This window comes from Enterobacter mori LMG 25706, from assembly GCF_000211415.1.
Classification (GTDB): domain Bacteria; phylum Pseudomonadota; class Gammaproteobacteria; order Enterobacterales; family Enterobacteriaceae; genus Enterobacter; species Enterobacter mori.
Genome location: NZ_GL890781.1, coordinates 69,088 through 120,290 on the forward strand (window position 1 = coordinate 69,088; position 51,203 = coordinate 120,290).

40 protein-coding genes and 2 pseudogenes are annotated in these 51,203 nt (G+C 57.5%); 9 read left to right on the forward strand and 33 right to left on the reverse strand.

The window, feature by feature from the left end; all coding sequences use genetic code 11:
* Positions 1 to 47: 47 nt before the first annotated feature.
* Positions 48 to 2,129: a 4-alpha-glucanotransferase gene (malQ, locus tag ENTMO_RS0122305; RefSeq protein ID WP_010436431.1), complete on the reverse strand. Its 2,082-nt coding sequence runs from the start codon at positions 2,127 to 2,129 to the stop codon at positions 48 to 50.
* 9 nt (positions 2,130 to 2,138) lie between these two features.
* Positions 2,139 to 4,532: a maltodextrin phosphorylase gene (malP, locus tag ENTMO_RS0122310; RefSeq protein WP_010436436.1), complete on the reverse strand. Its 2,394-nt coding sequence runs from the start codon at positions 4,530 to 4,532 to the stop codon at positions 2,139 to 2,141.
* Positions 4,533 to 5,106: 574 nt separating this feature from the next.
* Here malP and malT point away from each other — a divergent pair.
* The gene (gene malT / locus ENTMO_RS0122315; protein ID WP_010436439.1) at positions 5,107 to 7,812 is read left to right on the forward strand and encodes an HTH-type transcriptional regulator MalT; all 2,706 of its coding nucleotides are present in this window, start codon (positions 5,107 to 5,109) and stop codon (positions 7,810 to 7,812) included.
* 62 nt (positions 7,813 to 7,874) lie between these two features.
* On the opposite strand, the gene ENTMO_RS0122320 is transcribed toward malT, so the two are convergent.
* From ENTMO_RS0122320 to glpE, 3 genes and pseudogenes are all read right to left on the reverse strand, one after another.
* Entirely contained in the window at positions 7,875 to 8,633 is a 759-nt protein-coding gene (locus ENTMO_RS0122320) for a DeoR/GlpR family transcriptional regulator (protein ID WP_008503060.1), read from the reverse strand.
* Positions 8,634 to 8,649: 16 nt separating this feature from the next.
* The gene (gene glpG / locus ENTMO_RS0122325) at positions 8,650 to 9,480 is read right to left on the reverse strand and encodes a rhomboid family intramembrane serine protease GlpG (RefSeq protein ID WP_010436442.1); all 831 of its coding nucleotides are present in this window, start codon (positions 9,478 to 9,480) and stop codon (positions 8,650 to 8,652) included.
* 47 nt (positions 9,481 to 9,527) lie between these two features.
* A pseudogene (glpE, locus tag ENTMO_RS24460) lies at positions 9,528 to 9,862 on the reverse strand (thiosulfate sulfurtransferase GlpE).
* A 284-nt stretch (positions 9,863 to 10,146) separates the two neighbouring features.
* Here glpE and glpD point away from each other — a divergent pair.
* Positions 10,147 to 11,658, forward strand: a complete 1,512-nt coding sequence (glpD, locus tag ENTMO_RS0122335; RefSeq protein WP_010436444.1) for a glycerol-3-phosphate dehydrogenase — start codon at positions 10,147 to 10,149, stop codon at positions 11,656 to 11,658.
* Positions 11,659 to 11,743: 85 nt separating this feature from the next.
* Here the strand turns inward: glpD and glgP are convergent, their stop codons facing one another.
* From glgP to asd, 6 genes are all read right to left on the reverse strand, one after another.
* On the reverse strand, positions 11,744 to 14,191 hold the full coding sequence (glgP, locus tag ENTMO_RS0122340) for a glycogen phosphorylase (protein WP_010436446.1): 2,448 nt from the start codon (positions 14,189 to 14,191) through the stop codon (positions 11,744 to 11,746).
* 18 nt (positions 14,192 to 14,209) lie between these two features.
* Positions 14,210 to 15,643 (reverse strand): glycogen synthase GlgA, encoded by a 1,434-nt coding sequence (gene glgA / locus ENTMO_RS0122345; RefSeq protein ID WP_010436448.1) that lies wholly within the window; start codon positions 15,641 to 15,643, stop codon positions 14,210 to 14,212.
* A complete protein-coding gene (gene glgC / locus ENTMO_RS0122350) occupies positions 15,643 to 16,938 on the reverse strand; it encodes a glucose-1-phosphate adenylyltransferase (RefSeq protein ID WP_010436450.1) in 1,296 nt (431 codons plus the stop codon). Before glgC ends, glgA begins: the two co-directional genes overlap by 1 nt.
* 17 nt (positions 16,939 to 16,955) lie before the next feature.
* Entirely contained in the window at positions 16,956 to 18,929 is a 1,974-nt protein-coding gene (glgX, locus tag ENTMO_RS0122355; RefSeq protein WP_010436452.1) for a glycogen debranching protein GlgX, read from the reverse strand.
* Positions 18,926 to 21,112 (reverse strand): 1,4-alpha-glucan branching enzyme, encoded by a 2,187-nt coding sequence (glgB, locus tag ENTMO_RS0122360; RefSeq protein ID WP_010436454.1) that lies wholly within the window; start codon positions 21,110 to 21,112, stop codon positions 18,926 to 18,928. The genes glgX and glgB overlap by 4 nt, the downstream gene beginning before the upstream one ends.
* A 249-nt stretch (positions 21,113 to 21,361) precedes the next feature.
* Entirely contained in the window at positions 21,362 to 22,465 is a 1,104-nt protein-coding gene (asd, locus tag ENTMO_RS0122365) for an aspartate-semialdehyde dehydrogenase (protein ID WP_010436455.1), read from the reverse strand.
* A gap of 177 nt (positions 22,466 to 22,642) precedes the next feature.
* On the opposite strand from asd, the gene yhgN reads away from it, so the two are divergent.
* Positions 22,643 to 23,236, forward strand: a complete 594-nt coding sequence (gene yhgN / locus ENTMO_RS0122370) for an NAAT family transporter YhgN (protein ID WP_003861574.1) — start codon at positions 22,643 to 22,645, stop codon at positions 23,234 to 23,236.
* Between the two features lie 186 nt (positions 23,237 to 23,422).
* Here yhgN and gntU read toward each other — a convergent pair whose 3' ends face one another.
* The 5 genes from gntU to ENTMO_RS0122395 all read right to left on the reverse strand — a co-directional run bounded on the left by gntU (position 23,423) and on the right by ENTMO_RS0122395 (position 28,364).
* Positions 23,423 to 24,763 (reverse strand): gluconate transporter, encoded by a 1,341-nt coding sequence (gene gntU / locus ENTMO_RS0122375; RefSeq protein WP_010436459.1) that lies wholly within the window; start codon positions 24,761 to 24,763, stop codon positions 23,423 to 23,425.
* A gap of 3 nt (positions 24,764 to 24,766) precedes the next feature.
* Positions 24,767 to 25,294: a gluconokinase gene (gene gntK / locus ENTMO_RS0122380; RefSeq protein ID WP_010436461.1), complete on the reverse strand. Its 528-nt coding sequence runs from the start codon at positions 25,292 to 25,294 to the stop codon at positions 24,767 to 24,769.
* Positions 25,295 to 25,420: 126 nt separating this feature from the next.
* Positions 25,421 to 26,416 (reverse strand): gluconate operon transcriptional repressor GntR, encoded by a 996-nt coding sequence (gene gntR / locus ENTMO_RS0122385; protein WP_010436463.1) that lies wholly within the window; start codon positions 26,414 to 26,416, stop codon positions 25,421 to 25,423.
* 91 nt (positions 26,417 to 26,507) lie between these two features.
* Positions 26,508 to 27,203: a pirin family protein gene (locus ENTMO_RS0122390; protein ID WP_010436464.1), complete on the reverse strand. Its 696-nt coding sequence runs from the start codon at positions 27,201 to 27,203 to the stop codon at positions 26,508 to 26,510.
* Between the two features lie 123 nt (positions 27,204 to 27,326).
* A complete protein-coding gene (locus tag ENTMO_RS0122395) occupies positions 27,327 to 28,364 on the reverse strand; it encodes an oxidoreductase (RefSeq protein WP_010436466.1) in 1,038 nt (345 codons plus the stop codon).
* Positions 28,365 to 28,521: 157 nt separating this feature from the next.
* Here ENTMO_RS0122395 and ENTMO_RS0122400 point away from each other — a divergent pair, with 157 nt between their 5' ends.
* Entirely contained in the window at positions 28,522 to 29,166 is a 645-nt protein-coding gene (locus ENTMO_RS0122400; protein WP_010436468.1) for a bactofilin family protein, read from the forward strand.
* Positions 29,167 to 29,386: 220 nt separating this feature from the next.
* Positions 29,387 to 29,875, forward strand: coding sequence for an N-acetyltransferase (yhhY, locus tag ENTMO_RS0122405; protein WP_010436469.1), 489 nt, complete (start codon positions 29,387 to 29,389; stop codon positions 29,873 to 29,875).
* 86 nt (positions 29,876 to 29,961) lie between these two features.
* Here yhhY and ggt read toward each other — a convergent pair.
* A pseudogene (gene ggt / locus ENTMO_RS0122410) lies at positions 29,962 to 31,705 on the reverse strand (gamma-glutamyltransferase).
* 126 nt (positions 31,706 to 31,831) lie between these two features.
* Between ggt and ENTMO_RS0122415 the strand changes: the two are divergent.
* A complete protein-coding gene (locus ENTMO_RS0122415; protein WP_010436474.1) occupies positions 31,832 to 32,209 on the forward strand; it encodes a DUF2756 family protein in 378 nt (125 codons plus the stop codon).
* Here ENTMO_RS0122415 and ugpQ read toward each other — a convergent pair.
* The 10 genes from ugpQ to livK all read right to left on the reverse strand — a co-directional run bounded on the left by ugpQ (position 32,193) and on the right by livK (position 42,263).
* The gene (gene ugpQ / locus ENTMO_RS0122420) at positions 32,193 to 32,939 is read right to left on the reverse strand and encodes a glycerophosphodiester phosphodiesterase (protein ID WP_010436476.1); all 747 of its coding nucleotides are present in this window, start codon (positions 32,937 to 32,939) and stop codon (positions 32,193 to 32,195) included. The two genes, ENTMO_RS0122415 and ugpQ, sit on opposite strands and share 17 nt — an antisense overlap.
* On the reverse strand, positions 32,936 to 34,006 hold the full coding sequence (locus ENTMO_RS0122425) for a sn-glycerol-3-phosphate import ATP-binding protein UgpC (protein ID WP_010436478.1): 1,071 nt from the start codon (positions 34,004 to 34,006) through the stop codon (positions 32,936 to 32,938). The genes ugpQ and ENTMO_RS0122425 overlap by 4 nt, the downstream gene beginning before the upstream one ends.
* A gap of 1 nt (position 34,007) precedes the next feature.
* On the reverse strand, positions 34,008 to 34,853 hold the full coding sequence (gene ugpE / locus ENTMO_RS0122430; protein ID WP_010436480.1) for a sn-glycerol-3-phosphate ABC transporter permease UgpE: 846 nt from the start codon (positions 34,851 to 34,853) through the stop codon (positions 34,008 to 34,010).
* Positions 34,850 to 35,737 carry a sn-glycerol-3-phosphate ABC transporter permease UgpA gene (gene ugpA, locus ENTMO_RS0122435; protein ID WP_010436482.1) on the reverse strand — a complete coding sequence of 296 codons (888 nt, stop codon included), beginning with the start codon at positions 35,735 to 35,737 and terminating at the stop codon, positions 34,850 to 34,852. Before ugpA ends, ugpE begins: the two co-directional genes overlap by 4 nt.
* A gap of 103 nt (positions 35,738 to 35,840) precedes the next feature.
* Positions 35,841 to 37,157, reverse strand: a complete 1,317-nt coding sequence (gene ugpB, locus ENTMO_RS0122440) for a sn-glycerol-3-phosphate ABC transporter substrate-binding protein UgpB (protein ID WP_010436483.1) — start codon at positions 37,155 to 37,157, stop codon at positions 35,841 to 35,843.
* 270 nt (positions 37,158 to 37,427) lie between these two features.
* Positions 37,428 to 38,141 carry a high-affinity branched-chain amino acid ABC transporter ATP-binding protein LivF gene (gene livF / locus ENTMO_RS0122445; protein ID WP_006812273.1) on the reverse strand — a complete coding sequence of 238 codons (714 nt, stop codon included), beginning with the start codon at positions 38,139 to 38,141 and terminating at the stop codon, positions 37,428 to 37,430.
* Between the two features lies 1 nt (position 38,142).
* Positions 38,143 to 38,910 (reverse strand): high-affinity branched-chain amino acid ABC transporter ATP-binding protein LivG, encoded by a 768-nt coding sequence (livG, locus tag ENTMO_RS0122450; protein WP_008500101.1) that lies wholly within the window; start codon positions 38,908 to 38,910, stop codon positions 38,143 to 38,145.
* Positions 38,907 to 40,184 carry a branched chain amino acid ABC transporter permease LivM gene (gene livM / locus ENTMO_RS0122455; protein ID WP_010436486.1) on the reverse strand — a complete coding sequence of 426 codons (1,278 nt, stop codon included), beginning with the start codon at positions 40,182 to 40,184 and terminating at the stop codon, positions 38,907 to 38,909. Before livM ends, livG begins: the two co-directional genes overlap by 4 nt.
* Positions 40,181 to 41,107 (reverse strand): high-affinity branched-chain amino acid ABC transporter permease LivH, encoded by a 927-nt coding sequence (gene livH / locus ENTMO_RS0122460; protein WP_010436488.1) that lies wholly within the window; start codon positions 41,105 to 41,107, stop codon positions 40,181 to 40,183. The genes livM and livH overlap by 4 nt, the downstream gene beginning before the upstream one ends.
* 46 nt (positions 41,108 to 41,153) lie before the next feature.
* The gene (gene livK, locus ENTMO_RS0122465; RefSeq protein ID WP_010436489.1) at positions 41,154 to 42,263 is read right to left on the reverse strand and encodes a high-affinity branched-chain amino acid ABC transporter substrate-binding protein LivK; all 1,110 of its coding nucleotides are present in this window, start codon (positions 42,261 to 42,263) and stop codon (positions 41,154 to 41,156) included.
* Between the two features lie 424 nt (positions 42,264 to 42,687).
* On the opposite strand from livK, the gene panM reads away from it, so the two are divergent.
* Entirely contained in the window at positions 42,688 to 43,077 is a 390-nt protein-coding gene (panM, locus tag ENTMO_RS0122470) for an aspartate 1-decarboxylase autocleavage activator PanM (protein ID WP_010436490.1), read from the forward strand.
* A 103-nt stretch (positions 43,078 to 43,180) separates the two neighbouring features.
* Here the strand turns inward: panM and livJ are convergent, their stop codons facing one another.
* The 6 genes from livJ to ftsY all read right to left on the reverse strand — a co-directional run bounded on the left by livJ (position 43,181) and on the right by ftsY (position 50,166).
* Positions 43,181 to 44,281: a branched chain amino acid ABC transporter substrate-binding protein LivJ gene (gene livJ / locus ENTMO_RS0122475; RefSeq protein WP_010436492.1), complete on the reverse strand. Its 1,101-nt coding sequence runs from the start codon at positions 44,279 to 44,281 to the stop codon at positions 43,181 to 43,183.
* Positions 44,282 to 44,478: 197 nt separating this feature from the next.
* Positions 44,479 to 45,744, reverse strand: coding sequence for a 4-aminobutyrate--2-oxoglutarate transaminase (locus ENTMO_RS0122480; RefSeq protein WP_010436495.1), 1,266 nt, complete (start codon positions 45,742 to 45,744; stop codon positions 44,479 to 44,481).
* 136 nt (positions 45,745 to 45,880) lie between these two features.
* Positions 45,881 to 46,738, reverse strand: coding sequence for an RNA polymerase sigma factor RpoH (gene rpoH, locus ENTMO_RS0122485; RefSeq protein ID WP_010436497.1), 858 nt, complete (start codon positions 46,736 to 46,738; stop codon positions 45,881 to 45,883).
* Between the two features lie 251 nt (positions 46,739 to 46,989).
* The gene (ftsX, locus tag ENTMO_RS0122490) at positions 46,990 to 48,045 is read right to left on the reverse strand and encodes a permease-like cell division protein FtsX (protein ID WP_010436500.1); all 1,056 of its coding nucleotides are present in this window, start codon (positions 48,043 to 48,045) and stop codon (positions 46,990 to 46,992) included.
* The gene (gene ftsE, locus ENTMO_RS0122495; protein ID WP_008500091.1) at positions 48,032 to 48,703 is read right to left on the reverse strand and encodes a cell division ATP-binding protein FtsE; all 672 of its coding nucleotides are present in this window, start codon (positions 48,701 to 48,703) and stop codon (positions 48,032 to 48,034) included. Before ftsE ends, ftsX begins: the two co-directional genes overlap by 14 nt.
* Positions 48,704 to 48,705: 2 nt before the next feature.
* Entirely contained in the window at positions 48,706 to 50,166 is a 1,461-nt protein-coding gene (gene ftsY, locus ENTMO_RS0122500) for a signal recognition particle-docking protein FtsY (protein ID WP_010436503.1), read from the reverse strand.
* A gap of 127 nt (positions 50,167 to 50,293) precedes the next feature.
* Here ftsY and rsmD point away from each other — a divergent pair, with 127 nt between their 5' ends.
* Complete coding sequence (rsmD, locus tag ENTMO_RS0122505) at positions 50,294 to 50,896, forward strand: 16S rRNA (guanine(966)-N(2))-methyltransferase (RefSeq protein WP_010436505.1); 603 nt, start codon at positions 50,294 to 50,296, stop codon at positions 50,894 to 50,896.
* The gene (locus ENTMO_RS0122510) at positions 50,880 to 51,161 is read left to right on the forward strand and encodes a DUF1145 family protein (RefSeq protein WP_010436509.1); all 282 of its coding nucleotides are present in this window, start codon (positions 50,880 to 50,882) and stop codon (positions 51,159 to 51,161) included. The genes rsmD and ENTMO_RS0122510 overlap by 17 nt, the downstream gene beginning before the upstream one ends.
* The last annotated feature ends 42 nt before the right edge of the window (positions 51,162 to 51,203 follow it).

Sequence of the window (51,203 nt, forward strand, 5' to 3'; positions counted from 1 at the left end):
CCTCTCCCCTTTGGGGAGAGGGGTTGGGGTGAGGGGCGAGGGTGAAACTACCGCTTCTTACCCACCGCTCTTCTGCGCTTGTCCAAATCCTTAATCAGCCTATTCACCCCGTCATCGGCAAACATCTTCTCAAGCGTTGTGGACAGCTTGCGACGCCAGTTCTTGTACTGATAGCTGGTGCCCGGGATGTTCACCGGCTCCGCCATATCAATCCAGTCTTCCGGCTGCAGGCCCAGCAGAGCGCTGTTACTGTCGGCAATATAGCGCTGCAAACCACGGTTAAGCGTGGAGGTCATCGACATCAACGACGCCTTATGCCCGGCGCGTTTCGGCAGACAGCCATGCTTGTGCAGCGCATCCAGCAGCCCCTGTTTGGAAAGTTCGCGATCCTGATACAGGCCGCGCAGAACCTCTTCATCAGGATAGAGTCCCAGCGTTTTGCCGAGCGTCAGGTCGCCGCTTTCCCAATAGCCACGAAGCGTAGGAAGGTCATGCGTCGTCGCGACTGCCATTGACTGTTCAGGGTACGCTTTCGGCGCGCGGAAGGTTTTCTCATGGTCGTTTTCAAAATAGAGCACTTTGTAGGAGTAGACGCCGCTGTCGCGGAGCTTACTGACAATTTCCACCGGCACGGTACCGAGATCTTCACCGATCACCATGCACTGGTGACGCTTACTTTCCAGCGCCAGGATCGACAGCAGATCGTCAACCGGGTACTGCACGTACGCCCCGTGATCGGCCGTTTCACCGTACGGGATCCACCACAGGCGCAGCACGGACATCACGTGGTCGATACGCAGCGCCCCGCAGTTCTGCATGTTCGCGCGCAGCAGGTCGATAAACGGCTCGTAGGCGCGCGCCGCCATCACGTGCGGATCCATCGGCGGCAAGCCCCAGTTCTGGCCGAGCGGGCCAAGGATATCCGGCGGCGCGCCGACGGAGGCTTTCAGACAGTAAAGCTCGCGGTCACACCAGGTTTCCGCACCGCCTTCCGCCACGCCGACGGCCAGGTCACGATACAGGCCAATCGGCATCTTGTAGCCCTGGCTCACCTGCCAGCAGGCGGCAAACTGGCTGTACGCCAGCCACTGCAGCCACAGGTAGAAGTCCACCTCGTCAGCGTATTTTTTGCAGAAGGCTTTCACTTCAGGCGTGTCGACGGTCTGATACGCTTCCGGCCAGACCGGCCAGCCCCAGCGCATTTCGTCCTCTTTCACCTGATACGCGTGCAGCGCATCAAACGCCGCCTGCCAGTACAGGCTCTCGCCCTCCTGGGTGACAAACTGACGGAAGGCCGTCATCTGCTCGTCATCGCGCTTCGCAAAATCTTTCCATGCCAGACGCAGTGCCGCCATTTTCAACGCGGTGACGGTGGCGTAGTCCACCCAGTCGGCGTCGCGCGCCTGCTTCAGCGCGTGCTGCGTGGTACTGAGGTTCCACCACGCTTGCGCCTCTTTGCTGTTTTTGAAGTCATCTAACGCGTTAACGTCGATGTAAATCACGTTCAGCCAGCGACGGGACGACGGGCTGTACGGGCTGGCACTTTCCGGGTTCGCCGGATAAAGCGCATGGATCGGGTTGAGGCCGATGAACGCGCCGCCGCGCTCGCCCACATCCACCAGCATCTTTTTCAGGTCGCCAAAATCACCGATGCCCCAGTTGTTGTCCGAACGCAGGGTGTAGAGCTGCACGCAGGCGCCCCACAGCTTTTTACCTTCGAGCAACGCCTGCGGCTCGTAGCAGCGTTTTGGTGCAACGATCACCCGGCAGTGGAAACGCAGGTCATCCTGGGTGAGCGTTAAGGTGTGATAGCCCTCCGGCAGCTTCGCCGGAAGGTTGAGCGTTTTGCCACCGGTAGCGTGGCCTTTGTGCTGATGTCCCTCTTCGGTGGTGAGCAGCCAGCTAAACTCGCCGCGTCCCTCCACCGCCAGCGGCATCTTTTTGCCTGCAGTGAAGACCTTCACGTTCGGCACCGGTGCAACCGACGCTTTCGCGTCGGCTTTGTGCATGGCATCCAGCAAACGTCTTTTGGTGTCGGCGCCAATAGACTGCGGTTTGCCGTGCGCATTAATGTAACTGAGGCTGATCCCCGCCGCCTGCGCGGCACTGTCCAGACGTTTACTCTCCATCGCGCTTCCTTAGCGTTTTGCCTGCCAGATACGGGCCTGATAATCACGGATTGAACGGTCAGAGCTGAACATGCCGCAGCGGGCGGTGTTCAGGATGCACGCGCGGGTCCACGCTTCCTGGTCGCAATACAGCACGTCGACCTGTTTTTGCGCTTCAACGTAGGCCGTGAAGTCCGCCATCACCAGATACGGGTCACCGCCGTGTTTGTCCATGCTGTGCAGCATCTGGTCAAACGCGTGCTTGTCGCCGTCGCTGTATTTGCCGCTTTCCAGCTCTTTCAGCACCGCGTCCAGCACTTTGTCTTTCTTACGCCATTTCACCGGGTCGTAGCCTTTGGCCTTGATGGCTTTCACCTCTTCCACGGTATGGCCGAAGATGAAGATATTCTCTTCACCGACCTTCTCGGCGATTTCGACGTTTGCTCCGTCGAGCGTACCGACGGTCAGCGCGCCGTTCAGCGCCAGCTTCATGTTGCCGGTACCGGACGCTTCTTTCCCTGCGGTAGAGATCTGCTCGGAGATATCCGCCGCCGGGATCAGCATTTCAGCCGCCGAGACGCAGTAATCCGGCAGGAACACCACCTTCAGCTTGTCGCCCACTTTTGGATCGCTGTTGATCGCCGCCGCCACTTTGTTGATGGCGAGGATAATGTTTTTCGCCAGGTAGTAGCCCGGCGCCGCTTTCGCACCGAACAGGAACACGCGCGGCACACGGTCGGCCTGCGGGTTCTCGCGGATCTCTTTGTACAACGCCAGAATGTGCAACAGGTTCAGGTGCTGGCGTTTGTACTCGTGCAGACGTTTGATCTGGATATCGAAAATGGCATTCGGGTTGATCTCAATCCCGGTACGCACTTTCACAAACTCCGCCAGGCGAACCTTGTTCTCCAGCTTGATCGCGCGGTACTGCTCGCGGAATTTCGCGTCGTCAGCCTGTTTTTCCAGGTTGATGAGCTGGTCCAGATCGTTGGCCCACTCTTTCTTCAGGGTCTTGTCCAGCAGGCCAGCCAGCAGCGGGTTGCACTGCTTGATCCAGCGACGCGGCGTGATGCCGTTGGTCACGTTGTGGAATTTGGTCGGCCACAGCTGGTGGTATTCCGGGAACAGATCTTTCACCACCAGGTCCGAGTGCAACGCGGCCACGCCGTTAACGGCAAAGCCGCTGACAACGCACATGTTCGCCATGCGCACCTGCTTATCGTGCACCACCGCCAGCTTCGCCCAGACCGCTTTGTCGCCCGGCCAGGTTTTATCCACCAGCGTTTTAAACTGGTCGTTAATCTTGTTGATGATCTGCATATGACGCGGCAGCAGCGTTTTCACCAGCTTCTCATCCCAGCACTCCAGCGCTTCCGGCATCAGGGTGTGGTTGGTGTAGGCAAAGGTACGGCTGGTGATGGCCCAGGCGTCGTCCCAGCTCAGCTGATGTTCGTCGAGCAGCACGCGCAGCAGTTCCGGGATGGCAATGGTCGGGTGCGTGTCGTTGAGCTGAATCACTTCGAAGTCCGGCAGCTGCGCCAGCTTGCGGCCCGCCAGGTGATGGCGACGCAGAATGTCCGCCACGCAGCAGGCGCACTGGAAGTACTGCTGCATCAGACGCAGCTTTTTACCCGCCAGGTGGTTGTCGTTCGGGTAGAGCACTTTCGTCAGCTTCTCGGCGTCGATACCCTGCTGCTCGGCGCGCAGGAAATCGCCGTCGTTGAATTTGGTCAGGTTAAACGGATGCGCATGCTTCGCCTGCCACAGACGCAGCGGCTGCGCCACGCCGTTACGGTAGCCGAGCACCGGCAGATCCCAGGCTTCACCGGTAAGGGTGAACGCCGGTTCCCAGAGTCCCTGCTTAGTGACTTTCCCGCCAATGCTGACCTGCACATCGAGCTGCGCGTTGTGGCGGAACCACGGATAGGTGTTGCGATGCCAGTCGTCCGGCGCTTCCATCTGATGGCCGTCGGCAAATGACTGACGGAACAGGCCATACTGATAGTTCAGACCATAGCCAATCGCGGACTGACCAACGGTTGCCATAGAGTCAAGGAAGCAGGCTGCCAGGCGCCCCAGACCACCATTCCCCAGCGCCGGGTCGGTCTCTTCTTCCAGCAGGTCGGTCAGGTTAATGTCGTGTTCTTTCAGTACATCGCCGACGTCCTGATACCAGCCGAGGTTCAGCAGGTTGTTGCCGGTCAGGCGGCCAATCAGGAATTCCATCGAGATATAGTTCACGTGACGCTGGCCTTTAACAGGCTTCGCCACCGGTTGAGCATCCAGTTGCTCTGCGAGCGCACCGCTCACCGCCTGCCACCACTGGTGAGGCGTCATCTCGTTTGCAGCACGAAGGCCAAAACGCTGCCACTGACGCGTCAGGGCAGCCTGGAATTGAGCTTTGTTGAAGGTAGGCTGTGACATAGGGAATTGGCATCCTGTAGAAAGAAAACACATGTTGGCGCTAGTGTGCCTGGCTCATTCCGCCTCTTCCTCCTCCTGTGGGGGATTAGACAGGGAGGAGTAGCGGGGATGAGCATAAAAGTGTGATCGAGGCCACTCTGTAAGTGTGCACGGCGGGAGAAAAGATATCCTGGAAGAGTGTCAAAAAAATGAAATGCAGTTTCGCAAGAAATTATTCCACGCGGAAATGATTACTTACGTACAATAATATTTCTGCAATCGGGTAATAACTAAGGCGATTATTAATTTCCCTTAACTTTACCAGCAGTATATTAAATTTAACGTCACTATCCCTTTCTGAAACCAGTTTCAGCGCAGCCGCAACACAACCATACAAGCCAGCATTGACGGGGCATCAAAGACCTTTCCAGAAAGTTCCATCATCTGCCTGAATGTTTTGTGACAGAGTGCAAATTCACAGCCACCAAATCCAGACATAACTTGCAATAGTTAACTTATTGGCCGACCTTATATCCATTAATTACGAAGCGCAAAAAAAATAAAATCTCTCGTTCCCCACAGTGAAGTGAAACCTATGTTGATTCCGTCTAAATTAAGTCGCCCGGTTCGTCTTGACCATACAGTGGTCCGCGAGCGTCTGCTGGCTAAACTTTCCGGCGCGCATAATTTCCGACTGGCGCTGGTTACGAGTCCTGCAGGTTATGGAAAAACAACGCTCATTTCGCAATGGGCCGCAGGTAAGAGCGATCTCGGCTGGTACTCCCTTGATGAGGGCGATAACCAGCAGGAGCGTTTTGCCAGCTATTTGATTGCCGCCATTCAACAGGCCACCAACGGGCACTGCGTCGCCAGTGAGGTGATGGTGCAAAAGCGCCAGTACCCCAGCCTGTCTTCCCTTTTCTCACAGCTGTTTATCGAACTGGCCGAATGGCATCGCCCGCTTTATGTGGTGATTGATGACTATCATCTGATCACAAACCCGGTGATCCACGAGTCGATGCGCTTCTTCCTGCGCCATCAGCCGGAAAACCTGACCTTAGTTGTCTTGTCGCGTAACCTGCCGCAGTTGGGTATTGCCAACCTGCGCGTGCGCGATCAGCTTCTTGAGGTGGGCAGCCAGCAGCTGGCCTTCACCCACCAGGAAGCGAAACAGTTCTTTGACTGCCGCCTGACCTCACCGATTGAGGCCGCCGAAAGCAGCCGCCTGTGCGATGATGTCGCGGGCTGGGCCACGGCGCTGCAGCTGATCGCGCTCTCTGCCCGGCAAAACAACAGTCCGGCGCATCAGTCTGCGCGACGTCTGGCGGGCATCAACGCCAGCCACCTTTCTGATTATCTGGTGGATGAGGTGCTGGACAGCGTCGATCCCTCCACCCGTAATTTTTTGCTGAAGAGCTCCCTGCTGCGTTCCATGAACGATGCGCTGATCGTGCGCGTCACCGGCTGTGAGAACGGCCAGCTACAGCTTGAAGAGATTGAACGTCAGGGGCTGTTTCTGACGCGCATGGACGACCCCGGCGAGTGGTTTAGCTATCACCCGCTGTTTGGCAGCTTCCTGCGCCAGCGCTGTCAGTGGGAACTGGCGGTTGAACTGCCGGAAATTCACCGCGCCGCAGCAGAAAGCTGGATGGCACAAGGCTTCCCGAGCGAGGCCATCCACCACGCGCTGGCCGCCGGTGATGCCAGCATGCTGCGCGATATCCTCCTCAACCATGCATGGGGCCTGTTCAACCACAGCGAGCTGACGCTGCTCGAAGAGTCGTTAAAAGCGCTGCCGTGGGAAAGCCTGCTGGAGAACCCGCGTCTGGTGCTGCTTCAGGCCTGGCTGATGCAGAGCCAGCATCGCTACAGCGAAGTTAACACCCTGCTGGCGCGTGCCGAGCAGGAGATGGAAAGCGAAATGGATGCCACCCTGCACGGCGAGTTCAACGCCCTGCGCGCTCAGGTGGCCATTAACGACGGCGACCCGGACGAAGCTGAGCGGCTGGCAATGGTCGCGCTGGATGAACTGCCGCTGGCTAACTTCTACAGCCGCATCGTTGCGACCTCGGTGCACGGCGAAGTGCTGCACTGCAAAGGCGACCTCACCCGTTCGCTTTCACTGATGCAGCAAACCGAGCAGATGGCACGTCGGCACGACGTATGGCACTACGCGCTGTGGAGCCTGATCCAACAGAGCGAGATTTTATTTGCGCAGGGGTTCCTGCAGGCCGCCTGGGAAAATCAGGAAAAAGCGTTCCAGCTGATTCGTGAACAGCATCTGGAACAGCTGCCGATGCATGAGTTCCTGTTGCGTATTCGCGCTCAGCTGCTGTGGGCATGGTCACGTCTGGATGAGGCCGAAAGCTGCGCCCGTCAGGGTGTAGACGTACTCTCCAGCTTCCAGCCGCAGCAGCAGCTACAGTGTCTGGCGCTGCTGGTCCAGTGTTCGCTGGCGCGTGGGGATCTGGATAATGCCCGCAACCACCTTAACCGCCTGGAGAACCTGCTCGGCAACGGTCAGTACCACAGCGACTGGGTGTCAAACGCCGATAAGGTTCGGGTGATTTACTGGCAGATGATCGGCGATAAAAAGTCCGCCGCCAACTGGCTGCGTCAAACACCGAAACCGGAATTTGCTAACAACCACTTCCTGCAGAGCCAGTGGCGGAACATTGCCCGCGCGCAGATCCTGCTGGGTGAGTTTGAACCGGCTGAGATCGTGCTGGAGGAGTTAAACGAAAACGCGCGCAGCCTGCGGCTGATGAGCGACCTGAACCGCAACCTGCTGCTGCTGAACCAGCTCTACTGGCAGGCCGGGCGTAAAAATGACGCCCAGCGCGTGCTGCTGGAAGCGCTACAGCTGGCTAACCGCACCGGGTTTGTCAGCCACTTTGTCATTGAAGGCGAAGTCATGGCGCAGCAGCTGCGCCAGCTTATTCAGCTCAATACGCTGCCGGAACTGGATCAGCATCGCGCTCAGCGTATTCTGCGCGAGATTAACCAGCACCATCGCCATAAGTTCGCGCATTTCGATGAGAACTTTGTAGAACGTCTGCTTAACCACCCGGAAGTCCCGGAACTTATCCGCACCAGCCCGCTCACTCAGCGTGAATGGCAGGTTCTCGGGCTGATTTATTCCGGCTACAGCAACGAGCAGATTGCCGGCGAGCTGGCGGTGGCGGCGACCACCATCAAAACGCATATCCGCAATTTGTATCAGAAGCTGGGTGTGGCGCATCGACAGGATGCGGTGCAGCATGCGCAGCAATTGTTGAAGATGATGGGGTACGGCGTGTAGGTTTTGTGCGGCCTGATGCCCTCACCCCGCCCCTCTCCCACAGGGAGAGGGAGAAAGGCTTTTCAACACAACTCTAACTGCAAATTATTATCTTTAATCACCTGCATCACGCCCGCTGGCGGCATCACGTCGGTATAAACCGCATCCACCATGCTGATGCTGCCCATGTTCACCATCGCGTTACGGCCAAACTTGGAATGGTCTACCACCAGCATCACGTGGCGTGAGTTTTCAATAATCGCGCGTTTGGTGCGCACCTCGTGATAATCAAACTCCAGCAGCGAGCCGTCGCTGTCGATGCCGCTGATCCCCAGAATGCCGAAGTCGAGGCGGAACTGGGAGATAAAATCGAGCGTCGCTTCGCCAATAATCCCGCCGTCGCGGCTGCGCAGTTCGCCGCCCGCGAGGATGATGCGGAAATCGTCTTTCTGCATCAGGGTATTGGCCACGTTCAGGTTGTTCGTCACCACGCGCAGGTTCTCGTGATCCAGCAGCGCATGGGCCACCGCTTCCGGCGTGGTGCCGATATCAATAAACAGCGTCGCCCCGTTTGGGATCTGGCTGGCGACCTTGCGGGCAATCCGCTCTTTCTCTGCCGTCTGCGTGGCTTTACGGTCATGCCAGGAGGTATTGACCGAGCTGGACGGCAGCGCCGCCCCGCCGTGGTGGCGCAGAATGCGGTTCTGATCGGCCAGGTCGTTCAGGTCACGACGGATGGTTTGTGGACTGACGGCAAACTGCTCCACCAGCTCTTCGGTGCTGACGTATCCCTGTTTTTTAACCAGTTCGATAATGGCGTCATGACGTTGTGTTTGTTTCATCAATTATCCCTGAGAATTATGTTCGTTTTCGCGCACGGAGCGTGTCGGCGAAGGCCATCGCCAGCCCCACGGCCAGCCCGGTGACGTGCGCACCGTTGGCGATAGACATACCAAACAGATCAAACCATCCGGCAATTAGCCATATTAACGCAAAGGTTATCAAACCGCGTTGCAGATAGATGCCGCTTTCAGGGTCGCGTTCGCCTCTGAGCCAGACATAGCCCATCAGGGCGTACACCACGCCTGACAATCCGCCAAACCACGGGCCGCTGAATTTATGCTGCACATAGCCGCTCAGCAGGGCGCTAATAATGGTGATAACGATCAGCTTGCCGCTGCCGAGCCGCTTCTCCACGATACCGCCGAGATACCACCACCACAGCAGGTTAAAGAGGATGTGCATCACCGAGAAGTGCATCAGCGCGTGGGTAAAGTAGCGCCAGACGTCAAACTGCAGCGACGGATCGTACGGCCACGCCAGGGCAATCATTACGCTCTGGTCGCCCACCACGTTCATGATAATGAAGACGATAATGCAGGCCGCCATCAGCAGCAGCGTAAACGGCCCTGCGCGTTCGCGGATGGTGGCAAGGAAGGGAAAACGACTGTAGTGCAACCCGCTGCCGGTGTGGCCGGATTGCCAGCTTGCCGCCAGATAGCGCGGATCGCCAGGGTTCTCAAGGAAACGCGCCAGTTCTTCATTTACGCGCGCGGCCTGGCTCTCGTCGGCCAGCCAAACGTCGGTCTGGTTATGTTGCTGAATGGTCAGGATAACGCCCTGCGTCGCCATATAGTCGACAAACGCCTGGGCGACGCGCGGGTTGGTAAAGGAGGTAATCATCAACATCGGCGACGGTCGCTTATTTCCACACAAAAGGGGACAGTATAGCGGGATCAGCGCTCAAAAGCGTATTCCACTTCTGCCGGGAAATGACGATGCCATGCATCGAAGCCGCCGTCGACACTGTACACCGCGTCGTAACCCTGCTGAAGCAGATACTGCGCCGCGCCTTTGCTGCTGTTGCCGTGGTAGCACATGACCATTACCGGCGTCTCGCGAAGTCGTTATCGCGCATAAACGCGCCCAGCGTGTCGTTGGTGAGATGGAACGCGCCCGGCGTGTGGCCCATCGCAAAGCTTTGCGGATCGCGGATGTCCACCAGCACCGCTTTTCCCTGGTGCATCTTCTGGTGGGCTTCTTCTACGTTAATACATTCAAACTGATCCATGGTGTTCTCATCTTATATTCGGGGGTGGTGCGTTTTCCCCTCACCCTACCCTCTCCCTGAGGGAGAGGGAAACGGATCCCCCTCTCCCCGTGGGAGAGGGCTGGGGTGAGGGCATCAGACCGCACTATTTTACCCCGTAGTGTACGTCCTGGCGGCGGGTAAACGCCATTATGTTATCCATATCACTCTAAATTGTTTTTTTGATGTTACCAAAAGCGCGTTCCTTTGCTATTATGAGCGATATCGAACATTTCTGAGCTTTAACGAAAGTGCGTGAGGGTGTTATGGAAACCAAAGATCTGATTGTGATAGGCGGTGGCATCAACGGTGCCGGTATTGCGGTCGATGCCGCAGGACGCGGTTTATCCGTGCTGATGCTGGAAGCTAACGATCTCGCATGCGCGACCTCGTCCGCCAGCTCCAAACTGATCCACGGTGGCCTGCGCTACCTGGAACACTACGAATTCCGCCTGGTCAGTGAAGCACTGGCCGAACGCGAAGTGCTGCTGAAAATGGCCCCGCATCTGGCTATTCCGATGCGCTTCCGCCTGCCCCATCGCCCGCATCTGCGTCCGGCGTGGATGATCCGAATTGGTCTGTTTATGTACGATCATCTGGGTAAGCGCACCAGCCTGCCGGGTTCGAACGGTTTGCGTTTTGGCTCAGAATCGGTCCTTAAGCCTGAAATCGTGCGCGGTTTCGAATATTCCGACTGCTGGGTGGACGATGCGCGTCTGGTGCTGGCGAATGCGCAGATGGTAGAGAAAAAAGGCGGCGAGGTGAAAACCCGTACCCGCGCCACCGCCGCGCGTCGTGAAAACGGTCTGTGGATTGTGGAAGCGGAAGACGTGGATACCGGCGAGAAGTTCAGCTGGAAAGCGCGCGGTCTGGTGAACGCCACCGGCCCGTGGGTGAAGCAGTTCTTCGATGACGGCATGCACCTGCCTTCTCCGTACGGCATCCGCCTGATCAAAGGCAGCCACATTGTGGTGCCGCGCGTGCATACCCAGAAGCAGGCCTACATTCTGCAGAACGAAGATAAACGCATCGTGTTTGTCATCCCGTGGATGGACGAGTTCTCGATCATCGGCACCACCGACGTGGAGTACAAAGGCGATCCGAAAAACGTCGAGATCGACGAGAGCGAAGTGAACTACCTGCTGAAAGTGTATAACGCGCACTTTAAGAAGCAGCTGGCGCGCGATGACGTGGTCTGGACCTACTCCGGCGTGCGTCCGCTGTGCGATGACGAGTCTGACTCACCGCAGGCCATCACCCGCGACTATACGCTCGATATTCACGACGTAGACGGCCAGGCGCCGCTGCTGTCGGTGTTTGGCGGCAAGTTGACCACCTATCGCAAGCTGGCCGAGCACGCGCTGGAAAAACTGGCACCGTACTATAAAGGCATTGGCCCGGCATGGACCAAAGGCGCGGTTCTGCCTGGCGGTGATATCGGCGATAACCGCGATGATTACGCCGCGAAGCTGCGCCGTCGTTTCCCGTTCATCACCGAAGGCATGGCGCGCCACTATGCCCGCACCTACGGCAGCAACACCGAGCTATTCCTGGGTGACGCGAAAGCGCTAGCCGATCTGGGCGAGCATTTCGGTCATGAGCTGTATGAAGCCGAGCTGCGTTACCTGGTGGAGCACGAGTGGGTTCGCCGCCTGGATGATGCCATCTGGCGTCGTACCAAAGAGGGGATGTGGCTCAACGCCGAGCAGCAGTCTCGCGTGGCGCAGTGGCTGCAGCAGCAGCATGCGGGAAAGCGTGAATTGTCACTCGCGTCCTGATGTAAAAAGCCGGGTGGCGGCTCCGCCTTACCCGGCCTACTCTATCCCGTAGGCCCGGTAAGCGCAGCGCCACCGGGCAATGTTTTTACAACCGCACAGGATCAATATGCCAGATCGTCTCGGCATACTCCTTGATGGTCCTGTCAGACGAGAAATACCCCATATTGGCGATGTTATGCATCGCAGTGATGGTCCACTTCTCCTGCTGACGATACAGCTCGTCCACCCGGTCCTGACAATCCACGTAGCTGCGATAATCCGCCAGCACCTGATAGTGATCGCCAAAGTTAATCAGCGAATCCACCAGGTCCCGGTAGCGTCCGGGCTCTTCAGGATTAAACAACCCGGTCGCGATTTGGGTCAGCACCTGACGTAGCTCTTCATCCTCTTCATAATACTCACGCGGTTTGTAGCCCTGCCTGCGCAGTTCCTCCACCTCCTCCGTGGTATTGCCGAAAATAAAGATATTCTCTTCCCCCACATGCTCCAGCATCTCGACGTTCGCGCCGTCCAGCGTGCCGATGGTCAGTGCGCCGTTCAGAGCAAACTTCATGTTACTGGTCCCGGACGCTTCCGTCCCCGCAGTGGAAATCTGCTCTGAGAGATCCGCCGCCGGGATGATCAGCTGCGCCAGGCTCACGCTGTAGTTAGGGATGAAAACTACCTTCAGCTTGTCGCCGATGTCCGGATCGGTATTCACCACCTTCGCCACGTCGTTAATCAGGTGAATAATGTGCTTCGCCATGTAATAAGCGGAAGCCGCCTTACCGGCAAAGATCTTCACGCGCGGCACCCAGTCAGCCGTAGGGTCGGCCTTGATACGGTTGTAGTGCGTGATCACATGCAGCACGTTCATCAGCTGGCGTTTGTACTCGTGAATACGTTTGATCTGCACGTCAAACAGCGCTTTCGGGTTCGCCACCACGTTCAGATGCATCGCCAGCCAGACCGCCAGACGCTTTTTGTTGAGGAGCTTGGCTTCACGCACGGCTTTATTCACCGTCGGGAAATCAATGTGCTGTTCCAGTTCGCTCAGCTGGCTCAAATCGGTGCGCCAGGTGCGGCCGATATTCTCGTCCAGCACGTCAGACAGCGGCGGGTTCGCCAGCGCCAGCCAGCGGCGCGGCGTGACGCCATTGGTCACGTTGCAGAAACGCGTCGGGAAGATCTTCGCAAAATCCGCAAACAGCGACTGCACCATCAGGTTCGAGTGCAGCTCGGATACCCCGTTGACCTTGTGGCTGATCACCACCGCCAGCCAGGCCATGCGCACGCGGCGACCATTGGATTCATCGATGATCGACGCACGGCTCAGCAGGCCGGTATCGTTCGGGTACTGCTCCTGCAGGGTCTTGAGGAAGTAGTCGTTAATTTCAAAGATAATCTGCAGGTGGCGCGGCAGAATTTTGCCGAGCATATCCACCGGCCAGGTTTCCAGCGCTTCGCTCATCAGCGTGTGGTTGGTGTACGAGAACACCTGACAGGTCACTTCAAAGGCGTCATCCCAGCTGAACTTATGTTCGTCGATCAGCAGGCGCATCAGTTCCGGAATGGAGAGCACCGGATGTGTGTCGTTGAGGTGAATCGCCGTTTTCTCCGCCAGATTGGCGTAGGTTTTGTGCAGCTGATGATGGCGGCTGAGGATGTCCTGAATCGTTGAGGAGACGAGGAAATACTCCTGACGCAGGCGCAGCTCGCGGCCCGAGTAGGTCGAATCGTCCGGATACAGTACGCGGGACACGTTCTCGGAGTGGTTTTTATCTTCCACTGCCGCAAAGTAGTCGCCCTGGTTAAATTTACCGAGGTTGATCTCGCTACTGGCCTGGGCATTCCACAGGCGCAGCGTGTTGGTGGCGTCGGTGTCGTAGCCGGGGATGATCTGGTCATAGGCTACGGCGAGGATCTCTTCGGTTTCGACCCAGCGGGATTTTTTGCCTTCCTGCTGAATACGCCCGCCAAAGCGCACTTTATAGCGCGTGTTGTGACGCTTGAACTCCCCCGGGTTGCCGTATTCCAGCCAGTAATCCGGGGACTCTTTCTGGCGGCCATCAACGATGTTCTGCTTGAACATACCGTAGTCGTAGCGGATGCCGTATCCGCGGCCCGGCAGCGCCAGCGTCGCCAGCGAGTCAAGGAAGCAGGCGGCAAGACGTCCCAGACCACCGTTTCCGAGGCCGGGGTCGTTCTCTTCGTCGATCAGCTCTTCTAAATCCAGCCCCATCTCTTCCAGCGCGGTTTTGACGTCGTCATAAATCCCGAGCGACAGCAGCGCGTTGGCGAGGGTGCGGCCAATCAAAAATTCCATCGACAGATAATAAACCTGACGCGTTTCCTGCGAGAGCTGGGCGCGATTGGAGCGCAGCCAGCGTTCGACTAAACGGTCACGCACCGCAAACAGGGTGGCGTTCAGCCACTCGTGTTTGTTGGCGATAACCGGATCTTTCCCGATGGTGAACATCAGCTTGTAGGCGATGGAGTGCTTTAACGCCTCAACGCTGAGCGTGGGTGAAGAGTAGCTAAATGGAGCGTTCATATCAGTAACTTCGCCTCGTTACATCAAGCGTTGATAAAGGTCGCGGTAGGACTGCGCCGCAACGTGCCAGCTAAAGTCCATGGACATCGCCTGACGTTGTACGTAACGCCACAGCGATGGACGGGACCACAAGACGAACGCACGCCGGATCGCGCGAAGCAGCGACCAGGCATTACTGTCCTCAAAAACAAAGCCGCTGGCGATACCGTCCGCCAGGTTTTCCAGAGAGCTGTCGGACACCGTATCCGCCAGCCCGCCCGTGCGGCGTACCAGCGGCAGCGTGCCGTATTTCAGGCCGTAGAGCTGCGTCAGGCCGCAGGGTTCAAAGCGGCTCGGCACCAGAATGACGTCTGCCCCACCCATAATGCGGTGCGAAAATGCTTCGTGATAACCAATCTGCACGCCCACCTGCCCCGGATGTTCTGCGGCGGCGGCAAGAAAACCTTCCTGTAGCACCGGATCGCCCGCGCCGAGCAGCGCCAGCTGGCCGCCCTGTTCCAGTAGTCCCGGCAGCGCTTCGAGCACCAAATCCAGCCCTTTCTGGTTGGTCAGGCGGCTGACCACGGCGAACAGCGGCACTTTGTCGTTCACCTTCAGCCCCATCGCAATTTGCAGCTGGCGTTTGTTTTCGGCTTTGTCTTCCACCGAATCGCGGCCATAGCGCGCAGCCAAAAGGAGATCGGTATCCGGACTCCAGATCTTTTCATCCACGCCGTTCAGAATGCCCGACAGACGGCCTTCACGGTGGCGCTGTTGTAACAGCCCTTCCAGACCGTAGCCAAACTCGGGCTGGGTGATTTCACGCGCGTAGGTTGGACTCACCGCCGTGATGTGATCGGCGTAGTACAGCCCCGCCTTCAGGAACGAGATCTGCCCGTTAAACTCCAGACCGTGCATGTTATAGAACGACCATGGCAGATCGATGTCATTCATATGATGGGCATAGTACATGCCCTGATACGCCAGGTTGTGCACCGTAAAGACCGATTTGGCCGGATGACCTTTCGCCGCCAGATACGCAGGCGCCAGGCCAGCATGCCAGTCATGCGCGTGTACAACATCCGGTCGCCAGAACGGATCCAGCCCGACGGCCATCTCCGCCCCCACCCAGCCGAGCAGCGCAAAGCGCAGCACGTTGTCGGTATAGGCGAACAGGTTCGTATCGTGATACGGACTGCCTGGTCGGTCGTACAGGTGAGGCGCGTCGATCAGGTAAATCCCTACGCCATTGTAATGTCCAAATAGCAGGGTGATGCGTCCGGCGAAGGTTTCACGGCGGGTAACGACCTTTGCATCAGGAATACCACGCCGGATATCCGGGAAAGCGGGCAACAGGACTCGGGTATCCACCCCACCGGCGATTTGCGCCGCCGGTAATGCGCCAAGAACGTCCGCCAGCCCGCCCGTCTTCAGCAACGGGAACATCTCAGAACATACGTGTAAAACCTGCATCATCGCTCCTGTTTGATTTGCAGCTTCCGCAACATTTCCCGTGTGACTAACACGATCCCCTCTTCAGAACGGTAGAAGCGACGCGCATCTTCTTCCGCGTTTTCACCAATCACCATCCCTTCAGGGATGACGCAGGCACGGTCGATCACGCAACGGCGAAGACGACACGAGCGCCCTACCCAGACATCCGGCAGCAGGACTGCCGAGTCGATATTACAGAATGAATTCACACGCACGCGGGGGAACAGCACGGACTGCACCACCACGGAGCCGGAGATAATGCACCCGCCGGAAACCAGCGAGTTCAGCGTCATGCCGTGGCTGCCGGAGCGGTCCTGCACGAACTTCGCGGGCGGCAGCGATTCCATGTGGGTGCGAATCGGCCAGTTCTGGTCGTACATATCCAGTTCAGGCGTAACGGACGCCAGGTCGAGGTTCGCTTTCCAGTAGGCTTCCAGCGTACCGACGTCGCGCCAGTAAGGTTCCGCATTCGGGTCTGACTGCACGCAGGACAGCGGGAAAGGATGTGCATACGCCATGCCAGCTTTGGTGATTTTCGGGATGATGTCTTTACCGAAGTCGTGGCTGGAGTTTTCGTCTTTGTCGTCTTCTTCCAGCAGCTCATAAAGGTATTCTGCATCAAAGATATAGATCCCCATGCTGGCGAGCGATTTGGTGTCATCTCCCGGCATGGTCGGCGGGTTCGCCGGTTTTTCAACAAAGTCGATAATCTTGTCGTCGGCATCCACGTGCATCACACCAAACGCCGTCGCCTCAGCAACGGGCACCGGCAGACACGCCACGGTGCAGCGCGCCCCTTTTTCGACGTGGTCGATGAGCATGTGCGAGTAGTCTTGCTTGTAGATGTGGTCACCCGCGAGGATGACGATATATTCCGCGCTGTAGCGGCGAATAATGTCGAGGTTCTGGGTCACCGCATCCGCCGTGCCGCGATACCAGTTTTCCCCGTGAACGCGCTGCTGCGCCGGGAGCAGATCGACAAACTCGTTCATCTCTTCGCTAAAGAACGACCAGCCGCGCTGGATATGCTGCACCAGCGTGTGCGACTGATACTGAGTAATGACGCCAATGCGGCGAATGCCAGAGTTGAGGCAGTTGGAGAGCGCAAAGTCGATAATACGGAACTTACCACCAAAGTGAACGGCCGGTTTGGCGCCCTTGATGGTCAAATCTTTCAGACGGGTTCCACGCCCGCCCGCGAGTATCAGGGCAACAGTTTTTAATGGTAGCTGGCGCGCCAACATTAACGGATCGTTCTTCTCTAATCTAACCATGACTAACTCCTTTTTTATCATCTTTGGAATACGCACACTCCGTGCGCAGGCCCGTGCCAGACAGCCATAACAACCGGATTATCCGCTCCGGCAAAGGGGGGAACGGCTCGCCACTCCCCGTCAGGTAAAACAATCTCTGCGACGTCATCCGTCGCGTTCAGCGTGACCAGCCACGTATCCGAGAGCAGGATTTGCACACAGGTTATGCCGTGTTGCCACTCTTGCGCGCTCAGCGGTTGCGCGTCTTTATTCAGCCAGCGAACGTTGCCGTCGCCCTCTTCCCACCAGCTATCGGCGGTAAGCGCCGGGATTTGCTGGCGAAGGTGGATCAGCGCCGCGGTGAAATGGGTCAACCCGCTGTTTGCTTCTCCCCAGTCGAGCCAGGTTAAGGTGTTATCCTGGCAATAGGCGTTGTTGTTGCCGTGCTGGCTGTGGCCATGCTCGTCGCCCGCCAGCAGCATCGGCGTGCCCTGCGACAGCAAAAGCGTCGTGAGCAGCGCGTGAACGCCGGCGCGTCGCCGCTCGATCACGTCCAGACTTCCGCCTAACCCTTCTATACCATGGTTAAAGCTATGGTTATTGTTAGTCCCATCGCGATTCTCCTCACCGTTTGCCTCATTGTGTTTCTGATTGAAACAAACGCAGTCGCGAAGCGTGAAACCGTCGTGCGCCGTTACCAGGTTGATGGTGGCCGACGGACGTTTCCCGTCGCGCTTAAAGAGATCGCTGGAACCAGCAAAGCGTCCTGCGAATTCCCCCAACGACAGATCGCGCGCCAGCCAGAAGCGGCGGACGGCATCGCGGTAGTGATCGTTCCACTCGGCAAACAGCGGCGGGAAATTTCCCACCTGATAGCCGCCCTCACCGATGTCCCACGGCTCGGCAATCAGCTTCACCTGCGATAACACCGGGCAATTTCTGATTGCCTCAAACAGCGGTGCCTGCTGGCTGAACGCCGGCGTGCGCCCCATGACGGGGGCCAGGTCGAAACGAAAACCGTCAACATGGAAGGTTTCCACCCAATATTTCAGGCACTCATACGCATAATGCGTCACCGCCGGATGGCTGAGATTGAGCGTGTTACCGCAGCCGGTCCAGTTGGCGTAATCACCATCTTCCCTGATCCAATAATAGCTACGGTTATCAATTCCGCGCTGCGAGAGCGTCGGGCCCTCGAGATCGCTTTCGGCACTGTGGTTGAGCACCACGTCCAGAATGACCTCAATGCCCGCCGCGTGGAGTGCCTTCACCGCATCGCGGAACTCGTCCCGGGCTTTTTCAGGATGGGCGGCATAGCGGGGTTCAAGGGCGAACATTGCCAGCGGGTTGTAACCCCAGTAGTTGCTCAGACCAAGGCGCTGTAACCGCGGCTCGCTGGCGAAATGCGCCACGGGCAGTAGCTCCAGCGCGGTGATCCCTAAGTGCTTCAGGTAGGCAACTAGCGTCGGATGCCCGAGCGCTTTATAGGTCCCGCGCATCTCTTTGGGAATCGACGGGTGCAGATACGTCAGCCCTTTCACATGCGCTTCGTAAATGACGGTATTGCCCCACGGCGTGCGCGGCGGGGCATCGTCTTCCCAGTCGTAGAGGTCGTTCACCACCACGCTTTTTGGCGCGAGCGGCGCACTGTCGCGGTGGTCGGGTTCACCGTAGCCGACGTGGAATATCGGGTCGTCTTTAAACTCGCCGTCCACACGGTGCGCACACGGGTCAATCAACAGCTTCGCCGGGTTAAACCAGTGTCCCTGTGAAGGCTCCCATGCGCCGTGAACGCGAAAACCGTAGTGCATTCCCGGACGCCCGCCGGACAGGTAACCGTGCCAGATATCCCCCGTGCGGGACGGTAAATCGTAACGGTGCTCGTTACCTTCCCCGTCAAACACACAGAGTTCTACCCGCTCCGCGTGCGCAGAAAAGAGCGTGAAGTTCACCCCCTTCCCGTCAAAGCGCGCCCCGAGCGGTTCGGGATTACCTGCCGTTAGCTGCGTCATTCCCCCTCCCGCACCAGCCAGATGGTGCTTAGCGGCGGCAGCGTCAGGCTCAGGGAATGAGGACGCCCGTGGCTTTCGAGAGCATCGCTCTGCACCAGACCGCCGTTACCCGCGTTGCTGCCGTGATAATGCATGGAATCGGTGTTCAGTATTTCGCGCCATTTCCCCGCCTGGTTAATGCCGAAGCGGTAATGTTCGCGCGGCACCGGCGTGAAGTTGCTGGCAACGATAATTTCATTGCCCGCTTTATCGCGGCGTACAAAGACAAATACCGACCGTTCACGATCGTCCACCACCAGCCACTCGAAGCCGTACGGGTCAAAATCCAGCTCGTGCAGCGCTTTGTGGTGGCGATAGGTCAGGTTCAGGTCACGCACCAGACGCTGTACGCCGTGGTGCCAGTTATCACCGCCTTCCAGCAGGTGCCAGTCGAGGCTGGAATCGTGGTTCCACTCTTGGCCCTGCGCGAATTCATTGCCCATAAACAGCAGTTTCTTGCCCGGGAAAGCGAACATCCAGCCGTAGTAAGCGCGCAGGTTGGCAAACTTCTGCCACGCGTCGCCCGGCATGCGGTCAAGAATGGATTTTTTGCCGTGCACCACTTCATCATGCGACAGCGGCAGCATGAAGTTTTCGGTGTAGTTGTAGAGCAGCCCGAAGGTGAGCTTGTCGTGGTGATACTGACGGTGAACCGGGTCGAGCTTCATGTAGTCGAGCGTGTCGTGCATCCAGCCCAGGTTCCACTTGTACCAGAAGCCCAGGCCCCCCATTGACGGAGGGCGAGAGACGCCGGGGAAGTCGGTGGACTCTTCCGCCATCGTCACCGCGCCTTCCACCTGCTCGCCGAGAATGCGGTTGGTGTTGCGCAGGAACTCAATGGCTTCCAGATTTTCACGGCCGCCATACTCGTTCGGGATCCACTCCCCCTCTTTACGGCTGTAGTCGCGGTAGATCATCGACGCCACCGCATCGACGCGCAGAGCATCAATACCGAAACGCTCGATCCAGTACAGCGCGTTGCCTACCAGGAAGTTCGTCACTTCACGGCGACCGTAGTTATAGATCAGCGTGTTCCAGTCCTGGTGATAGCCTTCGCGCGGGTCGCTGTGCTCATACAGCTTCGTGCCGTCAAATTCCGACAAACTGAAATCATCAGACGGGAAGTGGCCGGGCACCCAGTCGAGGATCACGTTCAGCCCGGCGGCATGCGCGGCATTGATGAAATAGCGGAAATCATCGCGCGTGCCGAAGCGGCGCGTTGGCGCATACAACCCGGTAGGCTGGTAGCCCCAGCTTCCGTCGAACGGGTGTTCATTAACCGGCAGCAGCTCAAGGTGAGTAAAGCCCATCCATTTGGCGTACGGCACCAGCTGATCGGCCAATTCACGATAGCTGAGCCAGAAGTTATTATCGGTGTGGCGACGCCAGGAGCCGAGATGCACCTCATAGACGGAGATTGGCGCGTCGAAGCGGTTGGCCTGCTTGCGTTCTTCCGTCTGGACGACCTTCTCCGGCAGCCCACAAATCAGCGACGCGGTATCCGGGCGCATCTGCGCTTCAAAGGCATACGGGTCAGCTTTAATGCGCAGCTTGCCGTTGGCATCGATCATCTCGAACTTATAGAGCTGACCGTTTTGCGCGCCGGGGATAAACAGCTCCCAGATGCCGGTTTCACGGCGCAGGCGCATCGGATGACGGCGGCCATCCCAATAGTTGAACTGCCCGACAACGGAAACCCGCCGGGCATTCGGTGCCCACACGGAAAAGCGCGTGCCGGTGATCCCGTCCATGGTATCGGCATGCGCGCCCAGCGTTTCATACGGCCGCAGGTGAGTCCCTTCGGACAGCAGCCAGGCGTCCATCTCTTTCAGGAGCGGGCCGAAGCTGTAAGGGTCGTCAATCAGGTTCTGCTGGCCGTGCCAGATGACGGCAAGCTGATAGCGAAAAGGGTTTTTACGACGGGGCATCACGCCCGAGAAGAAGCCACGAGAATCGAGGCATTCCAGATTGCCGACCTTGCGGCCGGTTTTGGGTTCAATCACCCAAACTTCTGTGGCATCCGGCAACAGCGCCCGAACTTCCAGTCCAGCCTCCGTTCGGTGCATCCCAAGCACAGAAAAGGGGTCAGCAAAATGACCCGCAATAAGCGCATTAATCACGTCTCTATCCACACGATCGGACATGGTATTCATCCTGTTTTTTATGTCGTCCTTTTTACGCGCTCCGGGACGACTTTTAATGTGACCTGAACGGGACAGCACAAATATGTGCATCCTTTCTGCTCCGTTCGAACCTCAGGTAAGAAATGACTCTTCCTTAAAGCATAGCCAACGCTCTAAATGACTCCTGATAAAAAATAAGACATCCGCGTGTTACTCCATGTAGTACGCAAAAAAAAGGGGTGAAAATCACCCCCGGTATTTAACAAATTATTACGCCAGCTGGCGCAGCATGCGGCGCAGCGGTTCGGCTGCCCCCCACAGGAGCTGGTCGCCGACCGTGAACGCGGAGAGGTACTCCGGCCCCATGTTCAGCTTGCGCAGACGGCCAACCGGCGTGGTCAGCGTGCCGGTGACGGCTGCCGGGGTCAGTTCGCGCATGGTGATATCGCGATCGTTTGGCACCACTTTCGCCCACGGGTTGTGTGCGGCCAGCAGCTCTTCCACGGTCGGAATAGACACATCTTTTTTCAGTTTAAGGGTGAAAGCCTGGCTGTGGCAGCGCAGCGCGCCGATACGCACGCAGAGGCCGTCAACCGGAATGGTGTTCGCGGTCGCGAGGATTTTGTTGGTCTCAGCCTGGCCCTTCCACTCTTCACGGGTCTGGCCGTTATCCAGCTGTTTGTCGATCCACGGGATCAGGCCACCGGCCAGCGGTACGCCGAAGTTGTCCACTGGCAGCTCGCCGCTGCGGGTCAGCTGAGTAACCTTACGCTCGATATCAAGAATCGCGGACGCCGGGTTTGCCAACTCGGTCGCGACGCTCTGGTGCAGCTGGCCCATCTGGGTCAGCAGCTCGCGCATGTGACGCGCGCCACCGCCGGACGCGGCCTGGTAGGTCGCCACTGAGACCCACTCCACCAAATCCTGCGCGAACAGGCCGCCGAGGGACATCAGCATCAGGCTGACGGTACAGTTGCCGCCAACAAAGGTTTTCACGCCGTTGTTCAGGCCGTCGGTGATCACGCCCTGGTTAACCGGGTCGAGAATGATGATGGCATCGTCCTTCATGCGCAGCGAAGAGGCCGCGTCAATCCAGTAACCCTGCCAGCCGCTTTCACGCAGCTTTGGATAGATTTCGTTGGTATAATCGCCGCCCTGGCACGTCACAATAATGTCGAGTGCCTTCAGCGCTTCCAGATCGTAAGCATCCTGCAACGTGCCTGTGGTACCACCAAAGGACGGAGCAGCCTGGCCGAGCTGGGAAGTGGAGAAGAAGACCGGGCGGATAGCGTCGAAATCGCGCTCTTCAACCATGCGTTGCATGAGTACAGAGCCGACCATACCGCGCCAGCCGATAAAACCAACGTTTTTCATAGCATTTTTTTCCTGCTGAGGGTGTGTGCTGATTGTGCAAGCCAGTATTGAACTGGGATATGCTTCACATTACAAAATGCTGCCAAAGTCGCAAGCGAAATTAATCGATGATTGCCCGGCAATCAGAAATACAGCTAATTATCATAATAACCATAGAGAGTTTCAGGGATAATTTACATGAGTGAAATCATTTCCGCGGCGGTTTTATTGATCCTGATAATGGATCCACTGGGAAACCTGCCGATCTTCATGTCGGTGTTAAAGCACACCGAGCCGAAGCGCCGTCGGGCGATCATGATCCGCGAGCTGCTCATCGCCCTGCTGGTGATGTTTATCTTCCTGTTTGCCGGGGAAAAAATTCTCGCGTTCCTGAACCTGCGCGCCGAAACGGTCTCCATTTCCGGCGGGATTATTCTGTTCCTGATTGCCATCAAAATGATTTTCCCGAGCGCGGAAGGCAGCAGCAGCGGCTTGCCAGCGGGTGAAGAGCCGTTCATCGTGCCGCTGGCGATCCCGCTGGTTGCCGGGCCAACGATTCTGGCGACGCTGATGCTGTTGTCGCACCAGTACCCGAATCAGATGAGCCACCTGGTGATTGCCCTGCTGATTGCCTGGGGCGGGACGTTTATCATCCTGCTGCAGTCGTCGCTGTTCCTGCGCCTGCTGGGCGAAAAAGGGGTGAACGCCCTGGAGCGCCTGATGGGGCTGATTCTGGTGATGATGGCGACGCAAATGTTCCTGGACGGGATACGGGCATGGATGAAGGGGTAGGTAAAAGCAAAACGGCAATCTTCGATTGCCGTTTTTAGTGTTTGCCCCCTCTCCCCGTGGGAGAGGGTTGGGGTGAGGGCAACAGGCCGCAGAGGCCGTATGTTTGTCGGGTGGCGGCTTTGCCTTACCCGACCTACAAGTCACTCCGGTTTTCTCCCTCTCCCACAGGGAGAGGGAGAAAACCCGTTAGCTCAACAACGTAAACGCAATCATCCCGACAATCGCACCCGTCGTGCCGAGGATGGTTTCCATCAGCGTCCAGGTTTTCAGGGTTTGCGCTTCGGTCGCGCCGGTAAATTTACCGAACAGCCAGAAGCCTGCGTCGTTCACGTGTGATACCACAATCGAACCGCCCGCGATACAGATAGACAGCGCCGCCATCTGCGCACCGGAGTAGTTCAGCTGTTCAATCACCGGCATCACCAGGCCCACCGCAGTTAAGCACGCCACGGTTGCGGAACCCTGGATGATACGCACCGCCGCCGCCAGCACGAAGCAGGTGACCGCAATCGGCAGGCCCATTCCGGTCAGCGCTTCGCCCAGAGCCGGGCCCACGCCGGAATCCACCAGCACCTGCTTGAACACGCCACCGGCACCGATCACCAGCAGGATGATACCCGCAGGCTGCAGCGCGGCACCGCAAATCTCCATCACGCGGTCTTTCGGCATCCCCTGACGCATTGCCAGGCCGTAAATCGCCACCAGACAGGCCACCAGAATGGCCGTGAACGGGTGGCCGATGAACTCAAACCACTCGTAAGCGCTGGAACCGACCGGCACAAAGCGCGCGGCGATGGTTTTCAGGCCCACCAGTACCAGCGGGAGCAGGATCAGCGACAGGCTGAAGCCGAAGGACGGCATTTTGCCCTCGCCCAGGTGCGGCTCGGTGATGTCATCCGGAATGTGCAGCTCAACGTAGCGGCTGATGAAGTTACCCCACAGCGGACCGGCGATAATCATCCCCGGGATCGCGGCGCAGAGGCCAATGAGGATCATCCAGCCAAAGTCAGCGTGCATCTGGGAGGCCAGCAGCATCGGCGCAGGCCCCGGCAGCAGGAACGCCGCGGCCGCCGCCACGCCCGCAAACAGCGGAATGACCAGCTTCACGAGGTTAGTGCCGGTATGGCGTGCCATCGAGAACGCGACGCTAATCAGCAGCACTACCGCCACTTCGAAGAATAGCGGCAGCGCGCAAATCAGGCCAGCCAGACCAATCGCGTAGTGCGCGCGGCTGTGGCCGAAGGATTTCAGCATCTTGACGGCAATCTGATCGACCGCGCCCGTCTCGTGCAAAATCTTGCCAAACATCGCGCCGAGCGCGACCACAATCGCCAGGAAACCCAGCGTGCCACCCATCCCTTTTTCCATCGTCGCGGCGATCTTGTCGAGCGGCATACCGGAAAAGAGACCTGCACCAATAGAAACCACCATCAAAGCAACGAAGGCATGCATACGCGCCTTCATCACGAGAAACAGCAGCAGTAATACGGAACCCACTGCTGTCAAAACAAGCGTTAATGTACTCAAAACTTACTGCCTTTTATTAATGACCTCGATGGTGCTGGCGACAACACCTTCCAGTGACTGATCGATATCAACCACTAAGACGTCCTGCTCATCCGCACCCGGCTCCTGCAGCGCTTCGAACTGCGTAACCAGCATCTGGGTTTTGAAGAAGTGGCCTTTACGCGCCTTCAGACGGCTTTCAATCACCTCGAAATCGCCCTTCAGATAGATGAAGGAGAGGTTCGGGTTACCGTCGCGCAGCAGGTCGCGGTAGGTTTTTTTCAGCGCGGAGCAGACGATCAGGGAGACTTTGTTAGTACGCTGCATCGCAAAGGCGGCATCGTTCAGCGCCTGCAGCCACGGTTTGCGGTCGTCGTCGTTCAGCGGCTCGCCGGAGGCCATTTTCATGATGTTGCTGCGCGGATGGAGGAAGTCGCCATCAAGAAACGCAGCCTGAAGTTGATGCGCCACTTCGCTCGCCACGGCAGATTTACCGCTACCGGACACGCCCATCAGGACGTAAACGTGGTGATCGTGATTAGTCGTGCTCAAAGGGTGTCCCTCAGTCAATTGTTACGGGTAACAGTTATCGGTAACATTGTCCTGCCGGGGCAAAAGAGAAGCAATATCCAAACGTGCGCGAAGTGAATAAGTGTGAGCTACTTCAAATTTGTCGGATTAAATAGATCCACCCGGTGACAAGGTGAAACCTAAATCTAACATTTTAGGGGTAACTGCCTCACCACGAATGCGCGCCAGCAGGCGTTCTGCGCCAATGCGGCCCATACGTTCACGCGGGGTCAGGACGCTCGCCAGACGCGGCTCCATCACCTGGCCGATGTCATGGCCGTGGAAACCGGCAATCGCCATATCGTCGGGGATCTTCAGCCCCAGACGCTGGCACTCAAACGCCGCGCCGACCGCAAGGTCATCGTTGGTACAGAAAATACCGTCCAGTTGCGGATACTCGCGTCGCGCCTGACGCATCAGCTCAATACCCGAGGTGTAGGACGAGGATTGCTCCACCATCACGCTGTACGGGGTTAAACCGGCGTCGAGCATCGCCTGCTCGTATCCCTTCTGTTTGATGATAGTACGTTCATCAAGGCGTGCACCCAGATAGGCAATGTGGCGATGACCGCGCGCAATGATCGCCGCCGTCATCTGACGCGCCGCTTCAAAGTTATCGAACCCAACGGCGATGTCGAGGCAAGGCGACTGGCTGTCCATCAGTTCCACCACCGGGATACCGGCCACTTCAATCATTTTGAGCGTGCGGGCAGTGTGGGTACGTTCCGTTAAAATCAGGCCGTCGATGTTCCAGGAAAGCATCGATTCAAGACGTTCCTCTTCCAGTTCCGGCTTGTACCCGTAGTGCGCGAGCATGGTCTGATAGCCAAAGGCATCGGTCACGCTTTCGCTTCCACGTAATACTTCGGCGAAAACCTGGTTGGTCAAGGAAGGAAGCAGGACGCCCACCGCACGGCTGGTCGCATTGGAGAGAATATCGGGTGCGCGGTTGGGAATATAACCCAGTTCATCAAGGGCAGCGGCAATCTTGCCACGTAACGCCACGGAAACCTGTTCCGGGTTACGTAAAAAACGGCTGACCGTCATTTTGGTCACACCGACGCGATCGGCGACATCCTGAAGTACGGGGCGTTTCTTTTTCATCGTCCTGAGAAATCTTGAAGTGAGAGATTTTCTCAGTTTATCACGGACAAAGCTCAACCTTCCCCGTTTAAAGGGAAGGTTGAGTAATTATTTATACCGGCGGCAGGTCAAACAGCAGGATTTCGCTTTCGCTGTCGGCATGCACGGAGAGCGCCTGCTCATCCCAGATGGCCAGACCATCGGCGGTTGTGGCTTTGGTGCCGTTGATGGACACGTCACCTTTCACCACCTGGATCCAGACGCGGCGGTTGGCGGCAATCTGATGCACGGACTGTTCGTCTTTTGCCAGCGCCCAGCGGTAGAGCTCCATATCCTGATGCACTTTCAGGGAACCTTCACGCGCATCCGGGGACAGCACCAGCTGTTTGCCCTGTTTAGCGTCGAAGCGGCGCTGCTCGTAGCGTGGCGCGATGCCGGTCTCTTCTGGAATGATCCAGATTTGATACAGGTGCAGTTTTTCCGTTTTGCTCGGGTTGTACTCAGAGTGACGCACCCCGGTGCCCGCACTCATAATCTGGAACTCACCCGCCGGAACCTGCTCTTCGTTACCCATGCTGTCTTTGTGCGCCACGGCACCTTCGAGCACATAAGTCAGGATTTCCATGTCTTTGTGCGGGTGGGTGCCGAAACCCTGGCCTGCATCAATCACGTCGTCGTTAATCACGCGCAGTGCGGAGAAGCCCATGAAATTCGGGTCGTAGTAGTCGGCAAACGAGAATGAATGCCATGAGTCCAGCCAGCCATGATTCGCGTGACCACGTTCGTTTGCTTTGCGTAAGTAGATCATTTATTTCACCCTCAGTTCGTTTCGATGGAGTAAGTGTGGACGCAAACCGCCTGGGATCATAGAGGGTGAAAATTGACTCCTCTGTTCAAAAATTATGAACAAGCGTAGAGGAGCCGTTTTTGCTTATTTTGCGAGGGTTACCGTGGCAGGAGAAGCCTGCTCAAAGGCCCGTTCAAGGATTTCCAGGTTGGTCAGAACGTCAGATTCCTTGACGTAATTCGGCGTACCCGTGGTGAGCGTGTCATACAGCGCATCGTAAACGCGGCCATAGTCGCCTGGTTCCGGCTTGAGTTCTTCTTTTACTGTTGTGCCATCTGCCTTCACATACTCCAGCACGCCTACGGAATCATCCGCCGCAAAGCCCGGTTCGCCCGGCATGATGTTAGCCTTCAGGCTGGTCTCCTGCTGGTCGATGCCGTACTTGATAAACGAGCCTTTGGTGCCGTGAACGATAAACTTGGGATAGTCGATTTTCACCAGATGGCTGGTTTTGACGATGGCCTTCAGGTCGCCGTAGAACAGTTGCGCTTCGAAGGTGTCGTCCGGGTTGGCTTTGTTGCGCAGGCTGCGGATATCGTACGCCACGTGGTCCGGGCGACCAAACAGGGAGATGATCTGGTCCATGGTGTGCACGCCCAGACCATAGAACGAGCCGTCCTGCGGCAGGCCGGGCTGGGTTTCCGCGACCGGACGGTAGTAGTCGAAGTGGCTTTCAATTTCCACAATGTCGCCGAGCTTGCCGCTCTCAATCGCCTTTTTCGCCGTCAGGAAGCAGCTGTCAAAACGGCGGTTCTGATACGGCGTAACGGTCAGCCCTTTGCTCTTCGCCAGCGCAAACAGTTCCTTCGCTTCGGCGATGGTCGGGGTGAATGGCTTTTCCACCAGCACGTTTTTGCCCGCTTCCAGCGCGCGCTTCGCGTAGTCGAAGTGGCTGTCGGCGTGGGTGCAGACAATGATCAGATTCACCTGCGGATCGTGAAGCACCTCGTTCAGATCGCCGGTGAAATGAATGTGGGAATACTGCGGAGACTGCTCTTCCGGCTTCGCACTGCGTCTGTAGATATGGGCGACGTGCCAGCTGTCTTTACGGTTAAGAATATAGGGTAGGTGATAGCGGGTGGTGCTTTTACCAAAGCCGATAAACGCACAGTTCAGGGTCATGGTTCCGTCCTTTTTGATCAGGTTTCTGTTTTCACTATAGCGATAAACTTGCCCAAAAGAATCCTAAAATGGCGGCACTTGCCTTGACCCTGCCGCTAAAAACCACGATAAGGTGAAGGTCAAATCTATGCTCGCGAATGGAGTCGCGCCCATTTCTATGGAAAAGAAATATCTCGCCTTAAACAGTGCGCTTCTCTTCTGGTTGCTTTCGCTTGCCGCCTGGTGCTTCGCCGCCCGTCAACTCGCATGGCTCTTCGCAGCATTCTCTTTATTGGCTTTCACTCTTCCCCTGCTTATCAACCTGGGTAATGTTATGTTTAAAAAGAATAAAATTAATGAAATCAAGGTGCCAACTGCCCTTCCTCCGGCTCCTGTCATGGAAAAAGAACCTACCGCCACCGAGAAGCACGGCACCACGGTGATTGCCAACGACGTCCGCGTTGAAGGCAATATCGTATCGACGGGTCACGTCTATGTGCACGGTGAGCTCATCGGCAATATTGCCTCTGAACAGAGTCTGATCAAAATCATGCGCGGGGGACGGGTTGAGGGAAATATCACCTGCCGCGAGCTGATTATTGACGGGGCCGTGATTGGCGAATGCCACAGCGATGCCATTGAAATCTGCGAAAACGGTGAGGTAACGGGAACGCTTTCCTACCGGGCGCTGGCCGTCAAAAAAGGGGGGATGTTTTCCGGTATTGCGGAGATGCTGCCTGCCGCTATCGAAAAGAACAACGTCGTTGGCCTGATCAAGGACAGCACCGCTGACGCTCCTGAAGCGTGCGAGCTTGCCAAATAATAAGCAAAAAAAAGCCAGCGAAACGCTGGCTAAAGTAATACTGGAAGCAATGTGAGCAATGTCGTGCTTTCAGGTTCCCGTAGCGGTCTTCCTGAATGCAGAGCAATAATAATCATTCTCATTCGCACTTGTCCACTTCTTTTTGCAAAAAATAGCGGTTGACTCAAATTTTAAAGTCATTGATGTTGGAAGGGAGAGTTAACTGACTGAGGAACAAGGAATGAGTGAGATAGTGATACGCCACGCAGAACCGAAAGATGCCGAAGCTTTACGCCAGAACTATATGCATCCTGGGGTGTATCACGACACGCTACAGCTACCTCATCCTTCCCTTGAACACTGGCAAGAGCGGCTTCATCCTAAACCTGGCCAAAAACGTCTGGTCGCCTGCATCGATGAAAACATCGTCGGTGACCTGGCGCTGCAGGTAGAAGCCAGCCCGCGACGCAGCCATGTAGCAACCTTTGGTATCAGCGTTGCGGCGCACGCCCAGGGGCGCGGCGTGGGGAGCGCGCTCATGCGCGAGATGATCAACCTGTGCGATAACTGGATGCGCATCGAACGTATCGAGTTAACGGTTTTTGCCGATAACCCTGCTGCACTGGCGCTGTACCGGAAGTTTGGTTTTGAAATCGAAGGCACCGGCAGGAAATTTGCCCTGCGCAACGGCGAGTATGTGGATGCGTATTATATGGCGAGAATGAAGTAGTTATTTGCCGGGTGGCGGCTTCGCCTTACCCGGCCTACGTTCGTGCAGTTGTAGGCCCGGTAAGCGCAGCGCCACCGGGCAATACGTTAATATCCCGCCGTCAAATCATCCACCGAACGTGGATCCGATGCCCCAAACAGCGCCCCGTCCGGCCCCACCATAATGCTCTGGGTGCTGCCCATCGCCTCTTTCACCGCCACTTTTTGCCCGCGCTGTTCAAGCAGCTTAATGGTGTCTGGGCTAAAGCCCTTCTCGACGCGCAGCTCGTCCGGCAGCCACTGGTGGCGGAAACGCGGGGCGTTGGTCGCTTCGGCTACGTTCATCCCAAAGTCGATGCTGTTCACCACCATCTGCAGCACGGTGGTAATAATTCGACTCCCGCCCGGGCTGCCGGTTACCAGCCAGGTTTTTCCGTCTTTCACCACGATGGTAGGCGACATGGACGAGAGCGGACGCTTCTTCGGCCCGACGGCGTTTGCATCACCGCCTACCAGCCCGTAAACGTTCGGCACGCCCGGCTTGGCGGAAAAGTCATCCATCTCGTTGTTCAGCAGAATGCCGCTGTTGCCCGCCGCAATCCCGGTACCAAAGGTGGTATTCAGCGTATAGGTCCCCGCCACCGCATTGCCGTCTTTATCCACCACCGAGAAGTGGGTGGTCTGGTTGCTTTCATAAGGCGCCAGCTTGCCGGGGCGGATCTCGCTCGACGGCTTCGCCTTGTTGATGTCGATCTGGTCGGCCAGGGATTTGGCATAGGCTTTGTTGGTCAGCGCCTGCCACGGTACCTTCACGAAGTCCGGGTCGCCGAGGTACTCCGAGCGGTCGGCGTAGGCACGTTTTTCCGCTTCCGCCATCACCTGCATGGCATCCGCGCTGCCGAAGCCAAACTTGTGCATATCGAAGTTTTCCAGAATGTTGAGGATCTGCACGATGTGAATGCCCCCGGAAGACGGCGGCGGCATGGAGAAGACCTCGTAGCCGCGATAGGTGCCGCTAATCGGTTCGCGCTCCACCGCTTTGTACTCCGCCAGATCCGCTTTGGTGATTAGCCCACCGTTCTTTTGCATTTCATCGGCAATCTGGTCAGCAATCGCGCCTTTATAGAAGGCATCCGGGCCGTGTTCCGCAATCCGCTCCAGGCTGGTCGCCAGGTTCTTCTGCACCAGCTTATCGCCCTTCTTCAGCGGCTCGCCGTCTTTCCAGAAGATGGCCTTACTGTTTTCGTGATTCGGAATGACTTCACTGCCGTAGGTTTTGAGATCGTCCGCGAGCGCGTCATTGACCACAAAACCGTCGCGCGCCAGCTTGATGGCAGGCTGCACCACTTTGTTCAGCGGCAGCGTGCCGTATTTTTCCAGCGCCAGCGAGAAGCCCGCAACGGTACCTGGCGTGCCAGAGGCGAGGTGCGAGGTCAGGGATTTCTTACTGTCAGGGTTGCCCTGCTCGTCAAGGAACATATCGCGGGAGGCCTGATTCGGTGCCATCTCACGGAAGTCGATGGCGGTGGTTTTCCCGTCTTTGGTACGCAGCATCATAAACCCGCCGCCGCCGAGGTTACCCGCCTGCGGATGCGTGACCGCCAGCGCGTACCCGACCGCAACCGCCGCATCCACCGCGTTACCGCCCTGTTTGAGAATATCGACGCCCACCTGGGTTGCCAGCGCGTCAACCGAGGCCACCATGCCATGCGTCGCCCGCACGGGATGGAAAACGTCTTCCTCCACGCCGTAGGAGACGGGAGGCGCCGCGGGCGGGTTGGCCGCCACGCTAAATGTGCCGCCTGCCATCAGCGCGGCGATCGCTACCCAGCGCACAAAACGTTGGTTTCATCATTATTGTTCTCCAGGTGATAGGGTCCATACTCCCCGCTTAAGCCTGGTTCACAACTCCTAAAAAATCATCGTCATGGTGAAATCGGGGTAAACTTAAGAGAAACCTCAAAAGGAGGAGATGACAATGAAACGCTTGATGATTCTTACGGCACTGCTTCCCTTTGCCGCGCTCGCACAGCCACTCAATACGATGAACAACCCTAACCAGCAGGGTTACGTCATTCCCAGCCAGCAGCGGATGCAAACGGAGATGATGAGCCAGCAACAGCAGCAGAAAGGGATGCTTAATCAACAGTTGAAAACGCAAACCCAGATGCAGCAGCAGAGCCTGCAAAACCAGATGAACGCCAACACCCAGCGCATCCAGCAGGGTCAGGTGCGCGAGCAGCCGCTGCCGAATAAAAACGGCGGGATGTTAGGCGGAGGGTCAACCCTGAACAGCGGCCAGCAGCATATGCTGCCGCCGCAGTCGAACGGCGGTATGCTTAATCCGCAGAACTAAAGTTCGGGCCGATGCGGTCAATCGCATCGGTACAAATGCTGTCAACGCCCCAGCGCAGCAGTTCGGCTGCACGCTGGGGTTTGTTAACGGTATACACCAGAATATGCAGACCCGCCGCTTTCAACATCTTCACCCGCGCCTCATCCAGCAGCTTGTGATTGAGATGGATAGAGACACACGCTAAGCGTGTCGTCAGCTCGCGCCAGTCTTCGCGCCACTCGTCCAGCAGCAGCCCACGCGGCAGCTCCGGCACGGCCGCCTGTGCCGCTTCCAGCGCGTCGATCTCAAACGACGACAGCAGCGGTGCCGTCATCCCTTCCCACAGCTCACGCGCGGCCAGCGCGATGACTTTGCCCGTCAGCGGCCCGGTGCCGGTGGTCGGTTTGATTTCGATATTGGCCATCATACCGTGCTGGCGACAGCGATCCGCCACTTCCGCCAGCAGCGGTAGCGGTTCGCCTTTGAATTCGCCGCTGTACCAGCTTCCGGCATCTACCTTCAGCAGATCGCACCACGGCAGTTCACCCGCCACGCCCCAGCCGTTGCTGGTGCGTTCGAGGTTATCGTCATGCAGCAGGAAAATTTCGCCGTCTTTCGACAGCCTGGCGTCGAACTCGATCATCGTGTGGCCGTAGCGCGCGCCAACGTCAATCGCCGCCAGGGTATTTTCCGGCGCCAGCTTACCGCCGCCCCGGTGGGCGACGATGTGGGGATAAGGCCAGTTGCTCATACTCGTTGTCCTGTTTCACCGTCAAAGAAGTGCAGGTGATTTTCCGGCAGGTGCAGCCACAGCGTGCTGCCTGCTTTCGGGCGTTCCTGATGCGCTAAACGCACCACTATTTTTTGCTCACCCCAGCGTCCGTGCGCCAGGTTATCTGCACCCAACATCTCCAGCGTGTCCATCACCAGCGGCACGCCGCCGTCCGCCTGAGAGGTTAAAGCGATATGCTCCGGGCGGATACCGAGCGTCATCTTACGCCCGGCGTAGCCACGATAGTACCAGTTGATGGGCAATGCCATCCCGCTTTCCAGTTCAAAGTGGGTGCCCGCGCTGCTGATCCGTCCTTCCAGCAGGTTCATTGCCGGGCTGCCGATAAAGCTCGCCACAAAGCGGGTAGCCGGTTTCTCATACACCTCCACCGGGGTGCCAATCTGCTCGGCGATGCCTTTGTTCATCACCATCACGCGCTGGGCGAGGGTCATGGCTTCGACCTGATCGTGGGTCACGTACAGGGAGGTGGTTTTCAGACGACGGTGCAGCTGCTGCAGCTCAAGACGCATCTGCACGCGCAGCTTGGCGTCGAGGTTAGAAAGCGGTTCGTCGAACAGGAATACCGCCGGATCGCGCACGATGGCGCGCCCCATCGCCACGCGCTGGCGCTGGCCGCCGGAGAGCTCGCGCGGGCGGCGCTTCAGCAGGCCGTCCAGCTCGAGAATGCGCGCCGCCTCTTTCACGCGCTCGTCGATATGGCCTTTGCCCATGCCGCGGATTTTCAGCCCCCAGGCCATGTTCTCTTCCACGCTCATGTGCGGGTAGAGGGCGTAGTTCTGGAACACCATCGCGATGCCTCTGTCTTTCGGCTCCATTTCGGTGACGCGCTGGCGGTCAATCCAGATATCCCCGGACGTCACGCGCTCCAGCCCCGCCACCATGCGCAGCAGCGTGGATTTGCCGCAGCCGGACGGGCCGACCATCACGATAAATTCCCCGTCCGCCACGTCGAGCGTCAGCGGCTGAATCACCTGGGTTTTACCATCCCAGCTTTTGGTTACTGCCTGAAGTTTTAAACCTGCCATCTTATTTCTCGCTATCGACCAGGCCACGGACAAACGCACGCTGCATGGCTAAAACAATGACTACGGGTGGGATAAGGGTGAGCAGCATCGCCGCCATCACCTGGTTCCAGAGGGTGGTGCCTTCACCGGTGGCAATCATGCCTTTGATGCCCGCCACGGCGGTGCCGAGGTTGACGTCCTGAATAATCAGCAGCGGCCACAGGTACTGGTTCCAGCCGTAGATAAAGGTGATCACAAACAGCGCCGCGAGGTTGGTTTTCGACAGCGGCAGCACGATGTCGCGGAAAAAGCGCATCGGCGACGCGCCGTCGATGCGCGCCGCTTCAATCAGCTCGTCCGGCAGGGTCATAAAGAACTGGCGGAACAGGAAGGTCGCGGTCGCCGAGGCCATCAGCGGCAGGGTCAAGCCCGCGTAGCTGTCGAGCATTTTCAGGTTGGCGATCACCTCCACCGTCGGGAAGATACGCACCTCCACCGGCAGCATCAGGGTAATGAAGATCATCCAGAAGAAGAGGTTACGCAGCGGAAAGCGAAACCAGACGATGGCGAAGGCCGAGAGCATCGACACCGTAATTTTGCCGACGGTGATGCCAAACGCCATGATGAAGCTGTTGAGCATCATCAGCCAGAACGGCGCGCTGTTGGCGCCCACGCCCTGTGTCCAGATGGTCTTCATGTTCTCGAAAAGATGAGTGCTTGGGATCAGCGTCATCGGCGTGTCGAACACCGCTTTGGTGTCCAGCGTGGCGGCGACAAACGCCACGTACAGCGGGAAGAGGATGACGATAATCCCTAAAATCAGCATGGTATGGCTGAAAATCGTCAGCCCGCGACGGTTCTCAATCATTGGTAGCGCACCTTACTTTCGACATAGCGGAACTGCACCACCGTGAGGATGATGACGAGGAACATCAGCACCACCGACTGCGCGGCAGAAGCGGAGAGATCCAACCCCGCAAAGCCTTCGCGGTAGATCTTGTAGATCAGCGTCGTTGTCGCCTGCACCGGTCCGCCTGCGGTCGCCGCGTCGATCACCGGGAAGGTGTCGAAGAAGGCGTACACGAGGTTGACCACCAGCAGAAAAAAACTCACCGGGGCGATCAGCGGCAGCGACAGCCTGAAGAAGCGGCGAACCGGCCCTGCGCCGTCAATCGCCGCCGCTTCCACCAGCGAGCGCGGGATGGACTGCAGCGCGGCAAAGAAGAACAGGAAGTTGTAGCTGATCTGCTTCCACACCGAGGCAAACACCACCAGGAACATCGCCTGGCCGCTGTTCTGGGCGTGGTTCCAGTCGTAGCCCAGTTCGGCCAGGAAGTGGGTAATCAGCCCGCGCCCCGGGTTAAACAGGAAGATCCACAATACGGCGGCGACGGCGGGAGCCACGGCGTACGGCAGCAGCATCAGCGTTTGATAAATACGACTGCCGCGCACCACGTAGTCCACCAGCGCGGCGAAGAACAGCGAGGCTAAAAGGCCGCTGACGGTCACCAGGGCGCTGAACTTGATCGTCGTCCAGAAGGAATCCAGGTAGTAGCTGTCATGGAACAGCGCGGTGAAGTTGTCCAGCCCGACAAACTGGCTGGAAAGCCCGAACGGATCGACGCTTTGTACCGAGTACCACAGCGCTTCGCCCGCAGGCCAGATAAAGAAAATAACGGTGATGACCAGCTGCGGCGCGACCAGCAGGTACGGCAGCCAGCGGGAACGAAACACCGGACGGGATGATGACATGGAGATTTGGTTCCTGAACAATGCCGGGTGGCGGCTACGCCTTACCCGGCCTACATATGGGCACATCGTAGGCCCGGTAAGCGAAGCGCCTCCGGGCATTTTTTTACGATTTGGTCGACTGCTCAAAGCGGCGCAGCAGCTGATTCCCGCGCTCTACCGCTGAATCCAGCGCCTGCTGTGGCGTTTTCTTCCCGGTCCACACGCTTTCCAGCTCTTCATCCACGATGGTACGGATCTGCGGCATGTTGCCCAGACGCAGACCCTTGGTGAACGGCAATGGCGGCTTGTTCAGCATCTGACGCGTCGCAATGTCCGCCCCTGGGTTCTTGCTGTAGAAGCCCTGCTCGCGGGTCAGGTCATACGCGGCTTTGGTGATCGGCAGGTAGCCGGTCTTCTGGTGCCACTCGGCAGCATTTTCAGGCTTCGCCAGGAAGTCGAGGAACTCGGCCACGCCTTTGTAGGTGCCGTTGTCTTTGCCCTGCATGACCCACAGGCTCGCTCCGCCGATGATGGCGTTCTGCGGCGCGCCCTTCACGTCGGCGTCGTACGGCATCATGCCCACGCCGTAGTTAAATTTGGCGTAGTGACGGATATCCGCCAGCGAGCCGGACGATGCGGTGGTAATGGCGCAGTCGCCGTTGTAGAACTTCTCGGTGGATTCGTCTTTACGCCCGAAGTAGCTGAAGTCGCCCTTCTTGTTGAGTTCTTCCAGCAGCGCGATGTGCTTCACCTGCTCCGGCTTGTTGAACTCCAGCACCGCGTCGGTGCCGTCGAAGCCGTTGTTTTTGGTGGCAACCGGCAGGCCGTGCCAGGCGCTGAAGTTTTCAATCTGGATCCAGCCCTGCCAGCCGCTGGCGTAGCCGCACTTCATCCCCGCCGCTTTCAGCTTCGCGGTGTACTCGGCCAGATCCTGCCAGGTTTTTGGCGGCTGCTCCGGGTCTAAACCGGCTTTTTTGAAGGCATCTTTGTTGTAGTACAGCACCGGCGTAGAGCTGTTAAACGGCTGAGACAGCAGGTGGCCGGTTTTGGAATCGGTGTAATAACCGGAAACGGTCGGCACGAACTGTGATTCGTCAAAATTGATACCCGCCTCTTTGAACACTTCATACACCGGCTTGATGGCTTTAGAGGCCATCATGGTGGCGGTGCCCACTTCATAAACCTGTAACAAGGCTGGCGCATTGCCGGTACGGAAGGCGGCAATGCCCGCGCTCAGGCTCTGCTCGTAGTTGCCTTTGTACACCGGCACAATTTTGTAATCCGGGTGGGTGTCGTTGAAACGCTGCGCCAGGGAGTCAACCTCTTTACCCAACTCCCCTTCCATGGAATGCCAGAACGGAATGGTGGTCACAGCCATTGCGTTCGTCGCAAAAGCCAGACCGATTGCCAGACCCAAAGCTGTGTGTCGTAACGATGTCATTGTCATCTCTCTTATTGTGCCGGATGCGCGATATCACGCGTTTTATGCTCGCGAGGTAACATGACATGCTCGAATTACAGAAAAATAACTGTTTGTTTACAGATAAGTGACAGCCAGGCGTCAGGGGGATGATGGTTGTGTGAAGGGGGTTGAGGTGTAGTTGGGTGCGGTCTGGTGCCCTCACCCCGACCCTCTCCCACAGGGAGAGGGAGAAAATCGATCGGTTCCCTCTCCCTTGAGGGAGAGGGTTAGGGTGAGGGGGAAATGCAATTAACCGCCCAAATACGCGCTCCGCACCGCCTCGTTTGCCAGCAGCGCGTCGCCGGTATCCTCCAGCACCACGCGGCCGTTCTCCAGCACGTAGCCACGGTCGGCGAGCTTCAGCGCCTGGTTGGCGTTCTGCTCGACGAGGAAGATGGTCATCCCCTCTTTGCGCAGCTGCTCAATGGTGTCGAAGATCTGCTGAATGATGATCGGCGCAAGACCGAGCGACGGTTCATCCAGCAGCAGCAGACGCGGCTGGCTCATCAGCGCGCGGCCAATCGCCAGCATCTGCTGCTCGCCGCCGGACATAGTGCCCGCACGCTGGATGCGGCGCTCCCACAGGCGTGGGAAGAGTTCGTACACCCACTTGATGCGGGTCTGGTATTCATCGCGGTGAGCAAAGAAGCCGCCCATCGCCAGGTTCTCTTCCACCGTCATGCGGGAAAACACGCGACGCCCTTCCGGGACAATCGCCACCGCTTCACGCATGATTTTGGCGGTCTGCCAGTCGGTAATGTCTTTACCATCGAACACAATCCGCCCGCTGGTGGCGCGCGGGTCGCCGCACAGGGTGCCGAGCAGCGTGGTCTTACCCGCGCCGTTGGCCCCGATCAGGGTGACGATTTCGCCCTGATTGATGTGCAGGCTGACGTCGTGCAGCGCCTGGATCTTGCCGTAGTGCGCGTTGACCTTGTCGAACGTTAACATCGCTTTTTCCATCTTATGCCTCACCAAGGTATGCGCGGATCACGTCCGGGTTGTTGCGGATCTCTTCCGGCGTGCCGTTCGCCAGCGGCGTGCCCTGGTTTACCACGTAGATACGGTCCGAAATGCCCATCACCAGCTTCATGTCATGCTCAATCAGCAGAATGGTGGTGTCGTGATGATCGCGCAGCTCGGCAATCAGCTCGTCCAGCTCTTTGGTCTCTTTCGGGTTGAGGCCTGCCGCCGGTTCGTCGAGCATCAGGATTTCCGGCTGCGTCACCATGCAGCGCACAATCTCCAGGCGACGCTGATCGCCGTAGGCCAGGTTGCTCGCCTGACGGTTGGCGTGCTGCAGCAGGCCAATTCGGTCAAGCCAGGTGGCGGCGCGGTCAAGCGCTTCATCCTGTGCGCGGCGGAAGGCCGGGGTTTTAAGCAGGCCGGAGAACAGCCCGGTTTTCAGCTGCTGATGCTGTGCCACCAGCAGGTTCTCAATTACCGTCATCTCGCGGAACAGACGCACGTGCTGGAAGGTACGCACCACGCCCATGCGGGCAATCTGCTGGCCCGGCAGACCTTCCAGGTGCTGGTCGCGCAGCATGATGGTGCCGCCCGTCGGCTTGTAGAAGCCGGTCAGGCAGTTGAAGACCGTAGTTTTCCCCGCGCCGTTCGGGCCAATCAGGGAGACAATCTCTTTCTTGTGCAGATCCAGATTCACGTTGTTGACCGCCAGCAGGCCGCCAAAACGCATCATCAGACCGTTAACGGATAATAATGGCTGGCTCATGCCTGCTCTCCTTTCGCTTGCCCGTTCTTCAGCTTCAGCTGTGGACGGGTCATCGGCAGCAGACCCTGCGGACGCCAGATCATCATCAGCACCATCAAACCACCCAGCATCAGCATGCTGTATTCGTTAAAGTCGCGCATCAGCTCGCGCGAGACCACCAGCAGGATGGCCGCGAGGATAACGGCAAACTGCGAGCCCATCCCGCCGAGTACCACAATCGCCAGCACGAAGGCCGATTCGGCAAAGGTGAAGGATTCCGGGCTAACGAAGCCCTGACGCGCGGCAAACAGCGTTCCGGCGAAACCGGCAAACGCGGCGCTGATGGTGAACGCGGTCAGCTTGATGCGGGTCGGGTTCAGGCCCAGCGAGCGGCAGGCGATTTCATCTTCGCGCAGCGCTTCCCACGCGCGGCCCAGCGGCATGCGCAGCAGACGGTTGATCACGAACAGGGTAATCACCACCAGCAGCAGCGCCACCAGATAGAGCCAGATCACGCGGTCGGACGGATCGTACTTGATGCCAAAGAAGTTGCTGAAGGTATCCCAGCCGCCTTCGCGGGCGGTGCGGCTGAACTCCAGGCCGAAGAAGGTCGGTTTCGGGATCTGGCTGATGCCGTTCGGGCCGCCGGTCACTTCGGTATTGTTGAGCAGCAGGATACGGACGATTTCGCCGAAGCCCAGGGTCACAATCGCCAGATAGTCACCGCGCAGGCGCAGCACCGGGAAGCCGAGCAGGAAGCCCGCGGCGGCAGAGACCAGCCCCGCCAGCGGCAGGCAGGTCCAGAAGCCGAGGCCGTAATAGTGGTTCAGCAGCGCGAAGGTGTAGGCACCGATGGCGTAGAAGCCGCCGTAGCCCAGCACCAGCAGGCCGGAGAGCCCCACCACCACGTTCAGACCGAGACCCAGAATCACGTAGATCATGGTCAGGGTGGCGATATCCACGGTCCCGCGCGATACCACAAACGGCCATGCCACGGCGGCCACCAGCAGCGCCACGAGGAACAGCTTCTGCTTCACGGTCGTACCGTCGATAGCGGGCAGCACGAATTTCGGCCCGGAGACGTTTTTCAGCGTCTTCTGGAAGACCGGGCGCAGCAGCTGGAACAGGAATACCACGGCCGTGCCGATAAACACCCACTGCCAGCGAATATCAGCGGCGGTGTCGACCACCAGCTTAGTGCCGTCCAGCTCTAACTGGACGCCCATAAAGACGCCCGCCAGCACGAAGAACATGGCGGCAGAGAGCAGCGCCATTGCAAAATGCATCGGTTTCATACTTTCTCTACCTCCGGACGGCCCAGAATACCGGTAGGCATCACCAGCAGAACCAGAATCAGCAGGGCAAACGACACTACGTCTTTATATTCTGTGCTCAGGTACGCCGAGGAGAGCGCTTCCGCCACGCCCAGGATCAGGCCGCCGATCATCGCGCCCGGAATACTGCCGATACCGCCCAGTACCGCGGCGGTGAAGGCTTTCATCCCGGCCATAAAGCCGATGTACGGGTTAATCACGCCATAGAACTGGCCGAGCAGTACGCCTGCCACCGCCGCCATCGCGGCGCCAATCACGAAGGTCAGGGCAATCACGCGGTCGGTGTTGATGCCGAGCAGGCTCGCCATCTTCAGGTCTTCCGCGCAAGCTCGGCAGGCGCGCCCCATACGGGAGTAGCGGATGAAAATAGTCAGAGCCAGCATTGCCAGGAAGGTTACAACCCAGATAACCAGCTGCATGGTGGTGATAGAGGCAGAGAAGTTCTCGCTGGCCCCCACAATCCACTGGCCGTTAAACAGGCTTGGCAGCGCCACGTCGCGCGAGCCTTCGGTCAGGCTGACGTAGTTTTGCAGGAAGATGGACATCCCGATGGCGGAGATCAGCGCAATCAGGCGTTTTGAACTGCGCACGGGCCGGTAGGCCACGCGTTCGATGCTCCAGCCGTAGGCGCTGGCAATCACAATCGCGCCGACAAACCCGGCGGCGACCAGCAGCCAGCTGCTGTCGATGCCCATCATCATCAGGGCGGCAATGATCATAAAGGAGACGTAGCTACCGATCATGTACACCTCGCCGTGGGCGAAGTTGATCATGCCGATAATGCCGTAAACCATCGTGTAGCCGATGGCGATCAGCGCGTAGGTGCTTCCCAGCGTAACGCCGTTAAACATCTGCTGCAGGAAATAGAGAAACTGCTCGGACATATGCAAACCTTTTTATACCCGCCCGGTGAGCCGGGCGGTGGGATAGTTATTTGGCGGCCGAGGACGAACCGTCGGCGTGCCACTTAAAGACACCAAATTCAAATCCCTTCAGATCGCCTTTCTCATCCCAGTTCAGCGGCCCAATCACGGTGTTCGCCCCGTGTGCTTTTAAATCTTTCACCAGATCCAGCGGCTCTTTGCTGCCGGTACGCTCCAGCGCGGTCGCCAGAGACTGCACGGCCGCGTAGGTGATCCAGACGTACGGACCGCTCGGATCTTTCTTCTGCGCCTTGAGCGCCTCTACGATAGCCTTGTTGGCCGGATCCTGGTCATAGCGTTTTGGCATCGTGACCAGCATGCCTTCGGCAGAATCCCCGGCGATGTTTGACAGGGAGGCGTTACCCACGCCCTCTGGCCCCATAAACTGGGTTTTCAGGCCGGTGGCACGCGCCTGGCGCAGCATCTGGCCCATTTCCGGGTAGTAGCCGCCGTAGTAAACGAAGTCGATATTCTCTTTTTGCAGACGGGCGATCAGCGCGGAGAAGTCTTTCTCACCGGCGGTAATGCCGTCGAAGAAGACGATGTTCGCGCCGCCTTTTTTCAGGCCGTCCTGCACGGAACGCGCCAGGCCTTCGCCGTACTGCTGTTTGTCATGAATGATGGCAATACGCGTTGGCTTAACGGTGTCGAGGATGTATTTGGCGGCGGTGGGTCCCTGCGAGGAGTCCAGACCGGCGGTACGCATAATGTGCTGGTAGCCGCGCTGGGTCAGCTCCGGGTTAGTTGCGCCCGGGGTGATCATCAGAATGCCTTCGTCTTCGTAAATATCAGACGCGGGCTGCGTGGACGATGAGCACAGGTGGCCGATGACGTACTGGATACCGTCGTTGACGATTTTGTTGGCGACCGCGACGGCCTGTTTTGGATCGCAGGCGTCGTCATATTCTACGCCCACCAGCTTGTCGCCTTTGATGCCGCCTTTGGCGTTGATGTCTTTAATGGCCTGACGTGCGCCGTTGAACTCCATATCACCCCACTGGGCAACAGGACCGGACATCGCGCCTACCACAGCAACTTTTATGTCGTCCGCCATAGCCGCCTGCGAAATTGCCAGTGCGACCATTCCCGCGATTATTGCTTTCGCGTTCCTTTTCATCTCTGAATCCCCATTCGTGATGTCGTGTATATATTTTGTTTTATTATGGTTAAAAAGCATTCTGTACTTTTAATGAACAACGCTATTTTTACCAGTGCCTTTAATGGTTTAGCGCGGTTTTTTATCAAAAACCAGACTAATATCTCTATTTTTCAGGCGATTAAGCAAAGATAATATTCTGAAATCAGGCAGAGATAAACAAATAAAAGTGCAGTTTGCAGCATAAAATAACGGTACAAAGCGCCGAATAAATCACTGCCTGTCAGGTTAAAATTCTGCTTAATTTTCGATCCATGTGTTTTCGAACTGCGCAATGCGTTGCCAAAAAACTAATCACCTGGTAAATGGGAATAAAAAGAGAAAGCACCCGAGCAAATAAATTGAGTACACTGGCCCTACTCAATCTGATTTGGACAAGTAGCTAATGAAACTGACTATCGTGCGTCTGGTGACCTTTAGCGACCAGGATCATATCGACCTGGGCAAGATCTGGCCGGAATATTCCCCTTCGTCGCTGGCCGTCGACGACAATCACCGTATCTATGCCGCGCGCTTTAACGAGCGTCTGCTGGCCGCCGTTCGCGTGACGCTGAGCGGCACGGAAGGGGCGCTGGATTCCCTGCGCGTGCGCGACGTCACCCGCCGTCGTGGGGTCGGACAGTATTTAATTGAAGAAGTCATACGTGAAAACCCGAGCGTGACCTCCTGGTGGATGGCCGACGTGGGCGTGGAAGACCGCAGCGTGATGGCGGCGTTTATGCAGGCGTTAGGGTTTACGGCGCAGGCGAACGGGTGGGAGAAGCGTCAGGGTTGATGTGTGCGACCTGATCTGTGCGGCCTGATGCCCTCACCCCGGCCCTCTCCCACGGGGAGAGGGAGAAAACATAAAAAAGGCAACTTACGTTGCCTTTTTGCTTTTATTTGGCGTCTGTCGCCGTGCCGTTGGCATGCCAGTCAAACACGCCGAACTCGAAGCCCTTCAGGTCGCCCTTCTCATCCCAGGAGAGCGGCCCCATGACGGTTTCCACGGAGTTCGCTTTCAGCCAGGCGGCAATCTCAGCCGGATCGGCTGACTGGTTCAGGCCCGCCTGCAGTGACTGCAGCGCCGCGTAGGTGGTCCAAACGAACGCGCCGCTTGGATCCTGTTTCTTCGCCTTGATCGCATCTACGATTGGTTTGTTCGCAGGGACCTGGTCGTAGTTCTTCGGCTTGGTCACCAGCAGGCCTTCGGCTGATTCACCCGCGATGTTAGACAGAGAGACGTTTGCCACGCCTTCCGGCCCCATGAACTGAGTTTTCAGACCGGCAGCACGCGCCTGGCGCAGGATCTGGCCCATTTCCGGGTGGTAGCCACCGTAGTAAACGAAATCAATATTCTCTTTCTTCAGACGCGCCACCAGCGTGGAGAAGTCTTTCTCACCGGCGGTAATACCGTCGAAGAACACCACGTCAGCATTGGCTTTCTTCAGGTTGTCCTGGACGGAACGCGCCAGACCTTCACCGTACTGCTGCTTGTCGTGAACGATAGCGATGCGCTTCGGCTTCACTTTTTCAACGATGTATTTCGCTGCGGTTGGGCCCTGGTCAGAGTCCAGGCCGGTGGTGCGCAGGGTCAGCTTGTAGCCGCGCGAGGTCAGCTCCGGCGCGGTTGCAGCCGGGGTGATCATCAGAATGCCTTCGTCTTCGTAGATGTCAGACGCTGGCTGCGTAGAAGAGGAGCACAGGTGACCGATAACGTATTTGATCCCGTCGTTCACCACTTTGTTCGCCACCGCGACCGCTTGTTTCGGGTCACAGGCATCATCATATTTTACGATCTGCAGTTTTTCGCCCTTGATGCCGCCCTTAGCATTAATGTCTGTAACCGCCTGTTCTGCGCCCGTAAATTCCTGGTCGCCGTACTGAGCTACCGGACCGGACATCGCGCCAACCACAGCAACTTTGATATCTGCCTGTGCCATGGTGCTGAATGCCAACGCGATACATCCTGCCAGTAACGCTTTACCCTTCATGTTCATCCTGAGATTCCCCATTATTATGGTTATTACGATTGTTGTGATGTTGTTGTGCAGCGCTTTATGTCAGTTATAGGTGTGCTGTTCGCGCTTTTTCAGCATACTCTGCTAAAACATACCCGATTTTTATGATTTTGGAATAGCTAATTTGAAATGTATCTATGCTATGCCCGGCACCGTTTTGCGCCGGGCATTTGGCTTTATCGTGTCAGCGAGGCGGAAATAATATCCAGCGCCTGTCGGAACTGCGCTTCGGGGATCGTGAGCGGATAGAGGAAGCGAATCACGTTGCCGTACACGCCGCAGCTCAGGAGCAGCAGCCCTTCGTTCAACGCGCGTTCTTGCACCTGTCGGGTGAATTCCGGCGAGGGTTGCCCGGATTGCGGATCGTTGAACTCCACCGCCACCATAGAGCCTTGCGCACGAATGTCGGCAATATACGGGCAGCCATCCTTCGCTTTATTTAGCACCTCTACCAGATGGTGGCCAAGGTGGGCCGCGCGGGTGCAGAGATCTTCTTCGTCAATCACGTCCAGCACCGCATGGGCCGCTGCAATCGCCAGCGGGTTACCCGCGTAGGTGCCGCCCAGCCCGCCGGGCGCGGGGGCGTCCATCACCTCCGCCCGACCAGAGACCGCCGAAAGCGGCATCCCACCCGCCAGGCTTTTCGCCATGGTGATAAGGTCCGGCTTCACACAGTGGTTTTCCATCGAGAACAGCTTGCCGGTGCGGGCGAAGCCAGTTTGGACTTCGTCGGCAATCAGCAAAATCCCGTAGGTATCGCACAGGGCACGCAGCGCCTGCATAAAATCGGCGGGCGCGACATTAAACCCGCCCTCACCCTGAACCGGTTCGAGGATAATGGCCGCCACCTGGTCTGGCGCAATATCCGCTTTGAAAATGCGCTCCAGGCTTTTTAACGCTTCCGCCGTGCTGATGCCGTGCAGATCGTTAGGGAACTGTGCGTGGTACACCGAGCCGGGGAACGGGCCGAAGCCCAGCTTGTAGGGTGCGACCTTGCCGGTCAGCGCCATGGTCATAAAGGTGCGGCCATGGAAGGCGCCGCCAAAGGTGATAAGACCGGGGCGTTTGGTGTACGCGCGGGCAATTTTGACCGCGTTTTCAACCGCTTCTGCGCCCGTCGAGAAGAAGGCGGTTTTGGCAGGACCGTCAATCGGCACGCGCTGGTTGATGCGTTCGGCAAGCGCCACATAGCCCTCATACGGCACAATCTGGTAGGCCGTGTGGGTGAAGGCGTGGAGTTGTTTTTCGATGGCGGCAATGACTTTTGGATGGCGATGGCCGGTATTCAGCACCGCGATCCCGGCGGCGAAGTCGATGTACTCATTGCCTTCCACGTCCCACACCGTGGCGTTTTCAGCTTTATCGGCATAGAAGTTACACATCACGCCGATGCCGCGCGGCGTCGCCTGTAAACGCCGGTCGTTCAGTTCGTTATTTTTCACCCTGTCCCCCTGAGAAAGTCGCCTGCTTAGCGCATCAGTAAGTGTTTGCCAGGGGGAGGGAATTCGCCAGAGCGGGCGCTAAAAAAACAAAACCCCCGGACTCGCATCCAGGGGTTATCGGTGTACTTCGCTTAGATTACGCTTCGATAGCAGCGCGAAGTTTTTTCATGGCGTTCTTTTCAAGCTGACGGACACGTTCCGCGGAAACGCCGTAGCGGTCGGCCAGCTCCTGCAGCGTGGACTTGTTGTCTTCGTCCAGCCAGCGGGCGCGGATGATATCCTGGCTACGCTCGTCGAGACCTTCCATCGCGAAAGTCAGCTTATTCGCCGCCTGGTCTTCCCAGTTGTCCTCTTCAATGCCGTCGGCAAAGTTAGAGGTTTTATCCTGCAGGTACAGGACCGGGGCCATCGGCTGGCTGTCAGAGGCGTCGTCGTCGGAGGACATATCAAAGGTCATGTCCTGCGCGGCCATGCGGGATTCCATCTCACGGACGTCTTTGCTGGATACGCCCAGCTCGCGCGCCACCATTTCGACTTCATCCTGGTTAAACCAGCCCAGACGCTGCTTGGTTTTACGCAGATTGAAGAACAGTTTGCGCTGCGCTTTTGTCGTGGCGACCTTCACAATACGCCAGTTACGCAGGACGTATTCGTGAATTTCTGCTTTGATCCAGTGCACGGCGAAGGAGACCAGTCGCACACCCACTTCCGGGTTGAAGCGACGTACAGCCTTCATCAGGCCGATGTTACCTTCCTGAATCAAGTCCGCCTGCGGCAGGCCGTAGCCCGAGTAGTTACGAGCAACGTGAACAACAAAGCGCAGGTGAGACAGGATCAGCGTCTTAGCTGCTTCCAGATCGCCCTGGTAATGCAGCTTTTCAGCAAGCTCCTTTTCTTCCTCGGCCGTTAACATCGGCCAGGTGTTCGCAGCCCGGATGTAAGATTCCAGGTTACCAACAGGGGCTAAAGCTAAAGTTTGCATTTCTTTGGTCATTCATTCCTCTCAATGTTTCTTCTGGTCCAGGCTGTCCCCATCAGGCAACAACCATGCCAAAGCGTTTGAGCCGCGAGATTAGCATTCACACTTTTATCAGACCGTGATTTTATCCACAAGTTCCAGGTGCAACAGTGAATAAATTACGCACAAAATGTGACATGAAGATGATAACAGGGGAAGAGACAACAGGGACGCTTTCCCTGCAGAGCGAACATCTCGGTGCAGGGAAAGATTATATCACGCTTTTATTAGTCGGGAGTAAAGTGGCGTAAATGTTGACCCGTCGCCAGCCATGCGGCTACCCAGCCGATCATGGAGCACACCAGCAGCAACAGCAGGCACTCATCGAACCCTAAGCCACTGATATCAAACTTGGTTCCGAAAACCTGCGCCACTTCAGTCACGGCAGACGAAAGCCGCATCACCAAAATTTCTGACAATATCAGTGAAAGAAATGCGCCGGAAAAACCGAGCAGCGCGCCGCCGTAGAGGAACGGACGGAGGATGAAACCATCCGTTGCGCCAATCAGTTTCTGCACGTTGATGGTATCGCGGCGGGCGAAGATGCTCAGACGCACGCTGTTACCGATGACGAGGAACACCGCCGCCACCATCAGCACGCCTATCATCGCCGACACGCGCCCCACCAGCCCGGTCAGGGCAGCAAGACGGGCGAACCAGCTGTCGTCCATGCGCACTTCATCAATCCCGTTGATACGGGTGATGCGGTCGCGCAGGGTGTTAAGCGAATCGGTACCCTGGAAATCGAGTTTCGGGATCACCACCGCCACGGCGGGCAGCGGGTTCTCTTCCAGCATATCCAGCGCGCCGCCAAAGCCTGACCAGTTGCGGAACTCGCCCAGCGCTTCATCGCGCGAGAGATAGTTAACCTTCTCCACGCCCTGTTCGGCCTGGATTTGCCCGACCACCTGCGCCGCCGCGTTATCGTCGAGCGCTTTATCCAGATAAACGGTGATCTGCGGCGACGGATAATACTGCGACGCTGCCTGGTTAACGTTCTTATAGACCATGTAGCAGACGCTTGGCAGCGTCAGGGAGATGGCGATCACCATCACCGTCAGGAACGTCGCCAGCGGCTTGCTTTTCAGATCCTGCAATGCCCCCTGGAAGGCATAACGCACCTGCTCGTTGAACACGTTGGTCTTGCGGGAAGCCGGTTTTGGCGCCGCTTTCTGGCGCTTTGGCGTATTACGATTGCCGTCACCGCCGCCCTGCGGCTTACGGAAACGGTCAAACCGGTTTCCGAACTGCCGAATCTGGTTCATTGCATCACGCTTGTTCACCGTGGCCTCCGTGCAAATGCCCGTCGCTCAGGGTCAGCATGCGGTACGAACGACGGGAAATGAGCCCAATGTCGTGCGTCGCCATCAATACCGTGACCCCTACGCGGTTGAATTCCTCAAACAGACGCAAAATCCCTTCGGACAGGGCATCGTCCAGGTTACCGGTTGGTTCATCCGCCAGCAGTACGGCAGGCTTGTTCACCACCGCACGGGCGATGCCCACGCGCTGCTGCTCACCGCCGGACAGTTGGATCGGGAAGTTCTTCGCTTTGTCCAGCAGCCCGACCTTATCCAACGCCGCAGAGACGCGACGGCGGATATCGTCATAGCTGGCGCCGGCAATAATCAGCGGGATAGCGACGTTATCAAAAACGGTGCGATCCATCAGCAGGTGGTGATCCTGGAAAATCATGCCGATCTGACGACGCAGGAACGGCACTTCGCGGTTTTTCAGGCGGCTAATTTCGTGGCCGCTGAAAAAGATTTTCCCGGCGCTGGGCCGTTCGATCCCACAGATAAGCTTGAGCAGGGTACTTTTCCCCGCGCCGGAATGGCCGGTCAGGAATGCCATCTCGCCTGGCTGCAGATGGAACGTTACCCCCTGCAGCGCTTGTCTCCCACCGAGATAGGCCTTGCTGACGTGTTCAAAGCGAATCATTGTTAGTCCTCTCGGGCAAATAATGCCTCAATAAAGTCGTCCGCCTTAAACGGACGCAAATCCTCAATACGCTCGCCCACACCGATGTAACGGATAGGAATGCCGAACTGGTCGGCCACGGAGAAGATCACCCCGCCTTTGGCGGTGCCGTCCAGCTTGGTCAGCGCGATCCCCGTCAGTCCTACCGCTTCATGGAACAGCTTCGCCTGACTGATGGCGTTCTGCCCGGTGCTGGCGTCAATGGTCAGCATAATTTCATGCGGTGCGTCTTCGTCCAGCTTCTTCATGACGCGGACGATTTTCTTCAACTCTTCCATCAGGTGCGATTTGTTCTGCAAACGCCCTGCGGTATCGGCAATCAGCACGTCCACGTTACGCGCCTTCGCCGCCTGGATGGCGTCGAAGATCACGGATGCGGAATCCGCGCCGGTATGCTGGGCAATCACCGGAATGTTGTTGCGCTGGCCCCACACCTGCAGCTGCTCAACCGCCGCTGCACGGAAGGTATCGCCCGCCGCCAGCATCACCGATTTGCCCTGCTGCTCGAACTGACGTGCCAGCTTGCCGATGGTGGTGGTTTTACCTACGCCGTTCACGCCCACCATCAGAATAACAAATGGCGTTTTGCCTTCAATATTAAGCGGTTCGTCAACTTTTGCGAGAATTTCGCCCATCTCGTCTTTCAGCAGGCCGTACAGCGCTTCGGCATCACGCAGCTGTTTGCGGCTCGCCCCTTCGGTCAGGTTGGCGATGATCTTACGGGTGGTTTCCACACCGACGTCCGCAATCAGCAGCTGTTCTTCCAGCTCCTCAAAGAGATCGTCGTCGATCTTCTTGCCGCGGAACAGACTGATAAATCCGGAACCTAAGTTTCCTTTGGTTTTGAGCAGGCTACGCTTCAGGCGCGCGAAGAAACCTTCTTTGGTCGGTTTGTCCTGCTCCTGAACGATCTCTTCTTCGGCTTGCAATTCTACCGGCACAACGATAACCGCTTCTTCTGCGGCTTCTGCCGCCAGCGCCTGGGCTTCCAGCTCTTCGTCGGTCAGCTCTGGCTCGCGTGCCGCTTCTTCTTCCACCGCTTCAACAATTTCAACGGTTTCCGCTTCGGCCTGCCATTCTTCAGCAGAAACATCTTCGGCTTTTACCTCTTCCGGCAGCGGCAGCTCTTCGTGCTCAATAACGGCCTGCGGCGCGTGGGTAATGTCTTCGACGACAACCGGCTCTGGCTTCTCGCTTTCCTGAACCTGTTCAGTGACCTCAACCACCTCTTCAGCAAAGGATTCAATCTCTTCTTTGCTGTGCGCCGTTTCTTCCGCGTCGACAACCGCGGCGGTTTCTACAGGCGTTTCAGGCTGCGACTGCTCTTCAACGGCTTGTTGTTCTTCGGTTTTCTGTTCTGTTTCTTGCTCTTTTTCACCGAAGCCCAGCCAGGAAAAGAAGCCACGTTTTTTTTGTTTTGCCATCTGCGACTACACTCCTCGCGGCGCTATATACATGTAAGCTAAAAAAATGATGAAATAGTCTAACACTTTACTTAATTGACATCACCGCCCGCAATCGCAGGCCAATTGTTAACAGAGCTTTCCTGAGATGAAGAAACCCAACCGCGCCCCGGCCGGTCAAATTCGTATTATCGGCGGTCAGTGGCGAGGCCGGAAATTACCGGTGCCGGACAGCCCCGGTTTACGCCCCACTACCGACCGCGTGCGCGAGACGCTGTTTAACTGGCTCGCCCCGTCAATGGTAGACGCCCGCTGCCTGGACTGCTTCGCCGGAAGCGGCGCATTAGGGCTTGAAGCGCTGTCGCGCTATGCCGCCAGCGCCACGCTGCTGGAGATGGAGCGCGGCGTGGCGCAGACGCTGCAGCAAAATCTGGCGACGCTGAAGGCGAGCAACGCCAAAGTGGTCAACACCAACACGCTGAGCTTCCTCGCGCAACAGGGCACACCGCACAACGTGGTGTTCGTCGACCCACCGTTCCGCAAGGGGCTGCTGGAAGAGACGTTATCCCTGCTGGAGCAAAACGGCTGGCTGGCGGATGACGCGCTAATCTATGTAGAAAGCGAAGTGGAGAACGGTTTGCCGCCGGTGCCCGCGCACTGGGATCTGCACCGCGAAAAGGTCGCCGGTCAGGTTGCTTATCGTCTGTATCACCGTCAGGCACAAGGAGGATCCGATGCCGGTACTGATTAACCTGGGACGTTTGCTGATGCTGGGCGTCTGGGCGTTTTTGATTCTGAATCTGGTGCATCCTTTCCCGCGCCCGATGAACATTTTCGTTAACGTGGCGCTGATTTTCACGTCGTTTATGCACGCCCTGCAGATGGTGATGCTGAAAAACGGTCTTCCGAAAGACGGCCCGCAGATGACCGGATGGCAGCAGCTGCGCGTGTTTATTTTCGGCGTGTTTGAACTGCTGGTGTGGATGAAGAAGTTTAAGGCTCAGGTGAAGAAGTAAGGTGCGGCCTGGTGCCCTCACCCTAACCCTCTCCCAGAGGGA

Bases quoted from the DNA above. Each gene is read 5' to 3' on its own strand.
- malQ (WP_010436431.1), bottom strand. From the start codon at position 2,129: ATGGAGAGTAAACGTCTGGACAGTGCCGCGCAGGCGGCGGGGATCAGC.
- malP (WP_010436436.1), bottom strand. From the start codon at position 4,532: ATGTCACAGCCTACCTTCAACAAAGCTCAATTCCAGGCTGCCCTGACG.
- malT (WP_010436439.1), top strand. From the start codon at position 5,107: ATGTTGATTCCGTCTAAATTAAGTCGCCCGGTTCGTCTTGACCATACA.
- ENTMO_RS0122320 (WP_008503060.1), bottom strand. From the start codon at position 8,633: ATGAAACAAACACAACGTCATGACGCCATTATCGAACTGGTTAAAAAA.
- glpG (WP_010436442.1), bottom strand. From the start codon at position 9,480: ATGTTGATGATTACCTCCTTTACCAACCCGCGCGTCGCCCAGGCGTTT.
- glpD (WP_010436444.1), top strand. From the start codon at position 10,147: ATGGAAACCAAAGATCTGATTGTGATAGGCGGTGGCATCAACGGTGCC.
- glgP (WP_010436446.1), bottom strand. From the start codon at position 14,191: ATGAACGCTCCATTTAGCTACTCTTCACCCACGCTCAGCGTTGAGGCG.
- glgA (WP_010436448.1), bottom strand. From the start codon at position 15,643: ATGCAGGTTTTACACGTATGTTCTGAGATGTTCCCGTTGCTGAAGACG.
- glgC (WP_010436450.1), bottom strand. From the start codon at position 16,938: ATGGTTAGATTAGAGAAGAACGATCCGTTAATGTTGGCGCGCCAGCTA.
- glgX (WP_010436452.1), bottom strand. From the start codon at position 18,929: ATGACGCAGCTAACGGCAGGTAATCCCGAACCGCTCGGGGCGCGCTTT.
- glgB (WP_010436454.1), bottom strand. From the start codon at position 21,112: ATGTCCGATCGTGTGGATAGAGACGTGATTAATGCGCTTATTGCGGGT.
- asd (WP_010436455.1), bottom strand. From the start codon at position 22,465: ATGAAAAACGTTGGTTTTATCGGCTGGCGCGGTATGGTCGGCTCTGTA.
- yhgN (WP_003861574.1), top strand. From the start codon at position 22,643: ATGAGTGAAATCATTTCCGCGGCGGTTTTATTGATCCTGATAATGGAT.
- gntR (WP_010436463.1), bottom strand. From the start codon at position 26,416: ATGAAAAAGAAACGCCCCGTACTTCAGGATGTCGCCGATCGCGTCGGT.
- ENTMO_RS0122390 (WP_010436464.1), bottom strand. From the start codon at position 27,203: ATGATCTACTTACGCAAAGCAAACGAACGTGGTCACGCGAATCATGGC.
- ENTMO_RS0122395 (WP_010436466.1), bottom strand. From the start codon at position 28,364: ATGACCCTGAACTGTGCGTTTATCGGCTTTGGTAAAAGCACCACCCGC.
- ENTMO_RS0122400 (WP_010436468.1), top strand. From the start codon at position 28,522: ATGGAAAAGAAATATCTCGCCTTAAACAGTGCGCTTCTCTTCTGGTTG.
- yhhY (WP_010436469.1), top strand. From the start codon at position 29,387: ATGAGTGAGATAGTGATACGCCACGCAGAACCGAAAGATGCCGAAGCT.
- ENTMO_RS0122415 (WP_010436474.1), top strand. From the start codon at position 31,832: ATGAAACGCTTGATGATTCTTACGGCACTGCTTCCCTTTGCCGCGCTC.
- ugpQ (WP_010436476.1), bottom strand. From the start codon at position 32,939: ATGAGCAACTGGCCTTATCCCCACATCGTCGCCCACCGGGGCGGCGGT.
- ENTMO_RS0122425 (WP_010436478.1), bottom strand. From the start codon at position 34,006: ATGGCAGGTTTAAAACTTCAGGCAGTAACCAAAAGCTGGGATGGTAAA.
- ugpE (WP_010436480.1), bottom strand. From the start codon at position 34,853: ATGATTGAGAACCGTCGCGGGCTGACGATTTTCAGCCATACCATGCTG.
- ugpA (WP_010436482.1), bottom strand. From the start codon at position 35,737: ATGTCATCATCCCGTCCGGTGTTTCGTTCCCGCTGGCTGCCGTACCTG.
- ugpB (WP_010436483.1), bottom strand. From the start codon at position 37,157: ATGACATCGTTACGACACACAGCTTTGGGTCTGGCAATCGGTCTGGCT.
- livF (WP_006812273.1), bottom strand. From the start codon at position 38,141: ATGGAAAAAGCGATGTTAACGTTCGACAAGGTCAACGCGCACTACGGC.
- livG (WP_008500101.1), bottom strand. From the start codon at position 38,910: ATGAGCCAGCCATTATTATCCGTTAACGGTCTGATGATGCGTTTTGGC.
- livM (WP_010436486.1), bottom strand. From the start codon at position 40,184: ATGAAACCGATGCATTTTGCAATGGCGCTGCTCTCTGCCGCCATGTTC.
- livH (WP_010436488.1), bottom strand. From the start codon at position 41,107: ATGTCCGAGCAGTTTCTCTATTTCCTGCAGCAGATGTTTAACGGCGTT.
- livK (WP_010436489.1), bottom strand. From the start codon at position 42,263: ATGAAAAGGAACGCGAAAGCAATAATCGCGGGAATGGTCGCACTGGCA.
- panM (WP_010436490.1), top strand. From the start codon at position 42,688: ATGAAACTGACTATCGTGCGTCTGGTGACCTTTAGCGACCAGGATCAT.
- livJ (WP_010436492.1), bottom strand. From the start codon at position 44,281: ATGAACATGAAGGGTAAAGCGTTACTGGCAGGATGTATCGCGTTGGCA.
- rpoH (WP_010436497.1), bottom strand. From the start codon at position 46,738: ATGACCAAAGAAATGCAAACTTTAGCTTTAGCCCCTGTTGGTAACCTG.
- ftsE (WP_008500091.1), bottom strand. From the start codon at position 48,703: ATGATTCGCTTTGAACACGTCAGCAAGGCCTATCTCGGTGGGAGACAA.
- ftsY (WP_010436503.1), bottom strand. From the start codon at position 50,166: ATGGCAAAACAAAAAAAACGTGGCTTCTTTTCCTGGCTGGGCTTCGGT.
- rsmD (WP_010436505.1), top strand. From the start codon at position 50,294: ATGAAGAAACCCAACCGCGCCCCGGCCGGTCAAATTCGTATTATCGGC.
- ENTMO_RS0122510 (WP_010436509.1), top strand. From the start codon at position 50,880: ATGCCGGTACTGATTAACCTGGGACGTTTGCTGATGCTGGGCGTCTGG.